General features: G+C 51.9%; 42 protein-coding genes (1 of these 42 running past the window's edge). 27 read left to right on the top strand and 15 right to left on the bottom strand.

The window, feature by feature from the left end; translation table 11 throughout:
* A protein-coding gene (locus MKJ04_RS15785) for a murein L,D-transpeptidase (RefSeq protein ID WP_241642617.1) crosses the window boundary here: on the bottom strand, positions 1–1693 show its 5' portion. 47 nt of this gene lie to the left of the window's left edge; only the first 1693 of its 1740 coding nucleotides appear in the window; its start codon is at positions 1691–1693; its stop codon lies beyond the left edge, outside the window.
* Positions 1694–2164: 471 nt separating this feature from the next.
* Between MKJ04_RS15785 and MKJ04_RS15780 the strand changes: the two genes are divergently transcribed.
* A complete protein-coding gene (locus tag MKJ04_RS15780; protein WP_241642616.1) occupies positions 2165–3967 on the top strand; it encodes a M1 family metallopeptidase in 1803 nt (600 codons plus the stop codon).
* A 141-nt stretch (positions 3968–4108) separates the two neighbouring features.
* On the opposite strand, the gene MKJ04_RS15775 is transcribed toward MKJ04_RS15780, so the two are convergent.
* Positions 4109–4597: a ferritin-like domain-containing protein gene (locus MKJ04_RS15775; RefSeq protein ID WP_241642615.1), complete on the bottom strand. Its 489-nt coding sequence runs from the start codon at positions 4595–4597 to the stop codon at positions 4109–4111.
* Between the two features lie 311 nt (positions 4598–4908).
* Here MKJ04_RS15775 and MKJ04_RS15770 point away from each other — a divergent pair, with 311 nt between their 5' ends.
* A complete protein-coding gene (locus MKJ04_RS15770; RefSeq protein ID WP_241642614.1) occupies positions 4909–5799 on the top strand; it encodes a cyanophycinase in 891 nt (296 codons plus the stop codon).
* Between the two features lie 119 nt (positions 5800–5918).
* Here the strand turns inward: MKJ04_RS15770 and MKJ04_RS15765 are convergent, their stop codons facing one another.
* Positions 5919–6857, bottom strand: coding sequence for an isoaspartyl peptidase/L-asparaginase family protein (locus tag MKJ04_RS15765; RefSeq protein WP_241642613.1), 939 nt, complete (start codon positions 6855–6857; stop codon positions 5919–5921).
* Positions 6858–7021: 164 nt separating this feature from the next.
* Here MKJ04_RS15765 and MKJ04_RS15760 point away from each other — a divergent pair, with 164 nt between their 5' ends.
* Together MKJ04_RS15760 and MKJ04_RS15755 are read left to right on the top strand one after the other, a co-directional pair.
* Positions 7022–7393, top strand: a complete 372-nt coding sequence (locus MKJ04_RS15760; RefSeq protein WP_241642612.1) for a DUF3127 domain-containing protein — start codon at positions 7022–7024, stop codon at positions 7391–7393.
* Between the two features lie 70 nt (positions 7394–7463).
* Positions 7464–8084 (top strand): helix-turn-helix domain-containing protein, encoded by a 621-nt coding sequence (locus MKJ04_RS15755; protein WP_241642611.1) that lies wholly within the window; start codon positions 7464–7466, stop codon positions 8082–8084.
* A gap of 7 nt (positions 8085–8091) precedes the next feature.
* Here the strand turns inward: MKJ04_RS15755 and MKJ04_RS15750 are convergent, their stop codons facing one another.
* Entirely contained in the window at positions 8092–8604 is a 513-nt protein-coding gene (locus tag MKJ04_RS15750) for a toxin-antitoxin system YwqK family antitoxin (protein ID WP_241642610.1), read from the bottom strand.
* Positions 8605–9001: 397 nt separating this feature from the next.
* Between MKJ04_RS15750 and MKJ04_RS15745 the strand changes: the two genes are divergently transcribed.
* Positions 9002–10330 carry a PhoH family protein gene (locus MKJ04_RS15745; protein ID WP_241642661.1) on the top strand — a complete coding sequence of 443 codons (1329 nt, stop codon included), beginning with the start codon at positions 9002–9004 and terminating at the stop codon, positions 10328–10330.
* Between the two features lie 102 nt (positions 10331–10432).
* On the opposite strand, the gene MKJ04_RS15740 is transcribed toward MKJ04_RS15745, so the two are convergent.
* Together MKJ04_RS15740 and MKJ04_RS15735 are read right to left on the bottom strand one after the other, a co-directional pair.
* Positions 10433–10963 carry a DinB family protein gene (locus tag MKJ04_RS15740; RefSeq protein WP_241642609.1) on the bottom strand — a complete coding sequence of 177 codons (531 nt, stop codon included), beginning with the start codon at positions 10961–10963 and terminating at the stop codon, positions 10433–10435.
* Complete coding sequence (locus MKJ04_RS15735) at positions 10947–11531, bottom strand: SRPBCC family protein (RefSeq protein WP_241642608.1); 585 nt, start codon at positions 11529–11531, stop codon at positions 10947–10949. The genes MKJ04_RS15740 and MKJ04_RS15735 overlap by 17 nt, the downstream gene beginning before the upstream one ends.
* Positions 11532–11820: 289 nt before the next feature.
* Here MKJ04_RS15735 and MKJ04_RS15730 point away from each other — a divergent pair, with 289 nt between their 5' ends.
* Positions 11821–12189: a YkvA family protein gene (locus tag MKJ04_RS15730; protein WP_241642607.1), complete on the top strand. Its 369-nt coding sequence runs from the start codon at positions 11821–11823 to the stop codon at positions 12187–12189.
* 189 nt (positions 12190–12378) lie between these two features.
* Here the strand turns inward: MKJ04_RS15730 and MKJ04_RS15725 are convergent, their stop codons facing one another.
* Complete coding sequence (locus tag MKJ04_RS15725; RefSeq protein ID WP_241642660.1) at positions 12379–13260, bottom strand: alpha/beta hydrolase; 882 nt, start codon at positions 13258–13260, stop codon at positions 12379–12381.
* Positions 13261–14106: 846 nt separating this feature from the next.
* Positions 14107–14493 (bottom strand): cupin domain-containing protein, encoded by a 387-nt coding sequence (locus tag MKJ04_RS15720; RefSeq protein ID WP_241642606.1) that lies wholly within the window; start codon positions 14491–14493, stop codon positions 14107–14109.
* 329 nt (positions 14494–14822) lie between these two features.
* On the opposite strand from MKJ04_RS15720, the gene MKJ04_RS15715 reads away from it, so the two are divergent.
* From MKJ04_RS15715 to MKJ04_RS15695, 5 genes are all read left to right on the top strand, one after another.
* Positions 14823–15353: a GNAT family N-acetyltransferase gene (locus tag MKJ04_RS15715; RefSeq protein WP_241642605.1), complete on the top strand. Its 531-nt coding sequence runs from the start codon at positions 14823–14825 to the stop codon at positions 15351–15353.
* 336 nt (positions 15354–15689) lie between these two features.
* Complete coding sequence (locus MKJ04_RS15710) at positions 15690–16262, top strand: TetR/AcrR family transcriptional regulator (RefSeq protein WP_241642604.1); 573 nt, start codon at positions 15690–15692, stop codon at positions 16260–16262.
* A 230-nt stretch (positions 16263–16492) separates the two neighbouring features.
* The gene (locus MKJ04_RS15705; protein WP_241642603.1) at positions 16493–17824 is read left to right on the top strand and encodes a TolC family protein; all 1332 of its coding nucleotides are present in this window, start codon (positions 16493–16495) and stop codon (positions 17822–17824) included.
* A gap of 29 nt (positions 17825–17853) precedes the next feature.
* Positions 17854–18978, top strand: coding sequence for an efflux RND transporter periplasmic adaptor subunit (locus tag MKJ04_RS15700; protein ID WP_241642602.1), 1125 nt, complete (start codon positions 17854–17856; stop codon positions 18976–18978).
* 29 nt (positions 18979–19007) lie between these two features.
* Positions 19008–22205, top strand: coding sequence for an efflux RND transporter permease subunit (locus tag MKJ04_RS15695; RefSeq protein ID WP_241642601.1), 3198 nt, complete (start codon positions 19008–19010; stop codon positions 22203–22205).
* A 100-nt stretch (positions 22206–22305) separates the two neighbouring features.
* Here MKJ04_RS15695 and MKJ04_RS15690 read toward each other — a convergent pair whose 3' ends face one another.
* Positions 22306–22920, bottom strand: a complete 615-nt coding sequence (locus tag MKJ04_RS15690) for a PAS domain-containing protein (protein ID WP_241642600.1) — start codon at positions 22918–22920, stop codon at positions 22306–22308.
* 328 nt (positions 22921–23248) lie between these two features.
* Between MKJ04_RS15690 and MKJ04_RS22810 the strand changes: the two genes are divergently transcribed.
* Together MKJ04_RS22810 and MKJ04_RS15685 are read left to right on the top strand one after the other, a co-directional pair.
* On the top strand, positions 23249–23377 hold the full coding sequence (locus MKJ04_RS22810) for a hypothetical protein (protein ID WP_262918093.1): 129 nt from the start codon (positions 23249–23251) through the stop codon (positions 23375–23377).
* Positions 23378–23863, top strand: a complete 486-nt coding sequence (locus MKJ04_RS15685) for a hypothetical protein (RefSeq protein ID WP_241642599.1) — start codon at positions 23378–23380, stop codon at positions 23861–23863. It abuts the gene before it with no gap.
* Between the two features lie 91 nt (positions 23864–23954).
* Here MKJ04_RS15685 and MKJ04_RS15680 read toward each other — a convergent pair whose 3' ends face one another.
* A complete protein-coding gene (locus MKJ04_RS15680) occupies positions 23955–24830 on the bottom strand; it encodes an SDR family oxidoreductase (protein ID WP_241642598.1) in 876 nt (291 codons plus the stop codon).
* 127 nt (positions 24831–24957) lie between these two features.
* Here MKJ04_RS15680 and MKJ04_RS15675 point away from each other — a divergent pair, with 127 nt between their 5' ends.
* Positions 24958–25359: a nuclease A inhibitor family protein gene (locus tag MKJ04_RS15675; protein WP_241642597.1), complete on the top strand. Its 402-nt coding sequence runs from the start codon at positions 24958–24960 to the stop codon at positions 25357–25359.
* Positions 25360–25399: 40 nt separating this feature from the next.
* Here MKJ04_RS15675 and MKJ04_RS15670 read toward each other — a convergent pair whose 3' ends face one another.
* Positions 25400–26857, bottom strand: a complete 1458-nt coding sequence (locus tag MKJ04_RS15670) for a phytoene desaturase family protein (RefSeq protein WP_241642596.1) — start codon at positions 26855–26857, stop codon at positions 25400–25402.
* 186 nt (positions 26858–27043) lie between these two features.
* Here MKJ04_RS15670 and MKJ04_RS15665 point away from each other — a divergent pair, with 186 nt between their 5' ends.
* From MKJ04_RS15665 to MKJ04_RS15655, 3 genes are all read left to right on the top strand, one after another.
* Positions 27044–27871: an SDR family oxidoreductase gene (locus tag MKJ04_RS15665; RefSeq protein WP_241642595.1), complete on the top strand. Its 828-nt coding sequence runs from the start codon at positions 27044–27046 to the stop codon at positions 27869–27871.
* A gap of 298 nt (positions 27872–28169) precedes the next feature.
* Positions 28170–29420: an NAD(P)/FAD-dependent oxidoreductase gene (locus MKJ04_RS15660; RefSeq protein WP_241642594.1), complete on the top strand. Its 1251-nt coding sequence runs from the start codon at positions 28170–28172 to the stop codon at positions 29418–29420.
* Between the two features lie 85 nt (positions 29421–29505).
* The gene (locus tag MKJ04_RS15655; RefSeq protein WP_241642593.1) at positions 29506–29955 is read left to right on the top strand and encodes a ferritin-like domain-containing protein; all 450 of its coding nucleotides are present in this window, start codon (positions 29506–29508) and stop codon (positions 29953–29955) included.
* Positions 29956–30484: 529 nt separating this feature from the next.
* On the opposite strand, the gene MKJ04_RS15650 is transcribed toward MKJ04_RS15655, so the two are convergent.
* A complete protein-coding gene (locus MKJ04_RS15650) occupies positions 30485–32332 on the bottom strand; it encodes a DEAD/DEAH box helicase (protein WP_241642592.1) in 1848 nt (615 codons plus the stop codon).
* A 681-nt stretch (positions 32333–33013) separates the two neighbouring features.
* Between MKJ04_RS15650 and MKJ04_RS15645 the strand changes: the two genes are divergently transcribed.
* The 4 genes from MKJ04_RS15645 to MKJ04_RS15630 all read left to right on the top strand — a co-directional run bounded on the left by MKJ04_RS15645 (position 33014) and on the right by MKJ04_RS15630 (position 42898).
* Entirely contained in the window at positions 33014–33550 is a 537-nt protein-coding gene (locus tag MKJ04_RS15645) for a hypothetical protein (protein WP_241642591.1), read from the top strand.
* Positions 33551–33777: 227 nt separating this feature from the next.
* Positions 33778–37179: a UvrD-helicase domain-containing protein gene (locus MKJ04_RS15640; RefSeq protein WP_241642590.1), complete on the top strand. Its 3402-nt coding sequence runs from the start codon at positions 33778–33780 to the stop codon at positions 37177–37179.
* Positions 37180–37409: 230 nt separating this feature from the next.
* Positions 37410–39641, top strand: coding sequence for an ATP-binding protein (locus tag MKJ04_RS15635; RefSeq protein WP_241642589.1), 2232 nt, complete (start codon positions 37410–37412; stop codon positions 39639–39641).
* Positions 39642–39991: 350 nt separating this feature from the next.
* Entirely contained in the window at positions 39992–42898 is a 2907-nt protein-coding gene (locus tag MKJ04_RS15630; protein ID WP_241642588.1) for a PD-(D/E)XK nuclease family protein, read from the top strand.
* 74 nt (positions 42899–42972) lie between these two features.
* On the opposite strand, the gene MKJ04_RS15625 is transcribed toward MKJ04_RS15630, so the two are convergent.
* Complete coding sequence (locus MKJ04_RS15625) at positions 42973–44247, bottom strand: S8 family peptidase (protein WP_241642587.1); 1275 nt, start codon at positions 44245–44247, stop codon at positions 42973–42975.
* A gap of 748 nt (positions 44248–44995) precedes the next feature.
* On the opposite strand from MKJ04_RS15625, the gene MKJ04_RS15620 reads away from it, so the two are divergent.
* Positions 44996–46072, top strand: coding sequence for an FUSC family protein (locus MKJ04_RS15620; protein ID WP_241642586.1), 1077 nt, complete (start codon positions 44996–44998; stop codon positions 46070–46072).
* A 100-nt stretch (positions 46073–46172) separates the two neighbouring features.
* On the opposite strand, the gene MKJ04_RS15615 is transcribed toward MKJ04_RS15620, so the two are convergent.
* On the bottom strand, positions 46173–47378 hold the full coding sequence (locus MKJ04_RS15615; RefSeq protein WP_241642585.1) for a GAF domain-containing sensor histidine kinase: 1206 nt from the start codon (positions 47376–47378) through the stop codon (positions 46173–46175).
* 653 nt (positions 47379–48031) lie between these two features.
* On the opposite strand from MKJ04_RS15615, the gene MKJ04_RS15610 reads away from it, so the two are divergent.
* The 3 genes from MKJ04_RS15610 to MKJ04_RS15600 all read left to right on the top strand — a co-directional run bounded on the left by MKJ04_RS15610 (position 48032) and on the right by MKJ04_RS15600 (position 51338).
* Positions 48032–49006 carry an N-acetylmuramoyl-L-alanine amidase gene (locus MKJ04_RS15610; RefSeq protein WP_241642584.1) on the top strand — a complete coding sequence of 325 codons (975 nt, stop codon included), beginning with the start codon at positions 48032–48034 and terminating at the stop codon, positions 49004–49006.
* Positions 49007–49161: 155 nt separating this feature from the next.
* A complete protein-coding gene (locus tag MKJ04_RS15605) occupies positions 49162–50550 on the top strand; it encodes an MBL fold metallo-hydrolase RNA specificity domain-containing protein (RefSeq protein WP_241642583.1) in 1389 nt (462 codons plus the stop codon).
* A 185-nt stretch (positions 50551–50735) separates the two neighbouring features.
* Positions 50736–51338, top strand: a complete 603-nt coding sequence (locus MKJ04_RS15600; protein WP_241642582.1) for an outer membrane beta-barrel protein — start codon at positions 50736–50738, stop codon at positions 51336–51338.
* Between the two features lie 27 nt (positions 51339–51365).
* On the opposite strand, the gene MKJ04_RS15595 is transcribed toward MKJ04_RS15600, so the two are convergent.
* On the bottom strand, positions 51366–52625 hold the full coding sequence (locus MKJ04_RS15595; protein ID WP_241642581.1) for an ectonucleotide pyrophosphatase/phosphodiesterase: 1260 nt from the start codon (positions 52623–52625) through the stop codon (positions 51366–51368).
* A 472-nt stretch (positions 52626–53097) separates the two neighbouring features.
* Between MKJ04_RS15595 and MKJ04_RS15590 the strand changes: the two genes are divergently transcribed.
* On the top strand, positions 53098–56520 hold the full coding sequence (locus MKJ04_RS15590; protein ID WP_241642580.1) for a COR domain-containing protein: 3423 nt from the start codon (positions 53098–53100) through the stop codon (positions 56518–56520).
* Positions 56521–56779: 259 nt separating this feature from the next.
* Entirely contained in the window at positions 56780–57577 is a 798-nt protein-coding gene (locus MKJ04_RS15585) for an HNH endonuclease (RefSeq protein ID WP_241642579.1), read from the top strand.
* The last annotated feature ends 94 nt before the right edge of the window (positions 57578–57671 follow it).

Genomic DNA, 57671 nt, shown 5'->3' with positions numbered 1-57671 from the left:
CGTCACGGAAGTGAATCTCTCCGTCTTCGTCCACCCAACTGGTGAAATACACGATGTATACCTGTACTTTGTTGGGCAGTGTTACCCAGGTTTCATCGCCTCCGTTCATGGTGCTCCTGATTCTGGACTCATTCCAGTCAGACTGTCCTTTGAGCAGGTACTTGGCCAGTTCCACCGGATACTCCACCCGCACGCAGCCATGGCTGAAATCTCGCGATGTCTGGTTAAAGAGGGCGTCCGCCGGGGTGTCGTGCAGGTATACCGCATACTCGTTCGGGAAAAGGAACTTGATCGTGCCTAACGAATTCTTCTGTCCTGGCTTCTGTCGCACCAGATAGCTGAAATTGCTTTCCGTTACATTGCCCCAGTCGATAGAGGAAGGAGAAACAGGTGAACGGGCCTTGTCGCGGGTAACGACTTCCATATTCTGGCTGGCCAGCCAACCCGGGTTCGACAGCATATGCGGCTTAATCTCGGCCGCCACGATCGTGTTGGGCACGTTCCAGAAAGGAGCCATCACCACATACTCCAGCTTGTCGCTGAAGATCGGTGTAGAGTGCATGGTCTTTCCAACGATAACGCGCATGTCCATCACCTGCTTATACTGTCGCTCAGCGTCAGGGTCGCCGTTAGGGTCTTCGTAGATGTGCATTTTGTATTCCGGAATGTTCACCCAGATATACTTTTGCTCCAGGTTCTTGGGCACCATGCGTTTCGGAATCCAGCGCCAGCGCTCCATGTTAATCATGATCTGGCGGATACGGTCTTCTACGGGAATGTTCAGTTTGGCCAGGGTGTTGCCTCCCACCACGCCGTCTTCGGCCATGCCGTTGAGCATCTGGAAATGCTTCACCTGCTTGGCGAGCTTCGCGTCGTAGGTACGCATTTTCGGGTCAGCCGTGTTAATCTTCTGATCAGTGTTCAGGCGTTTGCGAAGTGCCAGCACAGCCACTGCCGTATCCCCCTCTTTCAGCACTTTTCGGTTCCCAAGGTCAATCTTAGGCCAGCCACCCGCCTCTTGTAAGGCACGGTATACTTGCAGCTTGTCGCGGAGGCGGGTATAGCCCGCATGCAGTGCCTCGAACTCATAATACGGGTAGGTACTCTCCCGCTCCTTCAGAATGGTTTGCAGCGCCTTGTGCAGCTTGATTTTATTCTTCTTGACATCCCAGGTGACCTTCTCATCCTCTGGGTTGACACGGCCCCTATAAAAGTCGGATGCATAGTTGAAATAAGATGCCGTTAGGGCAACATCGATTTCCTGTTGCAGCTTCAGCCTGGTCGAGTCGCTCGACTCCGTTTTTTTATACTGCTCCAACAATTTGTTGAGGTCCACCACCTTATAGTTCTTAGGGTCAAGGCCTTCTTTTGTGGCATTGTCCATAGCAGCCAGAAACTTCTCGGTTTCTGGCACCAACTCATTATCACGGAACCAGCCTAGTTTATAGTCCCTGTCGCCGTAGAACATAAACATCAACTCTTCCTGCTTCTTGAATTCGGGCTTTTGCTTCAGAAAATTCTTAACGAAAGCGCTGTCGGTGGTGGCCTGTGGCAGCTCTTTACCGCCGAACAGATTATCGGTGATACTCTGGCCGTCTTCCCCGGAAGACGATTGGTTGCAGCTGACTGTGGAGAAAAGCCCCATAAAGGCAATCATCGAGGCAGCCAGGTATTTAGTGGTGTAAGGGTTCATATTGAGCATTTATTATTAGTGTTGGTGCAGACTAAGTAAGTACTTATAAGGAAAACAGCTATATATGGGGAGCCTACTAATTCTAAACAAAATACCATTTCAAATAGTAATGGGTAGGCCTGTTTATATGTTCCCTCATTGTACCCCAAATCTGCATAAATTGTTATACATCGCTAGTTTGGAAAACCTTTGGCGGTGACAAACGAACGCATCAAAATATACGGAGTACAAAAAGCGTTCCGCACCGCCGTCGAGCGTTATCTTTTATGGCAGCCCAATGAATAACCTTTATTATTTGTTAGGCCGGATATTTGCAAAAGGTTTCGGCTATTGGCTCAAATGCTTAACTTAGAACCTCAAGATCCTCAACAACGCATGAACGTATACCACCGCTATTTACTTGGGGTTAGTATGGCTGGAAGCCTGCAACTTGCTGCCTGTACCACACCCCCCTCCACACAACAAGAAACTATGACAACAGAACAAAGCGCCGCAGAAATGCTTTCTGAAGATGTGCACAGCTTTGCCCGGCCTTCCGAGGCCGTTGCCACGCACCTGGACCTGAACATTGACGTGGATTTTGGCAACAAGGTACTCTCCGGACAGGCGGCTTACCAAATCGAAAACAAAACCGGGACGGAGGAGATTGTGTTTGATACCCGCGGTCTGCAAATTGAGCAGGCTTTTGTGGGAGACGATATGGAGCCAACTAGTTTTCGGCTCGGCACCCCGGACGAAGTGCTCGGGCAACCGCTCTTTGTAAAAATAAAGCCTGATACCAGGCGCGTCACGATCAAGTACCGCACGTCGCCCGAGGCAGCTGCACTTCAGTGGCTCAACCCGCAACAGACTGCGGGCAAGCAGCACCCCTTTCTCTTCACCCAGTCGCAAGCCATTCTGGCCCGCACCTGGATCCCGATTCAGGATAGCCCGGGCATACGCATCACGTATTCGGCCACCGTGCAAGTGCCAGCCGAGCTTCTGGCCGTAATGAGCGCCTCTAACCCAACCGAGAAGAACCCGCGCGGGGTGTATAACTTCGAGATGCGGCAGCCTATACCCTCCTATCTGATGGCCCTGTCGGTGGGTGACCTGACCTTCAGAGAGATCGGCCCGCAGACGGGCATCTACGCCGAGCCTGCCACCATTGAGGCGGCAGCCTACGAGTTTGCCGAGATGGATAAAATGCTGGTGGCAGCCGAGAAAATCTATGGCAAATACCGTTGGGACAGGTATGACCTGCTGGTGCTGCCGCCCTCTTTTCCGTTTGGGGGTATGGAAAACCCACGCCTCACCTTTGTAACGCCCACGGTCCTTGCCAAAGACCGGTCCCTGACCAGCCTGATCGCCCACGAGCTGGCGCACAGCTGGAGTGGCAACCTGGTGACAAATGGCACCTGGAACGACTTTTGGCTGAACGAGGGCTTCACGGTGTATTTTGAGCGCCGGATTATGGAGGAGCTGTATGGCAAGGAATACGCCGACATGCTGCAGGTGCTCGGTTACCAGGACCTGAGGCACACACTGGAGGAGTTGGGAGCCGACAGTCCGGACACGCGCCTGAAGCTAGACCTGGAAGGGCGCGACCCCGATGATGGCCTGACCGATATCGCCTACGAAAAAGGAAACTTCTTTTTGCAGCATATAGAGAAAGCCGTCGGCAGAGAACGGTTCGACGCCTTCGTCAACAAGTATTTCGCTACCTATGCCTTCCAAAGCACTTATACCGACACGTTCCTGAATTTCCTGCGCTCGGAATTGATCCAGGGAGATGCGGCGCTGGCTGAGAAGATAAACATTGAGGGATGGGTTTATACCCCTGGCCTGCCCCAGGATTTTGTGGCTCCCTCCTCTGACCGCTTTGCAAAAGTTGCAGAAACCTTCCGAAGCTGGCAAAAGGGCGTGCCCGCCGAAAAGTTAGCCACGCAGGGATGGTCCAGCCACGAATGGCTCCACTTCATCCGGATGCTGCCAGAGGACATGACGCAACAGCAGCTAACCGAACTGGACAAGGCTTTCCATTTCACGACATCCGGCAACAATGAGGTGCTGGCCGCCTGGTTCCTCCATACCATTCGCAACAACTATGCGAGCGCCGACACTGCTTTGCAGGCTTTCCTGACGACTGTGGGCCGCCGGAAGTTTCTGGTCCCGCTTTACAAACAGCTGATCAAAACGCCGCAGGGCAAAGAAAAAGCACTGGCCATATATGCCAAAGCCAGACCAAACTACCATGCGGTGGCTACCGTTACCCTTGATGAGTTGCTAAAGTAACAGACACAGGAAAGGCCGCTAAAACTAGCGGCCTTTCCTGTGTCTGTTTTCTAGTTGGAGGGCTCTGTCACCTTCTACCTGCTGGTTAAGCGAAGCGAAGGTACAGAGCCCTTCTTATGTCGTTCGTAAGCGCGATAAGCGCTATTCAGCGTCAATGTTTACGGTGCTTTCGGCGATTTGCGTCAGCAGGGAGTCAGTTTTTTTCTCCTCATCCAGCGTCATAAGTAATTGGTCCAGCACGTCGTTCATACCCAATTGCTTGGCGTAGGTACAGATAGTGCCATAGGCGGCAATCTCATAGTGCTCCACACGCTGGGCACAGCCAATCAGAGCAGCATCCATTACGCTCTTATCCGCTTTTTCATTCATCATGGAATCACATTCTTTGATGATGCCTTCCATGGCCTTGCACTTTTCTCCCTTAGCCTCCACGCCCACCATCTTGCATACTGTCTCAAGGCGCTCAATGTGCTTTTCAGTTTGCTTTAAATGGGTCTTAAAGGCATCCTTAAGTTTGGAAGAGGCACTCGCCTCAATCATTTTTGGGAGGGCTTTGGTAATTTGTTTTTCTGCATTAAGTATATCCTGTAGTTCATGGATCATCAGATCCTTTAGGTTATTAAGTTTCATAGCTTGGAAAGGTTACGCGTTAAAAATAATGATTGGCTTTGCAGCCTCTGTACCTCCTATACGGCACATGTTACTGCGAGTTTATGAGATGTGATTTTTTATTAGCCAAATATCTGTTTTCGCGTGCCACCAGAACATATAATATAAATTAATCTATATAATCAAATGTTAGAAGTCTTGAAAATAATCCTTTCCCGGTAAAGCATCGCGCGACTTTGTGAAACGATTTTACTGAAATCCTGTACTTTTGTGGAAGCAAACGCAACGGCGCAGCAAGCGCTTACCGAAACACCAAACTCTTTACAGCATCTGTGGATATACCTAAAGGAAAACTGATGGCCATCGGCGGGAACGAGGACAAAGGCACCTACCCCAACCCAAGAACCAAAAAGAAGTATTACCTGGACTTTTTCGAGTTAGGCATCCTTAAGCGTTTCCTGCAGGAAATCCCCGCCAAGAACCCGCATATTGAGGTCATCACAACGGCTTCGATGATCCCGGAGGAAGTTGGGGAGCGCTACGTGAGTGCCTTTGGCATTTTGGGTATAGAGAAAGTGGGGCTGATGCACATACGGGTAGAGGAAGACGCGTTGTTGCCGGAATACCTGGAGCGGATCAAAAAAGCGGACGGGGTAATGTTCAGCGGCGGAGACCAGTCCCGGCTCACGCGCATGTTTCTGCACACGGAGTTTATGGAGATTCTGCGGCACCGCTATTTTAATGAGAACTTCATTCTGGCGGGCACCAGTGCGGGTGCGATGGCAATGTCGCAGGTGATGATCAAGGGGGGGAGCGCCACCGATTCGCTGCTGCGTGGCTCGGTTAAGATCGGGGAAGGGCTCAACCTGGTGGAAGGCATGATCATCGACACGCACTTCGTGACCAGGGGGCGCTTTGGCCGCCTGATGGAGGCAGTGGTGACGCACCCAAAATCCGTAGGGGTTGGCTTAGGCGAGGACACCGGAATACTTTTGACTGAGGGACATATGATCGAAACGATCGGGTCTAACCTGGTGGTGATCATGGACAGCCACAACGTACACTATACCAATGTGAATGAGGTGGAGAAAGGCCGGCCCATTGCCATCGACAACATGGTGATGCACGCGCTGGCCAAAGGCAACCTGTATGATTTTAATGCCCGCCGCTTCTTCAAAAGCGCCGACGCCTATGAGCGGTCAAGGTTAAAGAAGGCAACGTGATGCGCTACGGTATAGCGCATGTTTCTCAATCAACTTTTTAGACGCGAAATTCAATCATACCCTAAAAAGATCTGAATGCAAGAGCACAGGCAGCCCCTCCCAAATTACAGCCTGCAAATTCACGTGGTTTCTTTATAGATTCCCACCACTGTCGGTTCCTCGTTCTGCTTGCTGGCCCGATACATCCCCTCTGAGTTAAAGGGCAACGCCAGCTCCCCTGCTGCATTAACCGCAATTAGGCCGCCTTCGCCGCCTAACTTTACCAGTTTCCGTAACACCACCTCCTCGCAGGCCTGCTGCAGTGTGAAGCCTTTGTACTCCATCAAACAGGAAACGTCGTAAGCAACCACGGCCCGCATGAAATACTCCCCATGCCCGGTGCAGGAAATGGCGCAGGTAGCGTCGTTGGCATAAGTCCCTGCCCCTATGATGGGGGAATCGCCCACCCGGTTGTAGCGCTTGTTGGTCATGCCGCCGGTGGAAGTAGCCGCTGCCGTGTTCCCGTTCTGGTCTAAGGCCACGGCACCCACTGTCCCGAATTTTTTCTCCTTTTGCGCGGTATGGTCCAGCATAAACGTTTCGGAGTCCCGGACCTCGCTCCATTGCCGGAAGCGGAAAGCATCGTAGAAGTAGGCCTCCGGGGCAAAGGCTATACCCTGGTTTCGGGCAAACTCCTCTGCCCCTCTCCCGCTCAGCAACACGTGCTCAGAATGCAGCATAACTTCCCTGGCCAACGCGATCGGGTTGCGGATACCCTGCACGCCAGCCACTGCCCCTGCCTCCAATGTTTTGCCGCACATGATAGCTGCGTCCATCTCATGCTTGCCCTCACTGGTGAATACGGCGCCGCGGCCAGCGTTAAACAAGGGGCTGTCCTCTAAAACCGTTACGGCCAGCGCCACTGCGTCGAGCGCAGTTTTCCCGGCCAGCAACAGCTGATGCCCGGCCTCTGCCGCATCCCGCAAGGCTGCGGTATAAGCGGCTTCCTGCGCGGCCGTCAACGACGCCCTGGTAATGGTTCCGGCACCTCCATGTATGGCTATGGCTATGTTCTTCATCTCTTTTGTGTGTTATACCCGTGTGGCCTTTGCGTACGCTGGATCAGGACGGGCTGTTTTAAAGGCGCAATTTTTCTCGGAACCTCGCCCGAAAATGGACCAAAAACAGCAGAATTTTCGTTATCTTTGTTCTAATCAAGATAACCTATTTTAATTACTATATTATGTCGTTTGATATTCAAGGAAAGCTGTACGAAACGTTTGACGAGCAACAGGTCAGTGACAAATTCAAGAAGCGCGAGTTTGTGCTGGAGGTTCCGGATGGCTCTTACACGCAGTATGTAAAGTTCCAGCTCACGCAGGACAAAACCAGCCTCTTAGATGCCTTCAAAAATGGCGATGAGGTGAAAGTGACGTTTAACCTGACAGGCAAGCCCTTCACTAAAAACGGCACAACCATGTACTTCACCAACCTGCAGGCCTGGAGGTTAGAGCCCGCTACTGGCAACGCCGGCGCCCCTACAGGCGGTGCCGCAACGCAGCAGGACGCCCCTTCTTTCTATAGCAGCGACGCAGACAACGATCTGCCTTTCTAAGTTATACCTCAATAGATGTATGTTCAGGAAAAGCGGGCTTTGAGTCCGCTTTTCCTGCTTCTGGCTACCTGTGGAAGATATAAAGCAACTGATCTTACTTGGCGAGAGCGATACCGTCGATTTTAAGCAGCGCATTTCGCAGCCAGACAAAATCGCGCGCACCCTTGTTTCATTCGCCAATACGCGGGGAGGTATGATTCTGGTGGGAGTGAAAGACGACGGCACGATCGTGGGCGTGGACCCGGAAGAGGAAAAGCACACCCTGCAGCTGGCAGCCGACTTTTACTGCGATCCGCCCCTGCGAATCCGGTATGAGGAAGCGGAAGAGGATGACTGCACCATACTGAAAGTGATCATACAGAAGAGCAGGGTTAAGCCACACTATGCCAAGGTGAAACAGGACGACTGGCGGGCCTATGTGCGCGTGCGCGACACCAGCGTGCAGACCAGCAAACTGGTGGATAAAGTGTTGGCGCACGAAGACCCGGAGCATACCCCACTACCGCTTGAGCGCCACGAACTGGCCGTCCTCGACTATTTAAAGGCATCCCCGCGCATCACCCTGAAGCAGTACATGAAACTGGCAAACCTTTCGGAGCGCCGGGCTTACCGCACGCTGGTCAAACTCGTGATCCATGGTTATCTGCGCCTGCACGATAAACAAAAGGAGGCATTCTATACCCTGAGCTAAATTTTTCTCAACGCCTTATTTCGAGCAGCTTCCCGTCAATATAATACTCCGCGTGGCTGTATGCGCCTGTCTCGTCATACACCCGCCAGCTGCCAAACCAGTAGTACCGGATTATCCCACCCTCGGTAACGGTGGCCGCCTGCCCTTCTTTTGCCAATGCACCGTTTTCGTGGTAACGCCGCACACGCAGGAGCCCGCTTTTCCGATGGTGCTTTTCCACCAGGTATAGCGTGCCGCCTGGGTAATAATACCGCCAGGTGCCAACTTCTTTGCCATGGCGGAACCGCCCCTTCCGCAGAATACCCCTTCCCTCTGGCCCCCATACTTTCCAGCGGCCATGAAATCGCCCGTCAGCGTCGAGGCGGTTGATGCGAAAGGGCCATACCCCCTGCCTGGCCTTTGCCTGGGTGCTTCTGTCGGTTGGCTGTGCCAGCGTTTTAAACGGAGCGAGGAACAGCGCACTCACGGTCAGACAGATAAGGAGAACTCCGGTGGGTATATGGCGTGGCTGTGTCGTCATGGGCTAAAAAAACAAAAAAATTCTCAGTATAACTAATTCTTTAGTTATACACCGATCACAGATTAAAGTTCTGACAATTAAGCTTGTATATTCCTGAATTAAATTGTATCCTTATTCATGTGTTTATACCCCCAGGAACAGGCCATACGTGGAGGCAGCCACCCCTGCCGCGACCACGTAAACAGGCCTGGAGCCTTCAGTATAATTCACGTTTGCCCGGCAACACGTATGCTGAACAAGCTCCAAAGCAGGAGCATCGAAAAGAAATCAATGGATACAATTTCACCCTTAGCCCCTATCGCCTATGGCCAGCCCCAGAACCTCACCTGCCGCTTCCGGCAACATGAAAGTATCAAAATCCAACGCCACGCCTAAAACCAAAGCAGCCAAGCCAAAGATGGCAGAAGCCTCTGGTAAAAAGGTGTTTGTGCTCGACACCTCCGTCATCCTGTACGACCACAGCGCCGTGCAGAACTTTCAGGAGCACGACGTCGCCATCCCGATCACGGTGCTGGAAGAGCTCGACAACTTTAAGAAAGGCAATGACATCAAGAACTTTGAGGCCCGCGAGTTTATCCGCTTTATCGACAAGCTGTCGGCTGAGCACAAGCTGCAGGAATGGCTGCCGCTGAACGGCAAAAGGAAAGGGTCTTTCAAAGTGCTGATGAACAAGGCGACCGCCCTGGACGCCACCACGATTTTCGGGGACAAAAACGACCACCGCATCCTGAACTCGGCCCTGACGCTGAAGCAGGAAATGCCGGAGAGCAAGATCGTGCTCGTTACCAAAGACATTAACCTGCGCCTGAAGGCCCGTGCCCTGAACATTACCTCCGAGGACTATGAAACCGGCAAGATTCAGGATGTGGCCGGCCTGTATACCGGCAGCGACACGATAGAAGACGTGGCCGCGCCAGTTATCAGCGAATTGTATGAGAAGGGCGTGTGCGAAACCGCGAAAGTGCTGCCGAATCCCCCAACCGACAATCACTTCTTCATTCTGAAAAGCTTTAAAAGCTCGACCCTGGCCTTTTACAACGCTGCGGAAAAACACCTGGAGCGGGTAGACAAGGTTACCGCCTTTGGGGTGAAGCCACGCAATGCGGAGCAGACCTTTGCCCTGCATGCCCTGCTCAACCCGAACGTGAAGCTGATCTCTGTGCAGGGGGTGGCGGGCACTGGCAAAACGCTGCTGGCCCTCGCCTCGGCCATTGAGCAGCGCCGGGAGTATAAGCAAATTTATCTGGCCCGCCCCGTGGTGCCGCTCAGCAACAAGGACATCGGCTATCTTCCCGGCGATATCAAATCAAAACTCAACCCCTATATGGAACCCCTGTGGGACAACCTGAAATACATCCAGAACCAGTTTGCCGAGACGAGCAAGGAGTTTCAGAAAATACGCGACATGGTGGATCTGGAGAAGCTCATGATCACGCCGCTGGCCTATATAAGGGGGCGCAGTTTATCGAACATTTACTTTATTGTGGATGAAGCCCAGAACCTGACGCCACACGAGGTGAAGACCATTATCTCGCGGGCAGGAGAAAACACGAAGATCGTGTTCACCGGCGACATTCACCAGATTGACACGCCCTACCTCGATTCGCAAAGCAATGGCCTCTCTTACCTGATTGACCGGGCCAAGGACCATCCGCTGTACGCACACATCACGCTACTCAAAGGCGAACGCTCCGAACTGGCCAATCTGGCCAACGAGTTGCTGTAGAAGTAATATAGGGTATGGATCACAACGCAAAACCGCCAGGACACGTCAATGCTCTGGCGGTTTTGCGTTGTGCCCTGTCAGGTAATACAAGAATAACCGCGCTTATTTCTTTTTCAGATAGTAGTTTTCCAGCATGTGCATGTGGTGCAATTCGTGTGCGGCCATCACATGGATAAGCCCGCGCAGTGAGAGCGTTCGGCCGCTGGCCTGGCCGTAATTGTTCAGCATCTCAAAGGTAAAGCTCCGGAACATGGCCAGATTGGAGCGTCGGGTCAGTTCATACTCATCCAGTATGTTTTCCAAAGGCCGGATATTGGCAAGGGAGTTATAGACATACCTGGCCTCGTCCCAGCCGGGCAGCGGGGTTTCCTCGCCCCTGCTGAAGCACAGCGCGCGGTACCCGAATATCCGCTCAGCGTCAATTAGGTGCTGGAGCAGCTCCTTCATGGTCCATTTGCCTTCCGCATAGGCTTCTTCGGCGCGCTCGTCGGAGATGTGCCTGAACATATAACGAAGGTCCACGGCCTGTTTTTCCAGTATATACAAAATGTCGCCCTCCGGCAGACGGTCCATATAGTCTTGATAGATCGCGGGGTATTCCTCCTCTGATGGTCTGTTAATGGCGGTCGGCATAGGTCGTTCTTTTTTTAGCTGCTTTTTTCTTACTGGAATCCACTAGTAAGGTTTGGAGGTTTTGCAATCCTTTTTGAGCCTCTTCCTGTTTGCGGCGTTGCAGCAGCAGCCCCTGCACCCGGCCCCAGGGATATTGGCCCACCACAGCCTGCTGCCGCCATACCACCTGCGTGCCCCCCGGCACAGGCGCCAGCGTGATGGCACCCTGGATGCTGCCAGCGTTTTTATGCTCGTGTTGCAGGTACGCCAGTTGCGCGGGGCGGAGGCTTTCCGTGATCAGCAGTTCCCCGTTCCCTACCCTGTCGCCGCTCCATTGCATGCGCGCCCCGGCACCGGCCATCGGGCCGCCGTAAAGCCGGATCATAGAGGGGTCTGCCTGCTTGTTCACCGGGCTCCACCGCTCCCATTGCGTCGGGTTTTCCAGCAGGGCGTATACCTCCTCCGGCGATGCCTCCAGCACCAGGCGCTCTTCCACATCCATTTGGGTGGGCAGCACGGCATAGGTTGCGCACGCCAGGCCCACGGCCAGCAAGGGCAAGGCTACAATCACTTTTGAGGAGAGCTTCATGGGGAGTGGTATGGATTTACAGAAGAACGGCTATTGCCAATTCATACCCTAATTTAAGCGAGCTTTTGTGTAGGAATCAAGCAGGTGGCTATAAATATTTTTTGGCCGTATAAGGCCCAAAAGTAAAACAAAAGTAGCGAAGGCAGCTTATTAAGAAATACTCACGTAGAGAAGAGTAAAGAGGCTATATATTAAATCTAAAAACATGTTAAAAGACTGGATAACTAAGGGACTGCAGTACTCTCAAAATCCTTTATTCAAGAAATTCCTCGGGAAAGCCGGGGGGTATATGACTAAACCCCTGAAGCTGGGCGTCCTGCTCACATCGGCCTACGGCAAACTGGTGGACACGGACAACGCACAAAGCGGCTTCGACCAGCTGAAAGCCTTTATGTTCTCGTTCATTCGGCTTATCAAAGCGTACATGCGCGGCGAGTACCGGGAGGTATCCAATAAATCACTGCTGATCGGCGTGGCGGTGTTACTCTACCTGGTTACCCCGCTCGATATCATACCTGATTTTATACCCGGCATCGGCCTCTTGGATGACATCAGCCTGATGGCCTGGTTCGTGGACGCTTTCCAGAAAGAGATCACGCGCTTCAAGCAGTGGGAAGACGACCGCAATTTCGACCACTCCCGCATCGGCTCACTGTAAGCAATATGCGCAATGTGGGGGGTATAAAAAGCCAATAGCCTGAATTTTAGACTGTTCGCTGAGGTATAACTACATGAAGCGTGGAGCCCAGACACCCCGGTTTTATACCCTCCAAAGAACTATTACCATCTCACCACCATCAAAAAGCCCCGTCTGTAGCAGCAGGCGGGGCTTTTTGATGGTGGGGTGTTAATGCTGATGGAAGCTTTCGGAGACAAAGCCGAGCACCTGCGGCAGCGCCTCCCGCCAGTAAGTCCAGTTGTGGGCACCATCGCGCACGCGGTACTCATGCGGGATCTCCTTTTTTCGCATCGCGATATGCACCAGCGCGTTGCCCTCATACAGAAAGTCGTCGTCGCCACAGTCGATGTACCAGCGCACCTGTTTCACAGAGTCGGCGGGCATGGCCCCGATCAGCTCGAGGGCGCTGTTGCGTTTGTAGTGCGCCTCTACCTGGGCATCGGTGGCCGTCACCGGTTTGTTGCCGATGCGCGCCATAAACGTTTTCGCCTCGGCCAGCGACAAGGCCCCTACGGCGGCGCTCAAGGGGCAGGCCGACGAGAACAGCTCCGGGTGATGCAGCGCATACATAAAAGAGCCCCCGCCCCCCATCGACAGGCCCGCCACGGCACGGAAGCGTTTCTCCGACTTAATGCGGTATTCCTTCTCTACAAACGGCATAAACTCCTCGAAGAAGAAATCCTCATAGCGCCACTCACCAGTGGCATCGTTAAAATAGCCGCGCTGCCCGGTATTGGCGTCCGGCATGACAATGATCATGGGGGTGGCAGTGCCGTCGGCAATCGCCTTGTCTGTAAGGCGCAGCACCTCGCCAAACTGCACCCAGCCCGTCTGGTCGTCGCCGGCACCATGCAGGAGGTAGAGTACCGGGTAGCTTCGCTGGGAGTCGTTGTAGCCGGGTGGCAGGTAAACGGCATACTTGCGGTTGCTCTTCAGTATCTTGCTTTTCATCGTCAGGTTGTCCATCACTTTTCCCGAGGTCTGGGCCAGAAGACTGCCGTGCAGCAAGAACAGGGCAGCCAACAGAGTTAACAGGTAACTTTTTCGCATCATGTTGTTTAAGGTGAGGTGAAAATAGATTCAGCAAGGTAATGATAGCAAATAGCTAGGTTATATCATCTGATTTTGTCCGGAAACAGTTACTCGCAAGCCCATCTTTTCTTGTCGCGGAGCAAGTACGAGTTAGCAGATCCGACTGCTGTGCGGTATACCCCAGAAGGTATAGGCAGCTTACCGGATTGCACCAGGGGTACCCGCTCATTCGGTACGCCTGTATTCAGAAGCTGCTGGATTTCAACTCAGGAACTCGCGCAGCAGCGGCTAAAAAGCATATAAAGCCCTAACAGACACGTCATAATCGGAGAACATACGGCTTGTATGTATTAGAAAACTTTCACTAAAGAACAGGCAGAAGGGAATTTTAAGAAGCGATGGGTAGGCTGTTCGGAAAAAATCGCGCTTCTAAAAATGGGATGTGTTGTTTTTTGTGAACAAAAAAAGGCGCGAAAGGTGAACAAGATGTAATTGATATTTTTATATAGTAGTTACTACATACAGGTGGGGAAATCAACAGGAATAAGCATGTAAATTTCAGAAAATGGAAACAATACCTGTCAGCACACCTGGTGGACGCGTGAGGGCACGAATACGGGAAATTAAGGCGAGAACTCACCCACAGGCAAGCGAAGCAAAACCAATGGCTTTGCAGCTTTAACTTTCAACAATCATGATGCGATAACTAGTGCTCGACCAATTTAATTACCAGAATTCGCGTTTGTTTTTATATGCATAGAAACGGATTTTATGCCTCACTTCTAAATCTTAATTTCTAATTTTTAATTTGGCGAAGCACTAAGCAGCATACTTTATTGATTCGAAGGCTTTCTTATTTTGCCCTTATCCCTTGATCTTCTCGATCATGTGATTGATTACATGACTGTGCTCTTTCTGAGGGCTGAACATGACAATCTCCGCATCTTGATTGACCAGAATGTTATGCCCTGGTGGCCAGTAAAATAAATCATTTGCGTTGACAACTTCCTGGGTGCCTTCAGCATTGGTACTTGTGAGTTGACCGCTCATGAGGAATCCCCAGTGAGGGCTTTGGCACATATTACCTTCTAGCCCAACGAACAAGGGCGTCGTGTCCACTCCTGCAGAAAGACTGAAATACTCAGCGCTAATCTTGCCTAATCCGGATGCGTCGCCAAAATTAGTAGCCTGACGGATAATAGCGCCCGGTATTTCCAATTTGACTTCAATGTCTTGTTTTGCAATTTTCATATTTGTGCCCTTAAAAGTGTTACGTATGGCTTTACTGGTTACACTGCTATTGCAGCATCCGTTTAAAAAGTAATAGGTTGTATATAATTATAGCTTTCGTTTTTACTTTATACTGTTAAATGTATAATCCTGATGAAATATTAACAAAAAAAAGATTTTATTATAATATGATGAGAAAAAACACGCTTAGCTCGCCCATATGAGTCGACGGCCCCACCAGCGCTAACTGGCATGGTGCGCCTTTGAAATCAGCCGGTTGGTGTATAGGCCGGGTCACCAGCTATACCATGGCTGGGTATAATATAGAAAATAGAAAATAAACCAGTTTGATGAATATTTTAATAAGGCACGAAAAACCTACGGACCATATAGCAGTTTTTGAATTGATAAAAGACTCCTTCGGGAAGGAAGAATTCAGTGATCACAGGGAACACTTTCTTGTCGAACGGTTGAGAGAATCTGATTCGTTTATTCAGGAATTGTCGCTTGTGGCGGAAGTGGAGGGCAAAATTGTTGGCCATATTTTGCTGACTAAAATCAAAATTAAAAATACTGCTGCCGAATTTGTTTCTTTGGCACTTGCTCCTGTTTCAGTCATTCCTGAGTTCCAGAACATGGGGATTGGCGGAATGTTAATTGCAAAAGCGCATGAAATTGCGAGAAAGATGGGGTATACCTCAGTAGTGGTTCTAGGTCACGAAAATTACTATCCAAGATTTGGATATCGACAAGCGCATACGTTTGGAATTGAATCCCCGTTTGATGTTCCAAAAGAAAACTTCATGGCAATAGAACTGATTGATAATGGCTTAAAAGGAATCTCCGGAAAAGTCGAATATCCAGAAGCGTTCACTATATAACTCCCCGCACCATTGCTGCTCTCTATAAGTAAACTCTTTATACTACACCTTTTCTAAATTAAAGTATTGAACCGATGTTTCGGACAATGATGGCCCCGGCAGATAGCTTTCGAACCAAGAAGCTGATAGAGCGGTTTCATCTACTCTTTTAAGTAGAAAGATGTATGGATGTCTCCCGCAGCTAACTGATTTTAAGATCAAAATAAAAGTATCAGCTTCCCCCTTTTTTATACCTGCCTTCCTCTTCAGTCAAAAAATCATGATTTTCCGCATCCAATCACGCAAATCCGGTTACCTTTGCGACCGAATGAACATTCAATTAACCCCGGACACGGCATGGAAGCGTTAGCGGAGAAGAAAAAAGCGATACTGGAAAGCACCCTGCAACTGATACAAGAGCATGGCTTTCATGGGACGCCTATGAGCATGGTGGCCAAGAAGGCTGGCGTGGCCGCAGGTACCATCTATCATTATTTCGAGAGCAAAGAACGCCTGATTTGTGAGTTGTATAGCCACGTAAAGCAACAGAGCCTCGAGGCTATGCAGCATGCAGACGACCAGGCGCTCCCGTATCAGCAGCGCTTTTTTGCGCTTTGGCACAGCCTGTTCGATTTTTACCGTGATAACCCCAGCGTGCTGATATTTTTCGAGCAGTTTGTCAACTCGCCATACTATACCCAAAAGCCGCTCGACCCTCTGGACGCGTTCCACAAAACGATGCGCCAGTTTTTTGAGGAAGGCGTGCAACAGCACCATTTACGAGAGGCCAACCCGGAGATCCTGGCCATGGTGGTACACGGGAGTATCATCACCACGGCCAAGGTGCACCGGCACAAGAAGCTACAGTTTGGCGGCAACGATCTGCAGCAAATCGCGCAAATCATGTGGGACGGTATGGCGGCGCGATAACATTTTCCCGGATAACGGGTTAGGTAAGGATTGTTTGCTTTAAAGTTTAAACTTCAGACATGGTATACATTCCTGCTTTCCCTGCTCCGATACTCCTTGCATTGGTATACCAAGCTGCAAAAGGACTTGTCACGACGAAGCTTTTTTGTTGAAGCTATACCCTCTACCCCGCTGTAGCACAATTATAAACTGAACGGATTTTATTGACATACTTATTACGCACATTTTTGATGAAATTTCTGAATAGACTGAAGTCCCTTTGGCTGGGCGTGCTGCTGTTCCCGGGCCTGCTCATGGCGCAGGACAGGGCGTTGCGTGACACGGACGGCCTGACGCTGGAACAATGCGTGGCCTATGCGCTGCAAAACCGGGCAGCGGTGGAACAAGCCCGCCTCGACGAGCAAATCGGTGATCACCAGATCAAGGCGAAGCTCTCGGAGTGGTATCCGCAGATCTCGGCCACGTATGGCGGGGTCAAAAACCTGAAGCTGCAACAGCAGCCCTTCGGGAATGAGCTCGTGACGCTGGGCCGTAACTACAACTCCAATATCCAGTTCCAGGCTAACCAAACGCTATTCAGCAACGATTTGCTGCTGGCCTCCCGCGCCTCGGGCTACACGCGGCAGCGGCTGGAACTCAACACCCAGGACACCCGCATCAACACCGTGGTGGACGTGAGCAAGGCCTTTTACGACCTGCTGCTGACGCAGGAGCAGGTTCGGATTCTGGAGGAGAACTATGCCCGCCAGGAAAAGCAGTATAAGGATGCCCGCAGCCGATTTGAGGTTGGCCTGGTGGATAAGACCGACTACCAGCGCGCCGCCATCACGCTGGGTAACATCCGCAGCGACCGCAAGCGCGCCCAGGAGTCCGTAAAAGCGAAGCAGGCTTACCTGAAGCAGCTGATGGGCTTCCCGATTGAGGATGAACTGGACCTGGCGTACGATTACGACACCATGCAGCAGGCCGTGCTGCTGGACACCACACAGCTCGTGGACTTCACCAACCGCGTGGAGCTGCAGCAACTGCGCGTGCAGCAGCAGATCCTGCAGCTGAACACGAGCAACAGCAAATGGGGCTTCCTTCCCACTGTTTCGGCATACGTCAACTACAACTCCCTGTACTTCAACAACGAGTTCGCCCAGCTTTACAACCAGTCATACCCCACCTCGGGGGTCGGGCTGCAGGTGTCGCTCCCTATTTTTCAAGGGACCAAGCGGCTGCAGAACCTGAAGATAGCCCGGCTGCAGGAGCAGCGCGCGGAGGTAGAGGTAGAAAACACCCGGAAGGTGATCAACACCGAGTACCAGACTGCCCTGGCTAATTACAAAAGCAATTACTTTGAGTGGCTGACCCTCCGCGACAACATGCAGGCGGCGCAGGAGGTGTATGACATCATCCGGCTTCAGTACGACGAGGGCATCAAAGCCTACGTCGATCTGATTGTGGCCGAGACCGACCTCCGCACCACGCAGCTCAATTACTACAATGCCCTTTTTGGGGTGCTTGCCAGCAAACTGGATTATCAGCGTGCCATCGGCGAAACAAATATCAACTACTAAACACAGCAATCACAGCAATGCATACCATCATGAAAAGGAATTATACCTGGCTGCTCATGGCCATCCTCGGGCCAGTCGTGCTGCTATCTTGCGGCGGCGAGCAGAACGCGCAGCAGCGCCCCGGCGCCGGTCCTGTGCCGGTGAACACCTACACCGTGACCCAGGAAAGCGTGACCGGCACCGATACGTATCCCGGCTCGGTGGTCCCCCTGAATGAGGTTGAGCTGCGCCCGCAGGTGTCTGGTTACATTACCAACATTTATGTGAAGGACGGCCAGCGCGTGACCAAGGGGCAACGCCTGTACGAGATCGACCAGAGCAAATACCGCGCATCCTACCAACAGGCGCAGGCCAATCTGCAAAGCGCCAAAGCCAACCTGGCCCGCGTGCAGAAGGACCTGGAGCGCTACGAGCGCCTGGCCGAGCGCGAGGCCATCGCAGGCCAACAGGTAGACTACGCCCGCACCGACGTGCAAACCGCACAGGCGCAGGTGGCGGCGGCTCAGGCGCAGGTCAGCAGCGCCTCCACCGATCTGGGTTATTCCACCATCACGGCGCCCTTCAATGGCACCATCGGCATTTCGCAGGTGCGCGTGGGTGCGCAGGTGTCGCCGGGGCAGCCGCTGCTTAACACCATCTCCTCCACCGACCCGATTGCGGTGGACTTTGTGATCAACGAGCAGGAGATCAGCCGCTTCAGCCAACTCACGCAAGGCCAACAGCCCGACTCGCTCTTCACGCTCCAGCTCAACAACTCCAGGCCATACCCCTACCCCGGCAAGATGCTGGTCATCGACCGGGCCATTGGACGCCGCACCGGTACGACCACCGTTAGGCTGCAGTTCCCGAACCAGGACCGTACGCTGGTGCCCGGCATGACCGTGGATGTGCAGGTGCTGAACCAGGACATTGGCGAGCAGCTGGTGATTCCGTTTAAGGCCGTGACCGAGCAGCTGGGCGAGTACTTTGTGTATGTGGTGCAGGGCGACTCGGTAAACCAGCAGAACGTGACACTAGGCACCCGCTTCGGGGCTGACGTGGTGATCCGGGAAGGGCTGGAGCCAGGCAGGACCATCGTGTTGGAAGGCCTGCAAAAGCTGCGTCAGGGAGCTAAGGTGCAGGTGGGCGCAGCCCCAGCCGCCGCGACTAAATAAACGTGTAAAAAGAGACTTTCGAAAGACCGATGATATCAGATGTATTTATAAGAAGGCCCGTCACCTCTATCGTGATCTCCCTTGTGATCGTGCTCGTGGGGGTGCTGGCCATGATGAACCTCCCCGTCACGCAGTACCCGGACATCTCCCCGCCGGTGGTGTCGGTGTCGGCAATCTACACTGGGGCCGATGCCCAGACGGTGGAGCAGACCGTGGCCACTCCCGTGGAAACCCAGATTAACGGCACGCCGGGTATGGCCTACATCACCTCTACTAACACCAGTACCGGCCAGATGAACATGAGCGTGACCTTCGAGGTGGGCACCGACATCGATATCGCCACGCTGGACGTGCAGAACCGGGCCAGCATTGCCGAGCCTAGTTTGCCCGAGGAAGTAAGGCGCCTTGGCGTGACGGTGCGCAAGCGGAACCCGAGCATCATGATGGTGGTGGGTATCTTCTCGCCGAAGGCCACGCACAACATCGAGTACCTCGACAACTACACCAACATCTTTGTGCGCGATGCCCTGCTCCGGGTAAAAGGCGTGGGCGACATCAATGCCCTGGGCCAGGATTTCAGTATGCGCGTGTGGCTGAAGCCCGACAAGCTCGCCCAATACGGCATCAGCGCCAGCGAGATCACGGGGGCCATACAGGAGCAGAACCTGCAGGTGGCGGCCGGTACCGTAGGTGCCAAGCCGCAGTATGACACCCAGGCGTTCCAATACCCGATCACGGTGACGGGCCGCCTTACCACCCAGGAAGAGTTCGGCGACATCATCGTCCGGACCAACCCCGCTGACGGCTCGATGGTATACCTGCGCGACGTGGCGCGGCTGGAGTTCGGCCGCTTCGACTATGGCCGCGCAGCCACCATCAACGGCAAGCCGTCGGCCATTTTGCTGATGTACCAGGCTCCGGGCAGCAACGCCCTGGATACGGCCGAGGGGGTATACGCCGCGCTCGACGAACTGAAGAAGTCCTTCCCTGCCGACGTGGACTATGTCGTGTCCTTTGAGACGGTTTCCGTGGTGCAGGTGTCGATCAACGAGGTGGTCCATACCCTCATCGAGGCGCTGATTCTCGTGATCATCGTGGTGTTTTTGTTCCTGCAGAGCTGGCGGGCCACGCTGGTGCCTATTCTGGCAATCCCGGTTTCTATCATCGGCACATTTGTATTCTTCCTCCCGCTCGGGTTCACCATCAACACGCTTACCCTGTTCGGCTTTGTGCTGGCCATCGGTATCGTGGTGGATGACGCGATTGTGGTGGTGGAAGCCGTGCAGCATTACATCGACCATGAGGGACTGTCGGCACGCGACGCCACGCGCAAGGCGATGAAAGACATCACCGCCCCTGTGATTGCCATAGCCCTGATTCTGGCGGCGGTGTTTATACCGGTGGGCTTTATACCCGGCATCGTGGGCCGACTCTACCAGCAGTTTGCCATTACCATTGCCATCTCGGTGCTGATCTCGGCGTTTGTGGCCCTTACCCTCACACCGGCACTGTGCGCTATCATGCTCAAGCCCATGAACGTGAACAAAGACTCCCGCGGCCTGAACAAGCTCTTTTACCGCTTCAACAACTGGTTTGCCCGCACCACAGAATCCTACTCGGGGGGCGTGCGCCGCTCCATCAAGCTGGCTCCGCTCGTGCTGGTGTTGCTGGCGTGCCTCTATGCCGGTACCGTTGGCTTGTTCACCACCAAGCCAACCGGCTTTATCCCGACAGAGGACGAAGGCCGCGTGTTTGTCTCGATTGAGCTGCCGGAGGGTTCTTCCGCCTCACGCACGGAATCCGTTCTGGCGGAGATGGGCAAGATCATGGCCGACATCCCCGCGATCAAGAATTACACCGCCATCGGTGGCCTCAACGCCATCAACTTCTCCTTTAAGTCTAACAGCGGCACGGTATTTCTGCAGTTACAGCCCTGGGATCAGCGGCAGGACGAGGCACAGCAACTGGCCGGTGTGATGGCCACTCTGAACCAGCGCCTGTCTGTGATTAAGGAAGCCAACGTGATTGTGGTAGCCCCTCCGGCCATACCGGGACTCGGAAACTCCGGCGGTTTCAGCTTTATGCTGGAGCAACGGGCGGGCGGCGGAGACCTGAAGGCCTTCGAAGCAACCCTGGGGCAGTTTTTGGGAGCGGCAAACCAGCGCCCCGAAATCGCGATGGCCTACAGCTTCTTCAACACCCGCACGCCAGGGTATCATGTGGAGGTAGACCGCGAGAAAGCCAAACGGCTCGGTGTGTCTATAGCCGACATATACTCTACCATGTCGTCGCTGATGGGCAGCCGCTACGTAAACGACTTCACGCGCTACGGTCGCAACTTCCGGGTGGTGGCCCAGGCCGACACGTCCTACCGCATGGACATCGGCAGCCTGAAACAGTACTATGTGCTGAACCGCCAGGGAGAATCGGTGCCGCTGAGTGCGCTGGTCACCTCTAAAGTGGTGGAGAATGCGGCTGTTATCTCGCACTACAACCTTTTCCGCTCTGTGGAAGTGCTGGGTGGGGCTGCACCAGGCTACAGCAGTGGCCAGGCCCTGCAGGCGCTACAGGAAGTAGCCGCCGAGGTGCTGCCAACGGGGTATGGGTATGATTTCTCGGGACTGAGCCGCGAGGAACTTGCTGCCGGAAACAGCACGGTCTATATTTTCTCGCTTTCCATCATCCTGGTGCTGCTGTTGCTGGCCGCCCTCTACGAAAGCTGGTCGGTGCCCTTCTCTATCCTGTTTGCCATTCCGCTGGGTATGTTTGGGGCGATACTGGCCCTGACCTTCCTGCCAAAGCTGGATAACAACGTCTACGCCCAGATCGGTATGATCACCCTGATCGGACTGGCCGCTAAAAACGCCATCCTGATTGTGGAGTTCGCCAAAGAGCGCGTAGACCGGGGTATGGAACTGATAGAGGCAACCATCGAAGCCGTGAAGCTGCGCCTGCGCCCCATCATCATGACCTCGATGGCCTTTATCCTGGGCGTTGTGCCGCTAGCGATGGCCACGGGAGCCGGGGCCGTCTCGCGGCAAACCATTGGCTGGGTAGTGATCGGCGGAATGCTGGCGGCCACCTTCCTGGCCATCTTTGTGGTGCCGGTGCTGTATGTCGTGATCACGCGGCTGGCCTATGGCAAAAAAGGGCTCGCCCGGCTCCGCGAGAACCAGATACCCACAGAAGAAGGCGGTGCCCCGGGTTACGTGAACCCGCACGCGTAAAGCGTCTGCACCTATTTTATCTCAAACAACAAGGCCCGACGTTATCGTCGGGCCTTGTTGCGTGAACGGGTATGCTTTTTCTAGTATTGTGAAGGTTGGATCAGTAATCGTAATTCTTCGCTGCCGTAGCCTTGATCACATCGTCTAACTGGCTGCAGCTTTCAATCAGCATGGAGCAGATGTTGCGCATGTTCTGGTCTATGTCCATATTGCTCAACACCGAGGCAAGCCCCAGGATATTGGCCAGAGGCTTCCGGATAACATGCGACTGGGTATAGGCAATTTCGCGCAGCAAGCCGTCTTTGTGGGCCAGTTGCGTTTGGGTGTCCTTTAGCTGCTTGAAATGCGCCTGGTACTCCGTTACGTCATAGCCCAGGCAAAACACGCCTGCCGGCTGTCCTGCAGGGTCAATGAGCGCTTTGTATTCCCATTGCGTGATGATATAGCCCCCCTGGCCATCGTGCTTCCGGATGGTGGCCGGGAACACTTTTCCGGGGTATGCAAAGCATTTGGCTGCTATTTCCTGACACACCCTGGTGTCATCCGGATGCATCGTTATTTCATATGGCTGCCCCACGATGGGACCGTGTATATGGCCAAAGACCTTGCGGTATCGCTCATTAACATATTCATACTTCCCCTCCATGTTTGTTTGGATGATATAATAAAAATTAGAATCATCCAGCAGTTCTTTCGTCTCTTCGAAGTATTTCATATTCAAACTGAAATATAAATTTTACAATGCTGCTATTTATTTTAATTCTTCTAAGCAGCTATGGCCTTTGTTGTTTCTCGACTCCGAACTTACATTTAGCTGCATATATATACAAGTGAAACAATATTTTTATTTTCACTACCCAGCTTTCTCTTACGCATATGCGGAAAATGTACCAAGCTGTATATGCGCTAAGGGTATAGTACTCTTAGGCATACATTTACAAAATATTCCTTTGTATATAAAAAATGGTATAAACATATTTGCGAATTATTAGCGATGTACTATTTTTGAATAACTATTTCACATCTTAACTTTGAAAACAAACATGAGAAAACATTTCCTACTTTGTATGTTCAGTTTGCTCTCGCTGCCGACGGTGCAGGCGCAGGACATTATCACAAAACGCAGTGGCGACAACTTTCAGGCGAAGGTAATGGAGGTGACCCCTGCCTAGGTGAAATTCAAACGCTACGAACACCTGGATGGTCCCGTTTACTCGCTCCCAAAATCAGAGATTCTGCTGATTGAGTATGAAAACAAAACCACGGAGACATTTGAGCTGGAGAGTGCCGCGCCAGCTGGTATGTATGCCCTGGCAGAAACACCTAAAAGAGAGGGCGTTGATGTTGTGGATGGCTACAATAAAGGCCAGCAGGATGCTGCACTTTACTACAAAGGGTATAAAGGGGCTGGCACCGGTACGCTGGTGGTAAGCCTCCTGTCGCCTTTGGTAGGGCTTGTGCCAGCCATAGCCTGTTCTTCCACACCGCCCAAAGAGCACAACTTGGACTATCCCAGCAGCGAACTCATGAAAAACCAGGACTACAAAAACGGGTATAGCAAAGGGTCGCGCAGAATCAAGTCACGCAAGGTATGGAGAAATTGGGGAGCTGCGCTTGGCGTTAACGTAATCCTGGTTGCACTGCTCTCTAATCAATAGGGAGGCTTTTTATACAATACAAAACCGCAGCTTTCGCAAAAGGCTGCGGTTTTGTATTTATAGGTGTGTGAGGAAGCAAAGGCTGTATGCGCTACTGCCCCTTCCCGCGCATTTTCTTCTCCATGGCGTCCCACATTTCCTGCGGTATCTGATCGAAGGAGTTGAACTCCCCGGCTCCGTAGAGCCACTCGCCGCCGTCAATCGTCACAACCTCCCCGTTCACAAAGCCCGCGTAGTCAGACACCAGATAGGCTGCCAGGTTGGCCAGTTCCTGGTGCTCGCCAAAACGCCCGACAGGGATGCGCTTGAGCGGGTCCAGTTGGTCGGCCAGCTGCTTGGGGAACAGGCGCGTCCAGGCCCCCTCCGTCGGGAACGGGCCCGGGGCAATGGCGTTGGAGCGGATACCGTATTTGGCCCACTCGGAGGCCAGGGAGCGGGTAAGTGCCAGCACGCCTGCTTTCGCGCAGGCCGATGGCACCACATACCCCGAGCCGGTCCAGGCATAGGTTGTCACGATGTTGAGGATGTTGGCTTCCTGCTTTTGCCCGATCCAGTGCTTGCCCAGTGCTAGGGTGCAGTTGTAACTTCCTTTCAGCACGATGTCCGTCACCACGTCAAAAGCCTTGTGGCTGAGGCGCTCCGTGGGGCTCACAAAATTACCCGCTGCGTTGTTCACCAGCACGTCCACGCTGCCAAACGCGTCGAGCGTTGCCTGCAGCATGGCCTCTATCTCGTTATACTTGCGCACGTCGCAGGCCACGGGCAGCACTTTCCCGCCTGTCTCCTCCTCCAGTTCTCTGGCGGTGGCCTCCAGCACGTCGAGCTTGCGGCTGCAGATGACGGCGTTGGCGCCAAGCTCCAGGAAATACTTGACCATAGAGCGGCCAAGGCCTGTGCCGCCGCCCGTCACGATGATTGTTTTATCTTTCAGGGCCCCGGACTGTAACATTGGTTCGGCTTTTTTCATAAGTATAGGTTAGTTGCTGTTGCTTGGAATAACGTATAAATTTAGCGCACTGCCAACCCAATTTACTAAACCTACTCGGTTTATCCGGCCTGTGCCCCTATTCTTTCAACGCTAAAATGATATTCAGATGCCGATAGAACAGATTGAAACCGAACTGAAACAGGCGGCCAACGGACTCCTGATGTTGAGCGAGACAGACGAGCCTTTCGAGTTTTACTACGACAAGGACTTTGCCCATGAAGAACTGAACGAAGAGACGGTGCTGAAAATGGCCGGCATGCCTGCCCAGTACCCGGTTGAGGTTGTTGAGCTGGACTACTTTCTGCGCAACCAGACGCGCCCGCCCGAAGAAACCCCCGATGCCCTCGCACGTGGTGAGCGCTTCCAGCAGTTGCAGGCCAAATTACAGGACCTGCTGCAAGACGTGAAAGTATACCGCGTGGGCGAGACACGCATCACCGCCTATATACTGGGCAAAACCGAAGACGGGGAAATAGCCGGCCTGACCACGGTGGTGGTTGAAACGTGAGGCATGTGAGGCATCAGGCGCTTGGGAGGTATGGCTTGGCTTAAAAATGATCCTGCCATAGCTTTTCGGCTGCGATGATGCCACTCAGGCAAACTCCCACAATGCCTTGCCCCGGGTATACCGTGTCGCCGCAAAGGTATGCGCCTTTATGGTCGAGGCGTGCGTCTTTCATTTGCCAGGGTTTTGTGTGCCGGTATTGCGGATAGCCCCCCACGGCACCATACGCCCGCCCGGTCCAGAAACGCCAGGCACCCGGTGTGGCCGACTGCTGCTGCACGATGTGCTCGCGGCAAAGGATGCCCCATTGCTCCAGCACGGCCACGATAGCCTCTTCCAGCGCGGCTTTGTCGGTGATGAGGGTTCGCTCCGGGTGCGGCACGTGCGTGCTGATGCTGGCCACCAGTTCCCCTGCCGGTGCGCGGTTGACGTCGCCGGGTTGGCTGAAGCTTATAAAAACGCTGTTGCTCCCGATGATGGGCAGCCCACCTGGCACATGCACCTGGTGATGCAGCACGGAAGGCGGCTTTAGCCCCCGCAGGACGAGGGCCATGGTAAACGCCCCGTTCAACTTTTCAGAGGGAAGGATATGAGGTTTGAGCCTTTCCTTTATTTTAATGTCCTGCCAGAGCGCCTGCGTGTTAGTAAGTGGGATACCGCTGATCACAAAGCGACTGTGGAAGGTTTCCTTGTTCGTTTCTACTCGATAGCTTTCTCCTTCCCGCTGGATTTGCGTAACCTCCTGGCCATACCGCACCGCACACCCCGGATGCGCGCCAATGTACGTTACCACAGGTTTCACTAGATTTATCAAACCGCCCGGAACATAGTAATTGCTGTACAGGGTATAGCATAGGGCGGTCGCGCCAAAAAGGGCATTTACCTCGTGCAGGCGGTTTTGCGCGGTGATCAGCAACTGCTCATTCACAAAGTCCACGAATAGCTTGTTTTCCAGCAGGCCATACCGTTGCAGCACATCCTGCATGGTCCTGAACGCGCCGGGCAACAGCTTTAGCTGCGCAGGCGACACGCGCAAAGCCGCCCGCATCAGGTCTTTCAGGTTAGAGAAGGGGAAGCTGCGCTGCTGCAGTGAGGTGCGCCATACCCCCTGACTGATGCTGTAGCAATACTCCCAGAAGGGGCGCTGGTTGTGTGCCCCAAACACGCGCTCAGCCTCCGCTATCCATGTATCCAGATTTTTATACCTCGTCAGGCAAATGCCGTTGGGCAGATGTACCTGCATGGAGGGCGTCAGTTCCTGAACCGGCACCTGTATACCCGTCTCGTCCAGCAGATACCGGAGGGGCATTCCTTCGTCCAGGCCGACCAGCGTAGTGGCTCCTGTCTCATACCAATAGCCCTTCCGTTTGTAAGAGGTGGCGCAGCCTCCCGGGTACTTGGCCTGCTCCAGCACGCAGACGTTCAGTCCGCGCCTGGCCAGCAGTGCCGCCGCCGTCAACGCCCCAAAACCTGAGCCCACCAGTACGACATCATACCTCATTTTTGTGTTACTTTATGTTTCCGTCCTTCATTCAGGAGGTTTTGCTTAAACACCAGGCCCGGGTAATTGTTAGGATATAGGGCAAAGCCACGTGGCCAGGAAGCCACGCCCGGGAGAAGTGCCAATGGCAAAAACGCAAATGGCCCTCTTAATGCACCAGCTGCGCCGCGGAATAAATAAATTTACATGGAAGACAAAGAGGATATCAGCGTGATGGGCTGCGGCTGGCTTGGCTTGCCGCTCGCCGAGAAGTTAGTAAAAGCCGGGTACACGGTAAAGGGCTCGACGACAACGCCCGAGAAAATGGACGTGCTACTAGAAAAAGGTATCCAGCCTTATTTGCTGAACCTGCAGGACGAAAACCTGGATATGGACATGCTGCAGGATTTTTTGCAGGCAAAGGTGCTGGTGCTGAACATACCGCCACACCTGCGCTCCGACGGCGGCGAAAGCTACCTGAGGCAAATGCATGTCCTCCTCAAGGCAATGTCCGGGGCTACTATCAACAGGGTTCTGTTTGTGTCGTCCACCTCCGTATACCTCGATCTCAACAGAGTCGTGACCGAGGAGGACATTGCCTATACCCTCGAGCAGCAACCCGACAACATGCTGCTGCAGGCCGAGCAGCTTTTCCAGAACGGGGATGGCTGGATGACGACTGTTCTGCGCTTCGGTGGCCTGGTGGGCGACGACCGCAAGCCGGGTCGTTTCCTGGCCGGGAAAAAGCATGTGCCAAACGGCGATGCGCCCGTCAACCTCATTCACCTCGACGACTGCCTTCAGATTATGTACCGCATTATCGAACAGCAAAAATGGGGGGCTACGTTTCATGCCAGTGCCGACCTGCATCCCCTCCGCAAGGATTTTTATACCCAGGCTGCACATGCCCTGGGGCTCACCCCTCCGGAATTTGACGCCATGGAGAAAACGCACTTCAAGCTGATTAACAGTCAGAAACTAAAGGATGCCCTCTCCTATTCCTTTCTGCACCCAGACCCTATGGCCTTCTTTTAGTATCTTTGAGATGGATAACAGAATGCGTAAGGTGATTTCCCTTAATGATATTGAGCGCTTATAGGCAAGCATATTTATTTAGTATTTAAACTCCTCATACAGTGATGTTTACCCTTGTGTCCTTATAGGTAATCAGCAAGAGTAAAAGGCATTGCATGCAGCTGAAATTTCAGGGATTGCGCTTATCAGGCATAAAGCTGCAGGATATTACTGTTTATACCGTTGATCAGGTATAAATTCAAGCCCAACTACAGACGCATTCCAGTTAAGAGAACAATCTACAAAAAGCTATTTAAAATTGAGCAGGCAGCAGAAAATAGTGGTAATCGGTGGCGGGGCGGCGGGATTTTTTGGCGCGATCACGTGCGCGGCGCATACTCCCGGGGCAACGGTGCTGCTGTTGGAGAAGAGCGGCAAGCTGCTGTCGAAAGTGCGGGTTTCTGGCGGCGGGCGCTGTAATGTGACCCACCATTGCTTTGTCCCGTCAGTGCTCTCGCAGCACTATCCGCGTGGGGCCAAACAGCTGAAAGATGCCTTCAAAGTGTTTGGGGCGCAGGAAACGATCGATTGGTTTGCCGAGCGTGGTGTTGCGCTTAAAACAGAGGCAGACGGGCGTATGTTCCCGGTCACGGACAACTCTGAGACTATCGTGGACTGTTTGCTACAGGAGGCAAAGCGCGAGGGCATAGAGATACGGACGGGTACGGGAGTCGAGAAGATAACGGTAGAAGCGCCTCCCTCCCATACCCCCTCGTTTCGGCTCCAGCTCAGCACCGGCGAATCCATACGTGCAGACAAGGTGCTGGTATGCACGGGTGGCAACCCGAAGTCTGCGGGCTACGATTGGCTGAGGGCGCTGGGCCATGACATATTGGAACCGGTCCCGTCGCTGTTTACCTTCAACGTGCCCGGCTCTCCCCTCAAAGAGCTCCAGGGGGTGGCAGTGCCGCGCGCAAAGGTACGGGTGGCCAGCCAGAAACTTGAGTATGAAGGCCCACTGCTCATCACGCACTGGGGGTATAGCGGCCCTGCAGTGCTGAAGCTTTCCGCCTGGGGAGCCCGCTACTTCCAGCAACAGCAGTATACTTTCACCGCGCTTATCAACTGGATTCCGGACTTCACGGAAGAGAGCCTGCGCGCGCACCTGCAGCAGTACCGCCTGGACCACCCCAAAAAGGTAGTGGGCACGAATCCGCTTTTTGGGCTCCCGCAACGCCTCTGGAAAGCCCTGACAAATCTTGCTGAGGCACCCCCGGAAACCCGTTGGGCCGAGATGCCGGGCAAGAGCACAAACAAACTGGTGGAAGCGCTGCTACGGTTACCTGTCGAGGTGAAGGGCAAAACCACCTTCAAAGAAGAGTTCGTTACCTGCGGAGGCGTAGCGTTAAGCCAGGTGAACATGAAAACCATGGAAAGCCGCGTGCAGCCGGGGCTTTATTTCGCCGGTGAGGTGCTGGACATCGACGGAATCACGGGAGGGTTCAACTTCCAGGCCGCTTGGACCACCGGCTACCTGGCCGGAAGGGGTATGGCCTCGGCACCATCCTAAAAGCTTTCTGCGGGGGCTATGGCAACTATTTTGCAATAATAACAGTACATCTGCTTGTTATTAGATACCAAAAACACATAAAACTATGGCCGTAAATAAAGAATTAGGAAAGACAATACACCATCTGATTGAAAGATGTAAGGACGGTGCCAAAGGGTATAAAACCGCATCAGAAGACGTGGACGATAAGGACCTGAAGGACCTCTTTAAGAAATACGCCGTGCAGCGCGACAGCATGATCACAGAGCTGCAGGACCAACTGGCCAGAATGGGCGGCCTCGATGATGAGTCCAGCTCCATTGAAGGAACAATGCACCGGGCCTGGATCGACCTGAAGTCTGCGCTGACCTCAAAAGACAGAAAGCAAGTACTGGCAGAGTGTGAGCGTGGCGAGGATTACGCCGTGAAAGCCTATAAAGAAGCCTTGGAAGAAGAGCTTCCAGGAGAACTGAAATCCATCGTGCAGCAACAATATGCTGATGTGAAAAGCGCACACGACCATATCCGCACCCTGCGGGACGCTGCGAGAGACTAAGCACACATGAAATTGTAAAATGGGAAAAGGAGCTTCGGCTCCTTTTTTTATGCCTGCTGCTGTAATTTTAGGATGTACTACCAGTATCAAATGATGAGCACAAAAGTACCTTGCTCATACCCTATTCATTATATGGCCATTATCTGGCGCAAGCGGCTGCTTGTGCCTCACAAGAAATTAACAAACCTAATAGCGGCACAAGCGGACGCTTGCGCCAGTGTTTGTAGAGATCCAAAAAGTATGATCGGGTAGCACCTAATGGGGGGAATGGCAGTTTGTATCAATGCTGCAAGCAAATACTTTCAGGACTTTAATAACTCAATACTCATTCGAGAACGGTATAAAGTAAGGATTTGCTAAATCCTGAATGAGTGGATTACGGCCTGTAGGGTATAAGGTATAAACCGGAGGAGGGGTATAAAACAAAAAGGCCGACGTTTCAAGTCGGCCTTTTCTAACAGCTTTAGAAGTCTTTGAAGTTTCAAACGCTGTCTGATTATATATACGGGGCTAAAACAACAAGGTTGATTTAGAATCTTCTTTTTTTGAATCCGCCACCGCCGCCTCTGCGGTCGCCGTCACGGTCTCCACCGCCACGTCTGTCTCTGTCGCGGTAGGAACCACCGCCTCCACCGTAAGAGCCGCCTCCGCCGTAAGAGCCGCCGCCACGATTTCTGTCGCGATTAAAGCCGCCTCCACCGCCTCTGCGGTCGCCTCTGTCGCCACCACGGTCGCTAAAGCCGAACTCGTCGCCGTCGCCGCGACCGCCTTCTTTCGGGCCGCTGCCTTTCTTCTGCGATTTCTCTACCACCACCATGCGGCCCTGGTATTCCACGCGACCGAGGTTGGCAACAATCTCAGCGGTATACTCTGAAGGCACTTCCACGAAGCTGAACTTATCGTACAGGTCGATGTCGCCTACCCTTCCCTCTGGGATGCTTGCGTTTTGGGACAGCAGATCGATCAGATCGCGCGGATGCACGTTGTCTTTCTTACCGATCGTGATGAAGAGGCGGTCCATGCCGTCCTTGGTCACGCTCAGTCCTTTTTCGGCCTCAGCGCCCTTCTCCTTCACTTTTGCCTCTTTCAGGCTCATTTTTATGAGTGCGGCAGCCACATCAAGCGGCGTATACTCTTCCGTTTCGTTCACGAAGCGCTCAATGCGGGCCACGTGCTTGGCAAGGTGGCCTTTCTCCAACACTTCTTTCACCTTATCAAAGAAGAGGTTCGAGCGAATCTCGTTTACGTCTTCCATCGATGGCACCTGCTGCAACACAATCTTGGCTTTGGTAAAGCGCATGATGTCCTTCAGCTTGTAGCCGTCGGTGCGGCCTCCCACAAAGGAGAAAGCCTTGCCAGACTTACCGGCACGGCCTGTGCGGCCAACACGGTGCACATAAGACTCTTCGTCCTGCGGCAGGTCGTAGTTGATCACAGCCTCCACGTTATCCACGTCGAGTCCGCGGGCGGCCACGTCTGTAGCCACCAGCACCTCCAGGGTTCCGTTACGGAACTTGCCCATCACGTTAGAGCGCTGGTTCTGGTTCAGGTCACCGTGCAAAGCATCGGCAAAGTAACCGCGCGCCTGCAGGCCTGACACCAGGTCATCCACCATGCGCTTCGTGTTACAGAAGATAATCGCCGACTTCATGTTATACATATCCAGCAAACGCGATACAGCCTCCTGCTTGGCGCTGCTGCGCACCTCGAAGTAAAACTGGTCGATGTTGGTCACGGTCAGCTCCTGATGCACCACTTTCACGATCACCGGATCGGTCTGGTAGCGCTTGGTCATCTCCATGATCGGCTTGGACATGGTGGCGGAGAAGAAGATCGTCTGGCGATCCTCAGGAATCCGCTCCAGCACGTACTCGATGTCTTCACGGAAACCCATGTCGAGCATCTCGTCTGCCTCGTCGAGGATGATTTTCTTCACCTTGTCCAGCACCAGGGTGCCGCGGTTGATGTGGTCCATCACACGGCCCGGCGTTCCGATCACGATCTGCACACCCTGCTTGAGGGCACGCAGCTGACGGTCATAGCTCTGGCCGCCGTAGATCGGCACCACGCTGATGCCCTGCTTGTACTTGGCCAGTTTCTGGATTTCACCGGAAACCTGGATCGCCAGCTCGCGCGTAGGGCACAGGATAAGCGCCTGCACACTGCGGTCATTTGGGTCAACGGTCTCAATGGTCGGGATACCAAAGGCTGCCGTCTTACCGGTGCCCGTCTGGGCCTGCCCTATAATGTCTCTGCCTTCTAAAACAACCGGAATGGCTTGCGTCTGGATGGGAGAAGCTTCTTCGAAGCCCATGTCAGCGATTGCGCGCTGTACTTCCGCCGAAAGCGGAAGCTCATCAAATCTGATTTTGTTCATCTAATTTACTTAAGTACTTGATAACCTGGGGCAGCCTGCTATTCAACCTATCTCTGCATGTACGAGAGCGACACAAAAACAATAAACAACCAGGGTAGCCTACAGTGGGAGCATCCAGTTATCCGTAATTCAGACTGTACCAAATCGGGTGCAAAATTACAACAAAATAATGACTATAGCTAAAGCTTGTGATGATTTGTATAAATATATAATTTGTACTGTTTCAAGAGCATTCTGCCGAATACCCGTGTACTCTCACGCAACATTATATTATGCTTAGTTAACTGACGTTAAAACATTTTTTGCTATTCATAAAATGATAAATTTTCTAATAAAAATAGAAACCTTCGGAATCGTCAATCGTTACAAGAATCAGTTTATCAGGCCTCTATCATGTTGGGCGCCGGTTGACAAGCCAATGCCACCGTTTTGTTGCCGAAGCCTTTTATCAAAGAGATACTTTGGATACTCTGTAAGCAGAATACACGCATATGCTCCATGCTGAATTGAACAGATTGAAAAGATTTTTCAGCCCCATACCCTGTTAGCGAGTAAGCAGTTCTCGCAGAATATCGAATAGCATACCCGGTTACTAGGTGGCGCCTGTGCGCTGCCATACCCGTTTAAACTTGTTTGAAGACCTAAAAATTTAAGATATAAAAATCCTTAATCCCATAGCTTATGTTACACTTCTCCAAAATCTCGGCTCAAGGTAAAGACTTTAACTTGATTGCCTCAGGCGCCCTGGCGTTCAAAATCCATAACAAGATCCTGAAAGAGGAGACTTTCCAACATGGGTCTAAGATACAGCGCAACATGCTGTTAGGGAGCGCCCCGGCACGCGCCGTGAATGCAAACCGACGCAACGTGTTTTACGTCATCCTCTCCGATCTCGACAAGATGAACATCGAGGCCCTGTGCAGCATGATCACGCAGGAGCGCGCCAAAGGCAGTTACGCGGTGTGCCAGGTGATACCGGCCTACTATAACGAGCCTTCGTTTAAGGCCCTGAAAACCCTGCGCCAGAACTTCGACGAGGTAATTGAGCTCAGCAAGTTTAACCTTGGCAACAGCAAGGCACTTATCAGCGCTGAGCAGCAGCAGTGCCTGATCACAGACTATTCGCTCTCCATGGCCCGCATCATGTTCCATGTTTGCGTGAAAGACTTTGCTGGCTACAATGCTCAACCTGTGGGCCAGCTAGCCTACGCCAGCTAAACCGCCGCGCACCGGTCGCCCCGGAACAACTTGTGTCAATGCGCACAGGCGTTCCGGGGCATCCCAAACGGAGTAGCATGCCAGCGTTGCGCCTGAGCAACTTAACCAAGCCCATGCCGCCGTGCTGCGATGCCACCATACCTTACCGGAGTATACCCAGAAAGTTAAGCTAAAGGAGTTAGCAAATACCCTCTGTATAGCGTATCTTTAGGGTATAGAATTTCTATATGCCTGCTACCTTTAAGATATACTCTTCTTCTGCCGGATCGGGGAAGACCTACCACCTGACGAAAGAGTACCTGAAGCTGGCGTTGCACACGCCAAACCCAGACTATTACCGCTCCATCCTGGCGATTACCTTCACCAACGATGCCGCTGCCGAAATGAAGGAGCGCATACTGGCGGCCTTGCGCAATTTCAACGACACGGACCTGCCGGATCGGGAAAAGGAAAAGAGCAATCTGCTGCTGGAAAGCGTTACCGCAGATTTGCAGGCAGAATACCCTGAGGAAAATCTCACCGCATCAGAAGTCCGCCGCCGGGCAGCCCTGGTTTTTCGCCAGATCCTTTACAATTACAGCGATTTCTCCGTCAGCACCATCGACAGCTTCGTCAACAAGATTGTGCAGGCTTTTACGCGGGAACTCCACATACCCCACAACTTTGAGGTCGACCTGGACTCCAACACGCTGGTAAGCACCGCCGTGTCGCTGCTTCTTGATAAAGTGAGCGACCGCAAAGGCGACCTCCTTTCTGAAACGCTGGAGCAGTTTGCCCTGGAAAAGGCCCGCGAAGGGAAAAGCTGGACGATGCTCCCCGATGACCTGATGGACTTCGCCAAAAACCTGCTGAACGAGCAGGTATATGAGGCCGTGACGGACCTGCAGCAACTGAGTCTGGAGGACTTTAAGACGGTGCGCACGCAGCTTTGGCAGGTGGTGGAGGACGTGGAGGCTGCCGTGCAGGAGACAGCCCGCGAGGCTCTCGCAGCAATACAGCAGGCTGGCCTCTCCCCTGCCGACTTCTTTCAGAGCACCCGCGGCATCTGCAGCTATTTCAACACGTTTGCCCGGACGGTAGACCTGAATTACGGAAACAACTATGCCAGGCAGACTATTGAGGACGACAAGTGGTATGCGGGCAAGGCCACTGCCGCCACCAAAGCGCAGATAGACCAAGTGAAGCCTGAGTTGACCGCCCTCTACGAGCAACTCGAGGGTATAAAGGCGCAGTATGCCGAGACCTTTACACTGATCCAGTCCATCGTGCCGCACCTCTACAAACTCTCGGTGCTGAATGAGCTGGAGAAGTGCCTGCAGGAGATCAAGCTCGACAAAAACACTGTCCACATCTCGGAATTCAATAAGCGCATCATCGACATCGTGCTGCATGAGCCTGTGCCCTTTATATATGAGCGGCTGGGCGAGCGGTATAACCACATTCTGATCGATGAGTTTCAGGATACCTCGGTGCTGCAGTGGAACAATCTCTTGCCCCTGGTGGACAATGCCCTGGCCGCTGGCCATTTCAGCATGGTGGTGGGCGACGCGAAGCAAGCCATCTACCGCTGGCGTGGCGGTGAGATGGAGCAGATTCTGCACCTCTATAAGAAATCCACCCATCATCTGTACCAAAACCGGCGGCATGGCCCCCTCCTTGAGGAGCGCTACCAATCTGTGGACCTGGCCCTCGCCCCGGACGACCTGAATACGAATTACAGGAGCCGCGCCGAGATCATAGACTTCAACAACGCCCTTTTTACCTTCATCAGCGACGGGCATCAGGGCTTTGGCATGTTCAGGGCAATCTACGACGAGAACTTCAGGCAGCAGGTGCCCGCAGGCTCGGGCAATACCGGCGGCCATGTGCAAATTATGTTCACCTACCCCGAGGACACCAACCACAGGTATGACCTCTCGGGTTGCCAACGCACCGAGGCCCTCTATGACGGCTATACCCGCCCCGAAACGCTGAGCTACGACGAAAGCACCCTGAACATGGTGCTGCAGTTGGTGCAGGACAACCTGGCCAAAGGCTACCAGTTGCAGGATATGGCCGTGCTCTGCCGCACAAACAGGAAGAGCAAGCTTATCGCAAACTTCCTGAAAGAGCGTGGGTTCGCCATCATTTCCCAGGATTCGCTTTCGCTGCAGTTTGCCGAGGTCATCAACCTGATCATCGCGCTGTTTCGCGTCTTCAACCGGCCAAACGACACACTGGCCAAATCTGAGGCGCTCTACCTGATCTGCAAAGTATCGTTGGGTGCCATACCGGATGTGGGCATGGCCCAGACGGTTGCCGCCATCGCCAACGAGCCGGACAGCCGTGCTTTCTTTGACCAGCTCCGCACATTTGGGTATGATGTGCAGGAGCGCGAAACAGGGAACCTGTCGCTGTATGAGCTGACCGAGAAACTGATCCGGATCTTCAACCTGCTGGACAAGAACAACGAGAGCGAGTACCTCTTCCGGTTCCTGGACCTGGTGCTGGAGTATAGCCTGAAGCACAGCAACAACCTCAACAACTTCCTGCATTACTGGGAGGTGCAGCGCGACAAGCTGAGTATCAATACGCCCAAGGACCGGAACGCCATCACGATCACCAGCATACACAAGTCCAAGGGGCTGGCCTACCCGATCGTGATCATACCCTTCGCTGATTGGGGCACGGAGCCCGTGCACCGCTCCCTGATGTGGAGCCAACTGCCCGAGGAAGTGTCTGTGACGGGCAAGCTGCGCAGCGTCGCAGTTAACATAAGTTCTAAACTGGAGAAAACCATACTGGCCGGACAGTACAGCGCTGAGGTGGAGAAGACTTTCATCGAAAACCTGAACATGCTGTACGTGGCCGTCACGCGCCCGATAGACCGCCTCTACCTAATCGGCAACGGGAAGGACCTGCTGGAAGAGAGAACGGCGGCGCGGGCACTGGACGGCGTGGGCAGGAATGTGAGCCACCTGCTCTACCGCTTCCTCCTGCACCAGGAACTCTGGGAGCCCGGGCGGCTGTGCTACCAGGTGGCGAACGGGACGGCGCAGCCAAGGCAAAACGCCGTAGAGAAAAGCCATACGTATCCGCTGCATTACCTCGCGGCCACAGACTGGGAGCAGCGCCTGAAGATAAAGCAGCACGCCAACAACGTGTTCGACTTTGAGACGCAGGCCATCCAGCGGCAGCAGACCCGCAAGCTTCATTATGCCCTGTCGCGCATTGCCTTTGCCGCCGAGCTCGACCAGGTGCTGCGCCAGATGGTATACGAAGGCATCATCAGCGACCGTGAGCGGCCAGCGCTAAAGGCGAACCTCTCGCGGGTGCTCCTGCACCCGAAACTGCGTTACTACTTCACCAACAAGGTAATAGTGGAGCACGAAAAAGAGGTGCTGGACGCTCGCGCCTACTTGTACAAGCCGGATCGAATCGTTTTTGACGGCGAAGCCGTAGTACTGCTTGAATTCAAGACACCCCCCGCACAGCCAGACCATCGCTACAGACTTGACCACTATGCGGTGAAGTTCCGGCAGCTTGGCTACCAGCGGGTGAAATGCATCCTGTATTACTTTGAAACCGAGGAAGTCGTGGCCTGGAACTATGGCGGAAAGAAAGCGACACAGTTGGGGCTTACGCTATAAACTGTTTCTCCATCCAGTATAGGCTAATTTACCACTAGCGTATCCTGTATGTATCAGGCGCCAGACAGGAACAGGATTCTGAAAGGCATACGCAGTGCCCGATTGACTATACTAAATAGCTTGCGCTTAGAGGAGACACGATAAAACCAATCAGTTTGGCGGCATTCGCGTAACGTCGGACCGCCTGGGGTGCCCAGTAATTAAAAAAATGCTGCCAAATTATCTAACCTATGTCCAACTACAATACGCTACACGTTGACACCACGAACTGCGACACGGAGCCGATACACCTTATCGGCAGGATACAGCCGCACGGGTTTCTCCTGATCTTCCACCCGGAGACGCTGCAGGTGGAGCAGGCAAGCCAGAATATCGGCCAGTACCTGCCTGCTCTTACCGAGGAAGTGCTTGGCAAACCCATCACCGCGTTGTGCCAGGGGGATGAGGCCGCCGCCCTGGAGCATCAGCTGACACTCGCCCGGAAAGCCAGCCCACAGCTGCTTCAGTTTCATGGCAAACAGTTCTTTGGCTTTCTGCACGCGTCTGGCAAGAGCATGGTGCTGGAGTGCGAGCCGCTGACGATGGTCACGGGGCAGCAGAGCCTGGACCATTCCCTCGCGTTCGGCCACTTTCAGGCCGAACTGAATGCGCTGCAGTCCCTCAGCAGCCAGGCCGACCTGTTGGTATCGTTCGTTCAGCGCATCCTGGACTATGACCGCGTGATGCTGTATGTGTTTGATCAGGACTGGCACGGGGAGGTGATCGCAGAGAAAAAGGTGGCTGAGGTGCGCTCCTACCTTCACCACCATTTCCCGGCCTCCGATATACCGGAGCCCGCCAGGGCGCTTCTCACGCAGAAGCACATCCGGCAGATACCCGACGTGCTTGCCGGTTCCGTGGAAATCGTGCCATACCTCAACCCCAACACAGGCAGTCCCTCGGGTATCCTTCAGTCTGAACTGAGGAATCCCTCTGAGCTACACTTGGAGTATCTGCAGAACATGGGGGTGCACGCCACCCTCTCGTTTTCGATCATGGTGAACAACAAGCTGTGGGGGCTGGTTGCGGGGCATCATGGCAAGCCACGCTTCACCAGCTACTGGAGCCGGCTGCTATGCCACCTGGCGGCGCTTGCTTTTTCTAACGCGGTGGTGGCAAGCCGCGAGCGGCGCGACCTGCAAACGCTGGAGACACTGAAACGGAAAGAGGCGCTGCTGATCCGGCAGGTCGACGCGTGTAGCGATCTCTTTGCCGGGCTGCTGAATCAGGAAGAGAAAGTCCTTCACCTTACCGAGGGGCAGGGCGTTGCCATCTATTACAACAACACGTACGCCTCGTTGGGCCAGACGCCGGACCAGGAAAACGTGATGGAGATAATCGACTGGCTCTCTCAGCACAACACCGAAAGCGTGTTCCATACCAGGGAGCTTTCCAGGCACATGCCAGCCGCCGCTTCCTATAGCCATACCGCCAGCGGGCTCCTGGCACTGGCCATCTCACCCTTCAATAAAGAGTATGTGCTGTTTTTCAAGCCCGAAATCATGGAGAAGCGCGTTTGGGCAGGCAACCCTGACAAGCCCGCCGCCAGTAGTGACTTACGGGTGCACCCCCGACAGTCTTTTAACCAATGGGAGGAAATCATAAAGGGAAAATCGCTGCCGTGGTCGCTGAACGATGTAGACATTGCCCAAATTCTTTTGAAAGACATTTCCGGGCTCCTCTACCGGAACCAGGCCAACCTGCTGAAGGACCTGAACCACGAGTTGGAAGCCTCGGCGGATGAGCTCCGGACCAAGAACAGCAGGCTGGAGGATTTTGCCCATATCATTACCCATAACCTACGCTCCCCGATGAGCAACATTCAGGGCTTGTACAACCTCTACAAGGAAGACCCCAGCCACGAGACCGGCACAGTGGTGATCGGGAAAATGCACCAGATGATCCAGAACATGTCGGGCACGCTGAAAGACCTGAACACGATCCTGAGCATGGCCATTGAGCAAAACCTGCCCCAGACAAAGCTTCAGGTGCGCCAGCTGATCGACAAACAGCTCCAAAACCTGCATACCTCCATCCTGACTAGCCAGGCGACGATAGAAACTGATCTGCAGGTAAATGAACTCATGACTTTTAAGGTATACTTTGAGAGTATTCTGCACAACCTCCTCTCCAATGCGCTCAAATACCGTTCAGACGACAGGGCCCCGCATATTAGGATAAGCACCTGGCGGGAAGGCGGTCAGTTCTGTTTGGCTGTTCGCGACAACGGCCTCGGCATGGACCTGCAGAAGGTGGGAAACAGGGTGTTCGGGCTCTATAACACCTTTCACCGGAACCGCGACTCAAAAGGGCTTGGCCTCTACCTGACTAAGATGCACTTGGAAGCCCTGGGAGGGCATATAGAAGTAGAGAGCGCGCCAAACAAGGGAACCACTTTCACGGTCCGCCTAAAGGATTCATAAGCGTCGTATCTGATATGGATTAATCATTCCCGTTTGCAGTCTGGCTATTCCTTTGAGCGGCAACCGACTTTAACCTGTCCTACGCATCTGTTATACCCATACCCTTTAGAATAATAGCGCCTGACGCGGTAGCTACTGCCTGATTGCTTATCTTTAGACGGATAGCGATATACCTGATAAAAACATTACAGGCCCCAGGCGCATTACCGTAGGGCCCTATGTATATATGGGAAAGTGACCTATACATGGGGAGGCGCTAAAGCGATACGTTATACCTCCCGAGTCCTGTTTTTTGATGCTGGTATTACCCAAAAGAATCTATTCACCCGATCCCTTCAAATTATACAGCTTTGCAGACTTTTTTAGAGCTTACAGCCCGTTACGTTTACGAAAAGTACAAAGAGAACATCAGCGACCTGTGCATTGTGCTGCCTTCGCGCCGGGCCAGTTTCTTTTTCAAAAACGCGCTGGCGCAGGCGGCACCCGAGCCTATCTGGTCGCCGGAGGTGTCGGCGATGGAGGACTTTATCCAGAAAATGGCGCAGACGGATGTGCTGGAGCCGATCAATCTGCAGCTGGAGCTGTATGACCTCATGCGGGAGCAGGACCCGCTGCTGGACTTTGACCAGTTCGTTACCTGGGCCGCCACGCTGCTCGACGACTTCAGCCGCATAGACCAAAACCTGGTGCACACCGGCAAGCTGTTTGAGTATCTGGGCGAGGCCAAGGCCCTGGAGCGCTGGGACCCCAAGTTTCTGGGCAAAGACATGTCCCCGACCATGCGCAAGTACTTTAGCCTGTGGAGTAATGTCGAGAAAACATACTATAGCCTGAAGCAGCGCCTGCAGGACAATAAACAGGCCTATACCGGTATGGCTTTCCGGAAAGTGGCGGACACGATCGATACCATCGCCCAGGAAACCGAGTGTGCGCAGTACATCTTCATCGGGCTTAATGCCCTGACCGCCTCCGAGGAAAAGATCATCAGGACGCTGCTGAAGCACGACAAGGCAGAGCTGCTCTTCGACTCCGATGACTTTTACATGGAGGAAGGCACCCCGAACCGTGCCGGGCAGTTTTTGCAGCGCTACAAAGCCAACTGGAAGCTTCCGGAGTGGCGCTGGCAGCAAAACCTGCTCCTGACCGACGAGAAGGAAATCAATGTGATCGGGGTGGCAAACGCCAGCATGCAGGGCAAACTGGCCGGGCAACTGCTGCAGGAGATCCGGGAGAATGACCCACACGCCCAGGTAGCCATCGTGCTGCCCGACGAGAACCTGCTGCTACCGGTGCTCCACTCTATACCCGAGCACATCCCGAGTTACAACGTGACGATGGGCTTGAGCTTTAAGGGCACTCCCCTCTTCAACCTCATTGACCTGCTGTTTGAAGTGCACCTCACCGGCATCACGCAGTTGCAGGAGGCTGGGTACAAAGTATACCAGTACCACCATCTCTCGGTGACGAAGCTGCTTACGCACCCGTTTATCCGGCGCTACGAGCTGAGCCTGAACGACCAGCCGGAGCAGGCTGACTACCATGGCATTATACAGCAGGTGCTGGACAAGATTGTGGAGGAAAACCGCGTGCTGGTTTCTGCCCAGGAACTGCTGCGGCTGGGCAAGCAGCAGAAGCTGTTCGAGGTGCTCTTTAAGACCTGGCGCGACTGCGACGACATCATCGCCAGCCTGTATAACCTGATTGAGTTGCTGCGCGAGGTATACAGTCACGGCCACAACACCATCGAGACGGAGTACCTCTACATTTTTTATACCCTCGTCAAGCGCCTGGACACGATCTTCGATTGCCGGGAGCACAAGATCTCGGTGCGCAGCTTCCGCAAGTTCCTCTACGAGCTGATCGGCTCTACCCGCCTCCCCTTCAGCGGGGAGCCAATCGCTGATTTACAGATCATGGGTATGCTGGAGACGCGCGCCCTGGACTTCGAGAACCTGATCATCCTGTCGGTGAACGAGAACACGCTGCCTGCGCCCAAGCGCCACGAGTCGCTGATGCCCTACGATGTGCTGCGCGAGTTTGGGCTGCCGACGTACTCCGAAACCGAAGGCGCCACGGCCTACAACTTCTATCGCCTGCTGCAGCGGGCCAAGCGCGTCAATCTGCTCTATGTGCTGCCTTCCGACACGTATGGGGCCGGAGAGAAAAGCCGCTTTATCCTGCAGCTGCAAAACGACCTCGCCCTGCGCAACCCCCGCATCACCTTCCGGGATATGACCGCCGCCGTAACCCAGCACCATACGCGCGCCTACAGCGAGGATATCGTGATCGAAAAAGACGCCGAGACCCTGGAGCAACTAAAGCAGGAGCTGACGCGCGGTTTATACCCCTCGCACCTCAACATGTACATCAACTGCTCGCTCCAGTACTACTTTACGCGCATCGCCAAAATGCGGGAGATAGAGGAAGTGGAGGAACAGCTCGGCGCGGATAAGTTCGGCACGCTTGTGCACCAGGTGCTGGAGGATTTTTTCAGGGAATTTGAGCAAACCGGCAAACCGATACTGGCTGCTAACGTGGAAGAGATGCTGCGGCAGCTTCCGGGGCAGGTGAAGGCGGAGTTTGGCCGGGTAACGCGTGGGGCCACACCCGACCGCGGCATGAATCACCTGTTGTACAAAGTGGCGGTGCAGGTGCTCGAAAAATATCTGCAAAACCTATTGCATTCAGCGGAGTTGCCGCTTTACGTGCTGCGCCTCGAGGAAACGCTGTCGGCCACGCTGCCTGTGCAGGTGGGCGACGAGGTGCTGCACGTGCGCATTGCGGGCAAAGCCGACCGCATCGACCTGACTGACCACAACCTCCGGGTGATCGACTATAAAACAGGCAAGGTGGAACCCGCCCAACTGCGCGTGAAGCCCGAGGAAGTAGACCTGCAATTCCTCACGGATACAAAATATGACAAAGCCCGCCAGCTGTGGCTATACCAGTATGTGCTGCAGCGTACCCTGAACGAGCATCCGGACACCATCCTGCGGAATGCACAGCACCTGGAACCCTGGCGCATCCAGCCCCAGTCCGGCATCCTGTCCTTCCGGAACCTGGATGCCGGCGTGATGACCTCTGCGTTCGATTTCACAGCGGCAGAGAGTGCCGCGCCCCGGGATTTCATGGCTGTGTCGGAGGCACTGCTATCGGATTTTGTGCGCCGCATGCTCGACCCGCAGGAGCCCATCCGCAAAACCAATGACCTGGACGTGTGCCAGTGGTGCGCCTATCGGGGTATTTGCGCGCGCTAAGCACTAAAATCACAGCGCCATCTGCCATGTAACCCTATGCGGTTTTGCGCCGAGAGCCTGACAAGCCCATGGCCCTATTTTCGTGCAATGCTTTTGGGCTTGGGTGCGGATCGGGACACTTTTTTTCCGGTCAATGCCTGGTATGCGTTTATCCTGCCGTGTCCGTAGTATGGATCTCGGCCCGGCTTTCCTAAGTCCTCTGCCCCCATGCGCAGGGCGGATTCAACCTGGGCGGGCTTCATACTGCCTCCGTTTTTGCCAACAACCAGTGCTGCCACCCCCGCCGCATACGGTGCTGACGCGCTGGTGCCTGCCGCCCAATACCAAGAGAAGTTGTTGCCAGTACTGAGCACTAAGTCGAAAAGCCATGCAGGAGCGGTCACAAAACCAATGGTCACGAACTCATCCCCTGGATATATGAAGTCGCCGCCTGGTGCAGCCAGGTCTACTAACGGGACACCGTAATTGGTATAGGATGCCGGATAGTCCAGGAATGCAGTAAACGGTGCCAACGCCCATCCTCTTGGGGCAGTTGCAGCTATAGCAATCACGTGCAGGGCTTCTGCGGGCATCACCACATAGTTTTTGTCTTTACTACTGTTTAAAAAACTGTTGCCTGCGGCAGCTATCAGGGTTGCCCCATGCTGATTGGCATAGTTGGTTACCTTGTTTATCGCCACCACAAGTTTTTGAAATGCCTTGTCGTCATACACCACCTTCCCGTTTTCGTCCCTGAACTTTCCGTTTTTCGGAAAGTAGCCACTGAGACTCATGTTGATCACATCGGCATGCTGGTTTACTGCATGCACAATTCCCTGCATCAGCCATGAGAATTCGCCGGAGCCACTGTCGCTGAGTACCTTTACCAGAATCAGTTTTGCCTCAGGTGCTACCCCAATCGTGCCAAGTCCGTTGTCGGCGGCGGCAACAAGCCCCGCCGTATACGTGCCATGACTAAAGGGATCTGAATAGCCGTACTGCAGTTGCTCTCCGGGCACAAAGCTCTTACCGGCCCCCAGATCGATGTTTGGCGCAAGGTCGGGGTGCGACAAATCAAACCCAGTGTCCAGCACAGCCACCCGCGCACCTTTTCCCCTATAGCCTGCATTCCAGGCCTCAGGAGCATCAATGGCATCATGCCCCCACTGCAGATCGAAAAAGAAGTCGTCATCACCGCTGGCGGGTGGGTTGCCATACGCAGCCTTCATTTTAAGCTGTCGCTCCTGGCTGGGGTCTATCCACTTGATCCTAAAATCGTGCATCACGGCACTCACGCCATTCATTTTTGATGCCTTGGCCATAAAATCCGGGTCTGTAGAGTGCACAGTTGCGAGTCCTACTTCTCCCATAGTGACCAAGAGTTTTGCATTCATTGATTTCATCTGGCTTTTGAGATCAGTTGGGAGCGTGTTGGCAGCTGAAATAACAATATAGCGGTTGGACAGCAAGCGTATCGAGGCATTGGCATCGCCTGCTGTAGCGGCATTTTCAACAGTTTGGCTCAAACTGTTCTGGGGGAGCACTTCCTCCTCTGTTTTGGAGCACCCAAAAGAGGAAAAAAACAAAATAATAAGGGCACAGACGGTCCCTTTGTAAGAAGTAGTTCTCATAATAACTTGACAGAAAATAATGTGGCGCAATACAAAGCAGGAGCGCTTTGTAGTTTTTTAGTGAGTCAGGAGAATAGTCAAAACCAAAAAAAATCGTACACCGCCAAAAGCTGGGGCCTAGCTTTCCTTTTAGTTATGAAGAGGGGGAATCAAATATATTCACCTATTTAATCTTTATATATTGCAATAAATTACGGTGCATTAACCAAACAGTTAGTTGCAAGCATTCTTTTTGAGTTAAAGGCACATTTTTCCGGACACAGGTCATACCATTGAATAATCAACATGTTTGTTGGCTCAAATTTCGCGCACCCTTTCCGGGCGAACGATAGGTTAGGCATTGAGAATTTAATCCTCCCGCTCACTCCCGTTGCAGTGCAAGTAGTATCAATCACTTCTCCATCGGCTAAATCCGGGGGAAAAAGGCAAATACATGATGAAGTTAGCTGTAACTTTGCAGCGCTTATACCACCTAGAGACGAAGTGTTTGAAAAATAAAACAGAGACACTAGCCCGATTCGGCTTCACGCTCCAGATATTCAAGACCGCCCTGGCGGCGGCCCTCTCCTGGTTTGTAGCCACGAACCTGCTGCACGCGGATTACCCCTACTTTGCAGCGCTGGCCGCCATCCTGACGGTGCAGGTTACCGTTGCCGACTCCGTAGACAAGGCGACACAGCGCATTATCGGCATTATCGGGGGGGTGATGCTGAGTATGCTCCTGGGGCATTGGTTCCAGATTGGCTCGCTCTCTATTTTCCTGGTTATCCTGCTGGGGATGGGCATCGCGCAGGCGCTTCGCATGAACCCGCAGATTATCTCGCAGGTGGCGGTCAGTTCGTTTCTGGTGCTGGCCTTTGGGCAGGACGAGGAAGGCTATGCCTATGCGCGCATTCTGGAAACGATCCTGGGCTCCGGGATTGCCGTGCTCATCAATGCGTTGATCGTGCCACAGAACGCGATACCGGACGTGGAGCGCAGCATTATTGCCAGCAGCGCACAGGCGGCAAGCACCCTGAAAGCCCTGAACTCCCTGTTGCAAAACAATGGCAGGTTCAGAAAAACAGGGCGCACGGAGGTAAACGCGCTGATCAGGGTAATGGACAAATGCCATCTTACCCTGAAGCTGGCGGAGCAGAGTCTGAAATACAACCCTTTTCTGACGCATAAGCGGACGCGGCTCAGTCGGCTGGCCGTCAGTATCAATAAGCTCGAGCACATTACCGTGCAGATTCGCGGCATTCGGCGGGGGCTGGCCGACCTGCAGCTGAACGCGGTGTTTCAGGAGGAGTACCCCAACATACCGCAGCTGCAAAAGGCAGTTTCGGCAACAGCAGAAGGCATCACTGTGTTTGGGGAGGCCATCGTGGTCCCTTCGGACCGCAACCTGGCGGCATTGCGCAAGCAGGTGCAGTTGGCCCGGGAAGATCAAGCGCAGTGCCTGACGGACTTTAAGAACATTCACTCGGCGGAGACGCTGCGCGATGTGGGCAGCATCCTGACAGACCTGAGCCGCATCACCAGCGAAACAGAACGTGAGAACCCGACCAGGGAAGGTATGTAGCAGCAGTTTCAACCACAGACAGGCAGGCACAGGTAGCGCAAACCCGCCTTGTCTACCCGCATCTCAGGATCGGACAAGAATTTCCCCATTTTGGCGGTGCTTATTCCACTTTGAAGGCGATCACAAACTTATTCCCGCTTTCTCTTCCGATGTGTTCTGCCCATATACTTCCCCGGTGGAGCTCTATAATGCGCTTTGCCTTCGGCAACTCCAGCCCAGAAGAGTTCTCGCCCCCTGTTGCATGCGCACTTAACATGGCATACCTGAAGAATATTTTTTGCAGGTCCTGACGCGTCAGCTCCGAGGCATCGGAACTGACCTCAATTTTATACAGTCCCTCGCTTTCATAAATGTCCAGGCCGATGGCATTGCCCGGCGGAGTATACTTGATAGTCGTGCTCACCAGGATGCTCAAAGCCTCCATGATCAAATCTGGGTCAACGAACAGCTCGCGGCGGCTGGCCACCGTGAAGTAGAGCTCCTGCTTCTTCGCCTCTGCCAGCGTCTGGTACTCGGCTGTCACGGCGCGGGCAATTTCAGATATCGCCACCATTTTCTGGTGCAGCCTCATTTCCTCTTCTTGCTGCAGGGTGGAGGCCAGTAGTGCCTGCAGGTTTTCCTGCATCGCGTTTGTGGTGGCCATTGCCTGACCGACTTGCGCTGCCAGTTCGGGAGCTTTGGTCATATCTGCCAACAGTTCGCTTTGCGCCTTTAGCTGCGCCACGATATTGTGCTCCAGGTTCACGTGCAACTCGTCATGCTTTCGGGTGGCCCGGCGCGCGAGCGCACGCAACTCGATTTGATCCACTACCATGGCAGCCAGATCTTTCAGCACCTCTTTGTCTTCGTCGGTGATGCTGCGTGGCTCGGGCGCGATCACGCAGATTGTCCCGATGTTGTAGTTATCATGCGTGATGAGCGGGGCCCCAGCATAAAACCGTATACCGCCCGGAGCGCTCACATAAATGCTGTCCTGAAGCCCCGGCACCTCATGCGTGTCTTCAAACACCGTTACATCCATCCCGTTGATAACCGTGAGTGAGCAGAGGCTGTCGGCACGGTCGACGCAGGGCACCTGCAGAGAGCTGTAGTTTGATTTATACCATACCCGCTTCTCGTCTACCAACGACACGAAGGCGCTGGGAGCCATGAGCAGCCTGGAGGCCATACGGGTGATTCTTTCAAAAAACGGCTCAGGGGGAGTATCCAGCAGCTCGTACCGAAACAGGGCTGCAAGACGCTCTTTATCGTTTAGTGGAATAATGTTTGACGGCTTACCGACAGCGGCGATATCCAGGTTGTCCAAGGTTCAGGGTAGTTTGATGTTCAGGGGCCACGTTCAGCGCCATAATCTAAAAATAAGCAATTATTTTCAAGAAAAAAATACAATTCTAAGGCAACTTTACAGCTCATGCACCGCCACTTCCCTTTCTCAGGCGTTTCTCTTTTGGAATAAATAGTATATTCTATCGCTTGAATATTTTATCGTTGTAGATTTGTGCCTATGTTTATACCCGCACAGGGCGACAGACTACTGTACAGAAAAAAACTTTTGCGCAGGGGTATGCTGTTCCCTGTAAATTCATCGGGCATTCCAGGGACTTGGCGCCTGATTATGCTAACTCCTTGAAACAAAAGCCTATGCCGTATACTATCCTGTCCTTTCGGATTTAATCTGGGTGTTTTCCGAAACCATAGGCTTGGAAGGTGGTGTCCGGGCTACCTCAAAAATACGCAACCAGGACAACCTATTTTCGCGCAGCCAGTTTACCTGACGGGCCGCAATGCAGCATTTTGCATGCGCACCCGGCTTTTTTTCTTAAGATTATTTTTTGTACTATGGCCGGGGTACGGTTTGTTTCGTGTTAAATCATTGATGTTGTGAGGATCATTATTCTTCTATTATTTTTACTTAGCTTTTTTTCACAGGCGGCGGCACAGGTTGTTTCATACCCGCAGGTGAAAGCCAAAGTGGGCGATGGCGTTTACCTTTTGTTACGGCGGCACGGCCTGGACCCGACCCTGCACTTCGGCCCCTTCGTAGAGCTGAACAAAGACAACCTGGGCAAGGACAACAGCCTGTACTCCGGCCGTACCTATCTGCTGCCCATCGATGCAGCCACGCTGGCCGGTAACAGTGGAGCCAATAGCGCGGAGGCCAAGGCAGAAGCCGCCGTGCTTAAGTTCGTGCCCGGCAGCACCACAAATGTGCCCCTCTTCGGGGAGAAGTATGCCCGCGTGGAGGTACAGGACCAGCGACTGAAAGGAACGGTTTATTACCTGGTCTCCGGCCACGGAGGCCCCGACCCGGGCGCTGTCGGGAAGTATGGGCCGCATCTGCTGGCCGAAGATGAGTATGCCTATGACGTGACGATCCGGCTGGCGCGCAGGCTCATGCAGCATGGGGCCACCGTATACATGATCATCCAGGACAAAAACGACGGCATACGGGACGATGCGATCCTGCAGATGGACCGCGACGAGGTGAACTACCCCTCCGACCGGATATCCCTGAACCAGAAAGAGCGCCTCCGCCAGCGCACCGCCGCGATTAACAAGCTATACGCCAGTCACAAAGGCGCCTACCAGCGCATGCTGTCCATCCATGTAGACAGCCGAAGCAAGAGCCAGAACATCGATGTATTCTTTTATCACCACGAAAACAGCGCTCTGGGGGAGAAACTGGCATCCACTATTCACCAGACCTTCACATCCAAGTACAGCCGCCACCAGCCCGACCGCGACTACTCGGGCAACGTGTCGCAGCGCAGCAGCCTGTACGTGATCAAGTACAGCCATCCCCCCACCGTGTTTATCGAGCTGGGCAACATCCGCAACGACCTGGATCAGCGCCGCTTCGTGATCGCCAACAACAGGCAGGCGCTGGCCAACTGGATTGCGGAGGGCGTGCTGGCCGACTACCGCGCGAAGTAGCCTGCAGTATCCCTGTGCCGAGCATGGCCCACTGACGCGCTCTAGTTTATACCTACTTTATACCTTCCGGATGCCTGTTCTCGTACGTAAAGTGTACAGTATCAGCGCAGCTGGCTTTGCTGTTTGCTGTGCTGGCATGCTCAAGCCACCCCATCATGATGCAAGAAATCTCCCCCGTGCAGCTTCAGTTTTTAGGTGCGGCGCGCACAGTCACGGGCTCAAAGACACTCGTGCAAACCGAAAGGCATAAAATCCTGATCGACTGCGGCCTGTTTCAGGGCGGCAAGCCGGAGCAAAAGCTGAACAAGCTCAGGGAATTCCCCCTGAACCCCGCCAGCCTCAATGCGATCATCCTCACGCACGGGCACCTTGACCATACCGGCTTCCTACCGGCCCTCGTCAAAAAAGGATTCCATGGCCCCATCTATGCCACCCCACCCACCCGCGACATCACAGAAGTGATTCTCTATGACAGCGCCCATATACAGGAGGAAGAGGCGCTGCAGAAAAACAGGCGACGGGGCAACCGCAGCAAGCGCTACAAGCCGCTTTATAACGAAAAGCACGTCACCCGGACCATGAAGCTCTTCAAAACCTTCGATGACAGGGAGTGGGTGTCCGTTGCCGAAGAGCTGCGGTTCAGGTTTCATCGGAGTGGCCACATTCTGGGTGCGGTTTCCGTGGAGTTGGAAGCGGCAGGCAAGCGCTTTATCTTTTCCGGGGACCTGGGCCAACGGGCTCCGCTGATTTTGGATACCCCTGCCCCGCTTCCGGAGGCCGACTACATCATTATGGAGGCCACGTATGGCGACAGGCTGCATGATACTACCACCTCGCCGTACCAGGCACTGCAGGATGTGGTCAACAGCGCGTTTGCGAAGGGAGGTACCCTGATTATACCCAGTTTTGCCGTAGAGCGGGCGCAGGAGATCATCCTGATCCTCAACAACCTCATCCAGGAAAAAAGCATCCCTGCGCTGCCGATATACCTCGACTCCCCGATGGCTGCCGAAGTCACGGGGCTTTTCCAGAAACACCGCGGCTGGCATAACATGACGGAGGCAGAAACCAGTGGCCTGACGCAGGACATACACCTGGTACAAAGCTTCGAGGAAACGCAGCTGGTGCTGTCGCCGGACGGGCCCAGGACAAAGATTATCATTGCCGGAAGCGGTATGGTGACGGGTGGGCGCTCGCTTTACTACCTCAAGCACCTGCTCGGCAATCCGGACAACACCGTGCTGTTGGTGGGCTACCAGGCGCCTGGCACGCGCGGCCAGCTGTTGCTGGATGGCGCCCCGGCATTGGAGATCGACGGAGACAGCTATGAAGTCCGGGCCGAGGTGCGCCAGATCAGTGTACTATCGGCGCACGGCGACCAGGCCGACCTGCTGTGGTGGCTGGGCCGGTTCAAGCAGCCTCCGCAGCAGGTCTTCTTAAACCACGGCGAGGAAACTGCCATGCAGGTGTTAAAGGAGCTGATCGAGGAAACCTTCCAGTATCCCGTCGCCACCCCCGAAAGAAATCAGGTCTATACCCTCTGATTGTCCCGACGCAACACATGCCGGTGCCATACCCTAATTTATACCTGTTGAGATTATTCCTGCACGGGCAAATCTTTAGAAATAACTAACACACTGATTTAGCGTTAATTAGGAATATTTACAAGTGGCTTGACCTGTAAAGGCTAGTTTCCTGTTTTTGAACCTCCAACCACAAAGCTATCCGTATGAAAACACTTTTATCCCTCTCCATCTTCCTTTTTGTAGTTGTTTTTAGTGCCGCCGCCCAGGATCTGCAGGATCTTCCGAGACCGCAAACCACGGCAGCCGTAGCCGATGAGGCGGTGCGGGAAGGCAACTGGCTTGTCGGGGCAAACATCGGCAACATCGGCTACAACTTCGAGTCAAACAACTTTGGCATAGACATCAACCCAAGGGCAGGCTATTTCCTCAGCGTCAATGCGGCCATTGGGGCTGAAGTGCAGCTGGGCTTGTCTATATATGACGGCGGTGAGGAATTTCGCTATGGCCTGACGCCCTTTGCCCGCTATTATTTCCCGGAGGGGGCCGCCCCCACGCACCGTTGGTTTGCAGAGGTTTTGGCGGGCTTCGCCGGGAGCTCTCTCGAGGACAGCGAGGACGATGCCAGTTTGTCCTCTGTGTTGGGTATACGGGCAGGGTATGCGCACTTCGTGTCCGATAACGTGGCGATTGAGGGTATACTGGGGTATACCAGCACAAACGCCGATATCAGCGTCGGAAACGGGAGCTCGGGGCTGAACCTGGGTATTGGGTTGCAAATATACCTGCCAGGTCGGAACAATCGTTAGCCCCTGCATACTGCCAGCCATATACTGCTAAGGCAAAACTTCCTTCACCAGTTTTTTTGTGCCGTCGATTTTGTGGGTATACCGCAAGCCAAGCAGTTCTGCCACCAGCGGGTATACCTCCGTGTTCCGGAAAGACGGGATGCGGATACCTTTTTTGAAAGATGGTCCCCAGGCGTAGAACGTGGCGTGCATGTCTTTCACAGTACACGGGTCGAAGCCATGGGTGGCCGGGGAAGGCCTGCGGCCGCTGAAGTTAAAGACCGTGGGCACCTCAGTTAGCAACAGGATGTCGCCGAGGCGTTTATAAGCGTCTTCTTTCGCGCCGTAATGCAGGTGTCGGGGCATGTTCCGTTTGCGGTATACCCTGTAGCCGTCCGCTTCTTTTTTCAGTCTGCGGTAAGTGGGCCTGATGTCGCGCTTGTTCTTGGCGTGTAGCTCCACCACCATCTCCCCTCCCGAAACAATAAATTTGGCAGTATCCACGGCGACTGGCAAGGGTAAGGTATGGTCACGGTCAATCTCGGTCATGCCATGGTCCGACACGAAGATGTAGTTCACAGGCAATCCTGTGGCCGCTACCGCCTCCGTCAGCTTCCGGATGTTCTCGTCGAGCACATGCACGGCCGCCGCTGTTTCCGGTGCGTTGGGGCCAAACACGTGGCCCGCATAGTCTACCTCAGAGAGGTATAGCGTGATGAGGTGCGGGCGCTTCTCCTCCGGCAATTTAAGCCAGCTCACGACTGTTTTTACCCGATCCTCAAATGCGGTTTTCTCATTGTACTTGTAATAATAGGTTGGCCATACCCCCTGGATAGGTGCCTCGGAGCCGACCCAGAAATAGCTGGCCGTGAGCATCTGCTGCTGTTCTGCCAGCACCCACAGCGGCACGCCGCCATACCAGCTGCCATCCTCCACCTTGTCCCTGTCGCGGAGGGTATAGGATTCTTTCCGGTTCGGGTCATAAAAATAGTTGTTGATAAGCCCGTGCGTGGCTGGGTACATCCCCGTCACGATGGTATAATGGTTCGGAAAGGTTTTGGACGGGAAGGACGGGAGCATCGACTCCGCCTCCACGCCTTGCGCCCGAAGCGTTTTCAGAGTTGTGGCGTTATACTTGTCGGCGTAGTCGTACCGGAAACCGTCGGCTGAGATCAGGATCACGTAGGGCTTTTGCTGCTGCCTGGGGCTGTTTTGCCGGCCGCTGATTACCTGCTGGGTGGTATCTGGCTGCGCAGACACCGAGGCCGCACTTAACAGAAGGTATAAAAAGAGGAGGCACTTCTTCATACCGCAAAGGTAGTTGCCAGAAATGATTGACAACAGGCGTATCGGGAATTTAAAGAGTGCATAACTTCGCCAGGGCTAAACCAAGGGCTGCGAAAAAACCGGGTAACTCCGGTTTTTTTTATTTTATGGGTAGCCATTTAGGAGAAACATGTAAAATTATTTTGATTAGGTGCCTACACAAAACCTTTCTACCTTAATAGGAAAAATGTGGATATACGCAAAACTGATTTTAGCCTAAGCAACTACTGCAAGACAGCGGAAGAAAAGGTAAAACCACTTTCGTACATAGTGCAGATAACCGTATGTTTGCGCTTTTGAGATAGTTACCTGCAAGCGTAGAGAACGATAGGAAAACGATAACACTTTATAAAAACATTTTGAAAAAAAATAGACATACACACAAATCAAAAATCTTTAAGAAACAACTTTCACAAGTGTTAATTAATTCACTTGCCAATTAAATAGTAACAGTATGAAAGAAACAATAAAATGTAATCTTTATGTTGTTGGCTTAAATGCCACAGGCAAAACAGTACTTGTAAATAAGATTGTTGGTGGTGAGAGTATTTATAAGACAAGACCGATAGGATTTGAAAAAACAGATTGGCAAATCAAATACGAAAATCAAATTATTGATGTAGAGATAAAAGAAAGAGCATCTTTTGACCAAAGAGTTAGTAAAGAGTATGAAAAAGGTTACTTAGATAATTCGGTAGTAATTGTAATGGTGCGCTCAATATTCAATGACGGTGAAAACAATTATGATAGAATATGGAATGAATACCTAGCCAAAATACCAAGCAATTGTATTGTAATTTTATTCTTCAACAAAAGTAAGGAAAGGGAAGTAAATAAAATTGATATAAAATCTCTGAAAGAAAAATATCCATTTGTAAGAGAAGTGCTCGATTATAATTTGCAAAATGACAAACTAGATGATTTCAATTATTTATTGAGAAACATTATTATCAACAGATATACTGACAGACTCAACTACGCAAGAATCATTATTAAGGAAAATTTACTCACCAAAAATCCCGAATTAGATTTAGGAAACTGTTCTCTTACTAGTCTCTACGAGATTGAAGAACTTTTCGAAAATACTCATATCGAAAAACTTATATTAAGTAATGAATGGGCAGCTTTTAGAAATATCAAATGGCATAAAATAACTAGCAAAAATCAACTGGATAAAAATTCCTTGGGTGACTTACATACTAATTTAAGTAAACTTAAAAACCTAAAACATTTAATTGCTGGTGGTGATTGGAATGATGGCAAATCTTGGTGGAACAGATGGCGAATTTATGATTTAAGTCCAGTTTTAAGTTTATCAAACTTAGAGTACTTAAATATTAGTAACAACAAGATTAGAAACGTTCCAACATTATCTAAACTCAAAAAATTAAGAATTTTACACCTTAATAATAATGAAATTACTAATGTAAATATCCGCAGTAACTGCATTTCATTGGAAGAGATATATCTAAGCAACAATCAATTGACTTCAGTTTCATTTGTAAAGTTTTTGCTTGTTGCCAAATCAATTGACTTGCACGGAAATAAAATAAAAAGTCTTGCACCTATCCAAAGTCAATTTGTAAGAATTAATGTTACCAATTCAAAATGGGAGCAGAATACAATAAATGTTGCAAAAAATCCATTGGAGCAACCTCCAATGGAGATTGTAAATATCAGTAAAGAGGCTGTAATAAGTTATTTTAATGATATATCCAAGGGCGGTTCATTTATAAATAAAGATGTTAAACTGATTTTAGTAGGAAATAGTGAAGTAGGCAAAACTACTTTAGCTAAATATCTAAATAATGAAATAGAGCTTGATAAAGAACATCCCGCTACTCATTGGCTAGAGGAAAAACAACTAAAGAGCAAATACAAAATCGAAAAGATTAAAGATAAATGCAATATCAATTTATTTGATTTCGGTGGTCACGATTATTTTCACGACACCCATCATCTGTTTTTTAGTAAGAATACCGTTTATTTACTTTTATGGGACAAGGAGACAAACAACTTAAATTACAGAATAGTAAGCCAAAAAAATAGCAAAAAAGAAATTGTAGAAGTTAAAACTCAAGATTACCCTATTAAATACTGGCTTGAATCAATTAAGCACTTCACAAAAGAAAAGAAAACGGAAAATTTTGATTTCGAAATAGAAAAAGTAGATAAATTCAATAGCCTTGCTCTACTAATTCAAAATAAGGTAAATAGTACAGATGAGATTATGCATCTCAACAACCGTGAAATTTTCCTGAACTACCCATTTATTTTTGAGTTCGAAAATATTTCCTTAAAGCCTAAGAGAAACCTAAATCATCTTGATTCTTTGATAACCGAGTTGCTCAATAAAGCGGAAATCATTGGTTCAAAATTGCCCGACTATTATCGTATCGTAAAAAACAATATTAAAATTTACGATAGTAAACCCATTCTTTCAATTAAAGAGTTCAATAAATATTGTAATAGCTTCTTATCTGAGAATATTGATATTGAGCAAACAATCTTTTTAGCAGAATACTTAAAACAGATTGGCATAATATTGTACTATCCAAACTCTAAAAATGGTGATAAAATATATATAAACAAGAAGTGGGTAATCGACCAAATTTATAAAATTCTAGAAGGTCTTACAAAAAAGAATGGTGAATTTGACAGAAATCATATCAAAAGTACATTACCTAGAAACTGTAGCAATGAGGAAGTAGATAGCATAATTCAATTAATGATTGAATTCAAAATTATTTTTGAACATCCCGAGTCAAACGTTTTTATTGCTCCTCTTTATCTTCCAACACGACCAATCAAAGCAGTTGAACTTTTTATAGATGCTAAAAAAATACCTTATAGAAGATTTTTATATAGTGGATTCATACACAAAAATGTTATACTCTCCTTTTTTCAAGAGTATGGTAAACTAGTAATTAAGGAAACCTCAAGCTCGGACAAGGGTTTATATTATTACTGGAAGAATGGTTTAGTAATTAAAGATTCTGCATCTAGTGAAATTGTTATGGTTCAATTTAACATTGGCGATTCAGAAGGTAACGCTTTTATTGATGTTGTTCAAATTAACAATGTTTCTGAAACCAAGTTTGTCAAAGATATAATCGATTTTATAAAAGTTATCAATACGGATTATGATATTGAAGAGATGGTAACACTAAACGGAAAGGACTACGTTTCTTTAGAAGTTTTACATAACAATGCAAAAGTTGGTAGAATGATTTTTACAGAAAGCCGTATTTCAATGGATAAAGATTTAATTGTGCCAGTTAAAAAAGAGTTTAAACTAAAAGATTACAAGATGTTTTTTTCTAATGGAATAAAAAGGAAAAAGGTTGTTATATCCTATTCAAAAAAAGACCTTGTTCGTGTCCACACACTAATTAGATACTTAAACCCATTAGTTGATTTGGAACTAATTGAGCAACCTTGGTATTGTACAGCTTTGAATCCTGCTGATGAATGGGACTTGAAGATTAAATATAAGTTTGATGAAGCTGATATAATTTTCTTTATGGTAAGTGAGTATTTTTATTCAACTCCTTATATCATAGAAAAAGAAATAAAAACAACAATCGATAGGTACGACAAAGATAATTCAATAAAAATAATACCAATTATTTTGGAGCATTATCAATGGGGAAGAAAAGACCCCTATAATCTACAGAGGTTTTCAGCTTTGCCATTTCAGGCAAAGCCTATTAGTGATTTTAACAATGAAAAGCTTGCTTGGAATACGATAACAGTATGTGTTCGTACAATGATTGAAAAAGATTTAGACCCTGGTAAGATTGATATAATATCAAGAGAATTACAAGAAATATATGAACGGCAAGTTGAGGGGAAAATAGATTTTAATTCAAAATAGAAATATTAAAAATTATGTACATAATATAATATTCTTGAAAACACTTGAATACTGTAATTTTCTCAAAATATCAATGGCAAACTAATAAGATGTTCAAGAACGCCTGCAGGTAACAGTAGCTTGGAAAAATGGCGGGTTGAGTGCTAAATTTAACATTCAGTTTTCATATAAACATTAGTGCTAAATTGAAACTAATTGCTTCTAAATCCGCCACTTCGCCAAGCTGCAAAACGTTGGCATACATGCTAAAAAAAAGACAATGAGTGACATAAATCAACATGAGAGAGCAGCAATAGGCTGGGACGTACTGACACGAGTTGCCAAAGACAATGGACTAATAAGGTACGGAGAACTCGGCAGACAAATTGGAATACACCACAGGCCTATTCGTTTTGTACTCGGACACATTCAAGATTATTGCTTACAAAATCAGCTACCTCCTTTGACAATTTTAGTAGTCAACCAAAGCGGACTACCTGGAGAAGGCTTTATCGCTTGGGACGTTGACAACATAGAAGATGGACTAAAACAGGTTTGTAATTATAACTGGAACAATCTTGACAACCCATTCAGTTTTGCTAAAGGTGGTTTGACAGAAAATGAAATAATTAATGAACTCTTAGAAAATCCTGACAATGCCAAAGACACCTACTCTAAAATAAAGGTAAGAGGAACTGCCCAACCGATATTTAGAAAAGCACTTTTGAGAGCTTATGATTTTAAATGCGCTTTTTGTGGATTCAGCTTTGAAATCGGATTGCAAGCATCGCATATTGTCCCTTGGTCAAAAGCAACAAAGAAAGAAAGGCTTGATGTAAGAAACGGGATTTTGCTTTGTGCAACTCACCATAGATTATTTGACGACCGCTGGTTGACTATCAATGATGATTATACCATCAACTATGACGACCAAGACGAAAAAGAAGGGGTGTATTCCAAGTATGACAGCTTATTGACGACTTCTCTTCACGGCAAAAAAATCACTTTGCCAATTGACAAAAAACACAGACCCAAGAAGATTTATGTCACAAGACATAGAGAAGGATTTGAAGAATAAAAAAAGCACGATGCGCTAATCGTGTAGACGGCCCCGCCAGCTTTAGCTGACGGGGTGCGCCTCACACACCACTGTACGTACGGGTCTCGTATAC

Source organism: Pontibacter sp. E15-1 (genome assembly GCF_022601975.1).
In the GTDB taxonomy this organism is placed as follows: domain Bacteria; phylum Bacteroidota; class Bacteroidia; order Cytophagales; family Hymenobacteraceae; genus Pontibacter.
Note: the sequence above shows the minus strand (reverse complement) of the source record. Positions and strands in the feature narration are given on the sequence as shown.

What these genes read in the sequence shown, in the direction of transcription:
- MKJ04_RS15780 (WP_241642616.1), top strand. Translation starts at nt 2,165, where the DNA reads ATGACAACAGAACAAAGCGCCGCAGAAATGCTTTCTGAAGATGTGCAC.
- MKJ04_RS15775 (WP_241642615.1), bottom strand. Translation starts at nt 4,597, where the DNA reads ATGAAACTTAATAACCTAAAGGATCTGATGATCCATGAACTACAGGAT.
- MKJ04_RS15765 (WP_241642613.1), bottom strand. Translation starts at nt 6,857, where the DNA reads ATGAAGAACATAGCCATAGCCATACATGGAGGTGCCGGAACCATTACC.
- MKJ04_RS15760 (WP_241642612.1), top strand. Translation starts at nt 7,022, where the DNA reads ATGTCGTTTGATATTCAAGGAAAGCTGTACGAAACGTTTGACGAGCAA.
- MKJ04_RS15750 (WP_241642610.1), bottom strand. Translation starts at nt 8,604, where the DNA reads ATGACGACACAGCCACGCCATATACCCACCGGAGTTCTCCTTATCTGT.
- MKJ04_RS15745 (WP_241642661.1), top strand. Translation starts at nt 9,002, where the DNA reads ATGGCAGAAGCCTCTGGTAAAAAGGTGTTTGTGCTCGACACCTCCGTC.
- MKJ04_RS15740 (WP_241642609.1), bottom strand. Translation starts at nt 10,963, where the DNA reads ATGCCGACCGCCATTAACAGACCATCAGAGGAGGAATACCCCGCGATC.
- MKJ04_RS15735 (WP_241642608.1), bottom strand. Translation starts at nt 11,531, where the DNA reads ATGAAGCTCTCCTCAAAAGTGATTGTAGCCTTGCCCTTGCTGGCCGTG.
- MKJ04_RS15730 (WP_241642607.1), top strand. Translation starts at nt 11,821, where the DNA reads ATGACTAAACCCCTGAAGCTGGGCGTCCTGCTCACATCGGCCTACGGC.
- MKJ04_RS15725 (WP_241642660.1), bottom strand. Translation starts at nt 13,260, where the DNA reads ATGCGAAAAAGTTACCTGTTAACTCTGTTGGCTGCCCTGTTCTTGCTG.
- MKJ04_RS15720 (WP_241642606.1), bottom strand. Translation starts at nt 14,493, where the DNA reads ATGAAAATTGCAAAACAAGACATTGAAGTCAAATTGGAAATACCGGGC.
- MKJ04_RS15715 (WP_241642605.1), top strand. Translation starts at nt 14,823, where the DNA reads ATGAATATTTTAATAAGGCACGAAAAACCTACGGACCATATAGCAGTT.
- MKJ04_RS15710 (WP_241642604.1), top strand. Translation starts at nt 15,690, where the DNA reads ATGGAAGCGTTAGCGGAGAAGAAAAAAGCGATACTGGAAAGCACCCTG.
- MKJ04_RS15705 (WP_241642603.1), top strand. Translation starts at nt 16,493, where the DNA reads ATGAAATTTCTGAATAGACTGAAGTCCCTTTGGCTGGGCGTGCTGCTG.
- MKJ04_RS15700 (WP_241642602.1), top strand. Translation starts at nt 17,854, where the DNA reads ATGAAAAGGAATTATACCTGGCTGCTCATGGCCATCCTCGGGCCAGTC.
- MKJ04_RS15695 (WP_241642601.1), top strand. Translation starts at nt 19,008, where the DNA reads ATGATATCAGATGTATTTATAAGAAGGCCCGTCACCTCTATCGTGATC.
- MKJ04_RS15690 (WP_241642600.1), bottom strand. Translation starts at nt 22,920, where the DNA reads ATGAAATACTTCGAAGAGACGAAAGAACTGCTGGATGATTCTAATTTT.
- MKJ04_RS22810 (WP_262918093.1), top strand. Translation starts at nt 23,249, where the DNA reads ATGAGAAAACATTTCCTACTTTGTATGTTCAGTTTGCTCTCGCTGCCG.
- MKJ04_RS15680 (WP_241642598.1), bottom strand. Translation starts at nt 24,830, where the DNA reads ATGAAAAAAGCCGAACCAATGTTACAGTCCGGGGCCCTGAAAGATAAA.
- MKJ04_RS15675 (WP_241642597.1), top strand. Translation starts at nt 24,958, where the DNA reads ATGCCGATAGAACAGATTGAAACCGAACTGAAACAGGCGGCCAACGGA.
- MKJ04_RS15670 (WP_241642596.1), bottom strand. Translation starts at nt 26,857, where the DNA reads ATGAGGTATGATGTCGTACTGGTGGGCTCAGGTTTTGGGGCGTTGACG.
- MKJ04_RS15665 (WP_241642595.1), top strand. Translation starts at nt 27,044, where the DNA reads ATGGAAGACAAAGAGGATATCAGCGTGATGGGCTGCGGCTGGCTTGGC.
- MKJ04_RS15655 (WP_241642593.1), top strand. Translation starts at nt 29,506, where the DNA reads ATGGCCGTAAATAAAGAATTAGGAAAGACAATACACCATCTGATTGAA.
- MKJ04_RS15650 (WP_241642592.1), bottom strand. Translation starts at nt 32,332, where the DNA reads ATGAACAAAATCAGATTTGATGAGCTTCCGCTTTCGGCGGAAGTACAG.
- MKJ04_RS15645 (WP_241642591.1), top strand. Translation starts at nt 33,014, where the DNA reads ATGTTACACTTCTCCAAAATCTCGGCTCAAGGTAAAGACTTTAACTTG.
- MKJ04_RS15640 (WP_241642590.1), top strand. Translation starts at nt 33,778, where the DNA reads ATGCCTGCTACCTTTAAGATATACTCTTCTTCTGCCGGATCGGGGAAG.
- MKJ04_RS15635 (WP_241642589.1), top strand. Translation starts at nt 37,410, where the DNA reads ATGTCCAACTACAATACGCTACACGTTGACACCACGAACTGCGACACG.
- MKJ04_RS15625 (WP_241642587.1), bottom strand. Translation starts at nt 44,247, where the DNA reads ATGGGAGAAGTAGGACTCGCAACTGTGCACTCTACAGACCCGGATTTT.
- MKJ04_RS15605 (WP_241642583.1), top strand. Translation starts at nt 49,162, where the DNA reads ATGATGCAAGAAATCTCCCCCGTGCAGCTTCAGTTTTTAGGTGCGGCG.
- MKJ04_RS15600 (WP_241642582.1), top strand. Translation starts at nt 50,736, where the DNA reads ATGAAAACACTTTTATCCCTCTCCATCTTCCTTTTTGTAGTTGTTTTT.
- MKJ04_RS15595 (WP_241642581.1), bottom strand. Translation starts at nt 52,625, where the DNA reads ATGAAGAAGTGCCTCCTCTTTTTATACCTTCTGTTAAGTGCGGCCTCG.
- MKJ04_RS15590 (WP_241642580.1), top strand. Translation starts at nt 53,098, where the DNA reads ATGAAAGAAACAATAAAATGTAATCTTTATGTTGTTGGCTTAAATGCC.
- MKJ04_RS15585 (WP_241642579.1), top strand. Translation starts at nt 56,780, where the DNA reads ATGAGTGACATAAATCAACATGAGAGAGCAGCAATAGGCTGGGACGTA.